Genomic DNA, 55,587 nt, shown 5'->3' with positions numbered 1-55,587 from the left:
AACTATAACTCAAAAAGCTCTAATTATATGGAATTAATTATGACATGGATCTTAACCATTATATAAGGTACTGTTTTATTAAGCGCTTACATATCAGATTCTTCGCCAACATTTTCTTGCCCCTGATTATTTATTTTTTCAATTTGATCTTTCAACAACTTTATATCATTATACATATCTTCTTCCATAATATATCCAGCTGCCCATTGGCAAAAAAGAATTAGCATTGATTCTTTTTGATAAGTTACCGGAATAGATTCTATATATGAATGAGAAAATTCTGATAAATTTACCAGGAACTCCTCCATCTGATACTGAATTATGTTGCTGACAATATTACAATAATAATATACATTAAAATATTTCATCTCGATATTCATAAATCATACACCTACCACAAATTATTTAACTTGTCACACCATCCTATGGATTAGAAAAACCTCACATGTGCTTTATTTCACGGTTCAGACGTATTAAATTGATTTTGCAAAGCAAATTATACGTCATCCTTCTCAGCAATTCTTTCTGTAACCTGCTCTGACCATAAATACTTTTACCTTCCTAAAGAATCTACTAAGCATTTAAGTCAGCAATTTTGCATGACTCATGCCTATAGTAAATTATTATGATTATAAATCGTCATATTATCGTAAATTATACCATATTCCAGATGAGCATAATAGAGTCCGTTTACTTAATTGAAAACATATTAAAGAAAAAACTTTCAAATAGTCTCATGACTAATAGAAAATAAGTTACATTTTCCAGATGAAAAAGGGCTCTGTTTATAACTCTAATTACTTAGCGAAAGGTAGTATAATAGCGGCTATCTGAATTATATTTAACAACATACTGCGATATTGCTCTCTTTATATACTTTTTGTGTTCAATAGTATTCTTATTTTTTCGTAACTGAAACCATAATATCTATTCCTGTAGATTTTTTTCTCTTCTTTTTCACATATCCACTAAATTGCAGCCCATTTAAATCTATTTGGATTGATATTTCCTTAGCCAAATCTCTTGGTACATATCCCAAAAAAATGTCATCATATAAAACCTTAATTGCGAAAGAATCATATGGATTATTATAATCACGTAATAGAATTATTTCTTCATTAACATTTATTTTCTTTGCCAAATCAATACTTTCGGGATAATATTTTATGCCCATGACATTGAAAATATATTCTTTATTATTATCAACATTATAATACTTTCCACTATTTATTTTTTGCGCTGTATTTAAAATTATCTCAATTTCATATCGCACAGCATTATTTAGTATCTCCTTCAATTCCTCTTGTGATATATTTGAAAACCAATGAACAAATATTTTCAGATCATAATTTTCACCAAACTCCTTTTCATAATAGCTACCGATAACATTGGCACTTTCTCTTGTAGGAACACCCAGACTTTTTGCCCATGAGGCGAAAATTTTGTTCGTTCCATGTTTAACAAACGTCGGTATATAATTTATAATATCAATTTGCTCCAGTTCTCTCTTGTCTAAAACATATTTAAAAAGTATAACAAAAGAAGTCACTCCCCAAGAATATCTATATGAAAACATTGTCTCAATAAATTCATTTAGTAACTGGCTTGTTTCTGAATCTTTATCTATTAAGTATGATCGCATTTCATTAATCGGTTTCCCGATAATCCACATTCTAATTAAACTATCAAAAATATCAGCTCTTTTACATAATTCATTTATACTTTGTTTACTAGATTGCATCTCTCTAACATCTTTTATACAACTTAATACTTCGACTATGAATTCCAATACATCAGTCTGGATCTTAAAATACAAATTACCAAAATTACTTTCAATATATTCAATTAAATAAGTACTGCTTTCTAACGAAAACCCTGTTCTTGCGAACGCTTTTCGCTTGTTAATATCATTTGCCGTATTATAAAAACGTTTTGAAATATTTAACAATTCGTCAGCTAATTCATTATTTCTAATTAACTCAGGCTCCTTCTCTAATTGAATATTAAAAAGTGAAGTTCCTATTATTTTTTTTATTACATTTTCATCAGGAGTATCAACGACTTCTTCAACAAGCATTGCAAATAATTGTGGTTCAATTGTTTCTGCTAGTATGTCTCTTAGTTCATCATTCGTAATTCGTCGATTTACTAATGCTTTAACAATATAATAAAAAATACTATTGACCGGTTCAATTTTATTTTCATCAATATAGCTTGCAAATAAATCTTTGTCATTTTCTGTGTTGCACAAATATATTATTTGGCCTTCTGTTTCTTTACCAGCTCTCCCTGCTCTTCCAATTATATTCCAAAAATCACGATTTGAAACGTTATTTCCCTGACTAATATTAACAGAGTGTATAATAATTGTTTTTATTGGAAGATTAACTCCTTGTCCAAGCGTATTTGTAGCTATGAGTAAATTTAGCTTTTTATTTTTATAGTCCTGTTCTATTGCTTTTCTAATAATTTGAGGTAGTACTCCTGTATGTACACCTATACCATGGCTAAGAAATTTTGCTGTTTCACTTTCTTCTCCAAGTATACTAGAGGCTATCTCATAACTTGGCAAATGGGTAAATATCTCTTTATTAACTAAGATTCCCTTTAATTTTGTCATATTTATATATGAATTTGCAACACTATTTGCATTTCTAGGTTGTGCACAAAATATCAAAACCGGACCTTGATCTTCAAATTTAGTTGCTAATTCAACTGCAGTATCTGATTTACTTCTTGTAGATGGGAAATAAGTAGAGTTATTTCTTCTCGTCTCAGTATTTAGAAATGTATATTTTTTACTTTCAATTATACCAGGAACAAATGCATTATTATTATCAGATACTTTTAATGCAGTGTATTCTAGTCGACCTAAATTACCATACCATTCAAATTTACTTATTAAACTCCTTGTTGGTTGCCACTTTTCTCCATCTTTACTCTTTGAATTTATTTTATTTTCATTCTTAATTGCAAGCCATTGAGATATACTCTCAACACTTGAATCAGGCATTACTGCTGAAATAAATACAAATGATACTTTGTCTCCTAGTTTATTTTTAATTCTGGTAATTAAAAATTCCATTAACGACGCTCTTGTATCTACATTACCTAATACATGCCCTTCATCAAATATAATATTGGAAACATTATCAAAAAATTCTGGCATTAATCTTAATATAAGATCGACTTTTTCAGGTGTTGCCACTAGTACATCAGCTTCATGAATCAGTAGGTTATCAAATTGGTCCAATTCATAATTCCCGATAATCGTAGATACTATAAACCCCATTCTTCCCAAATGATCATTAAGCGTCTCTTCCACCTGATTTACCAATGACTTAAATGGTGCAATATATATACATTTTTTGCCGGCTGTTTCAATTAAATGATTAAGTATAATCATTTCTGCAATAAATGTTTTACCTGCACTAGTTGGCATTTGGATAATATAGTTTTTATTCTCTCGCAAAATCCCTTTTTCTATTGCTTTTAGTTGTGAATTCCAGAATTCTATAATAGAAATTCTTTCTTTAGGAGGTATTATTTTCGCATCCCGATACATATTATGTCCTAATAATTTTATGTACCTTTCCCATATTTTATTAGGCAACTTACCTTGTTGATAAAAAATATGAGGAATGCTTTTATTTTTCAATAATCTATATTTAGCTCTAAGCAAAAAGAACAATTGACTAAACATCACATCACCAGAATACATACACTCCGACAAAGCTAAGTTCATTCTTTTTTCAATTAATTCATCAAATTCATTTAATTCAGAAAGACTTGAAACATTCGATCCATTCAAAAAAAAATCAGACAGCATCGAAAACATCTCGCTACTATTTTCAATTTCTCCTTTATTTGAAAATCTCATACTAATTTCAGATAAACTCTTTAATTTACTCAACATAAATAATTGAATATTAGCTAAAATATAGTTTTCATCTTCATAATTATGGTTTTCATCATCCAATTGATATATATTTTTTATTAGGCATAATGCGTTAGCATGATATCCTGCGATATCATAACATAATGAAGATATCACCGCACAATACTCTTTATCATACTCCGTGGAAGTGTAATGTAGAACTTCATAAATACGTGCAGCATAATGTATTGCTTTAGATGATTCAAAATTATCAGGTTCATGCATAAGAATTTTACATCCATACGAAACCAATATAAGTGCTCTTCTCCATAAATACTCTTCGCTATATTTTGGTTCAAAATTTGCCCCTATTTTTTTTGCATTCGCTTGGTAATAGTAATTTGATAGCTTACTTTCTTTTAGAATTTCACTTATTTCTGTTTTCTTTTTATTGATATAATCTTCTATCGATTTACTATTATTTTCCATAAACAACCTCTTCTGCTATCTTTTCAACTCGACGATATGTCTCATCAATCAAGTTTTTCATATTGTCTATCAAAAGGATATTGATATACACATCATCAAATTTGACTATTTCATCATCAAGACAGTCAAGAATATCACTTTTCCAAAGTCCTTTTTCCATTATTATAAATGAATGATAATCCATATTTATTGAATTGGGTTCTTTAATTAGTGCATCATATTTATCTGACATTTCAAAATCCTCTTTTTCATAGTAAAAATTCGAAATAAAATTTAACATATCAGCAAAAGCCTTACTACTATTGTTATATATACTCTCGTATGCCTCGATTCCAATTTTTTTCTTATATGTAATTCGTGTCTTTGATTCATAAAGAATTGCTTTAATCAAATTTTTACTGACATCTTCCTCAAATGCTAGTACATCAATTCCTAATAGCGACTTCTCCTTATTCAACTTGTATCTAAGTTTTCTAACCGGTGCATTAACTCTTCTCATATCTAATGCCACACATGATGTTAACACTTCACCCCAATCACCTTGTCTGACATTTTTATTTAGTTGACGTATCTTTAACGCTACCGAAGTATCAATCGCTGGGAAAATATTATTTTGAACGTGAGATATGAGTTTACTTTTAGGTTCATGTTCGAACATTCTTTTTAAATGACGAATGTCCCTAAATTGCTGTAATAATGATAATGCCAAGTAATTTTTTACATCATCATTTATTTTCATTTGCTCATTAATATCGATAATAGCAAATTTGTATTTATGACCCAGTCTTTCAGTTTGGTTCAACCAACTATTTATCATAAGTTTTAACCCCCATCATTATAATACTTAATCACCTTATTTCTGTACTATACATTTTCAATACCAGTTTGAACTATCAAAATCTTCAATTTGTGTTTCTTTTCTCAGCGATGTTTTAGGTATAACAATTAGTCCTATTCTGATCCTTCCTTTTGTACATCGCTATTAAATCCAATTTGCCAAAAACACATATCAATTATTTTCATTGGTGGGTACTCCACACCGTATTGGCTTATCTTCAAACGTACAGCTTCAAAGTCGTCATAATAATATTCATAAAAATGAAGCAATTCTTGAATAGAACGCTTAGAAAACTGTGCAGAAGTAATGCAGATGCTGCGAAGTCCTTCTTTAAAATACCGGTCATACGCCGGCACACAGCCAAACACTCCCAGTAATATTTTTGTTATTAACGTATCAGAGGAATTTCGACCATTTTGGTTTTCTAAATCTGTTGTTTTTCTACGATAAATTTCCGAGATTTTGTGATAGAATTCAAATATACAATTTATGTACTCGTCATTGTGTGCAATTTCTAGTATATTTTTACTTTTTAAAATACGAAACCGTTCGTTAAGCATCAATTGTACAACTTCAAGATGTACCTTATAGTCCTTTTGAAGCAGAAACGCTGCACCTCGAAACATTCCCCAGCTTGCTAAATAGTTAGAGAGGTGTAGACACATTAAGTCGATGGTTTCGGCATCTTTCGCGGAATGATTCTTGGCAAAGAAAGTATAGCAGTGCTCCCATGATCGGTATCGGTGGTTCTCTATTGTTAGAATTTTATCATGAAATAAAAGTGCATTTTTAAGCAAAAGAGTAATATCAACCTGCTCCCATTTTGAGATGTTAGAAACTTCAGTAGATTGATAACCAACACGACCTTTTGTTAATATTACTGGAGGCTCCGGATGTGTGGGTACTGCAGCATCCAAGTAATACCTGAGTTTTAAGGTGGTACTGTTACCACTTGGAGGTGTGACCAGAACATCATATTTTGAAAAACAGGAGATGCTGCGCATTGCATCACAAATTGATTTAGGTATGTTGCCCAAGCCCATTTCCTTCTTGATATCTCCGGCACGAATATCCTTTATTGTGTGCCCATCTTCTTTGGCTTGCTGAAGAAGATGAAAAATATACTTTCTGATTTCCTCTGTTTGATTGGCCATCTATCACACCCCCTCTGATTGGATTTTTATTTTAGGATTACATTTGTGAATAACGAAAAGTCTCTATAATAGTTATGATTTCTTATGCGTTTATCTAGGGATCATACACATATTTTCACATAAATAATAAAAATTTAAAAAAACAGACTCCCAGAACATTCTGCAAAAATTCCGAGAGTCAATACTTCTTCAATATATTCTATGCGTTTGCTTTGATGACATTTACTTAAGATGTTAATCCATATCGGCATAATCAGACATTCAAACTATTATTTTCAATTAATATCAATTCCTTAGAAATTAATTTATTGTAGCTACCTTTATTTTACCATATAGAGGCCATAACGTATATTATCACTTGTTATTTTACACGACAAATTTCGACACAAATCTCACAATGTGTTGAGACTGCAAAAAGAATTACCAAAAGAGGCAGTTCGTCCTTGATAGTCAAACTTTTGTTTCTAATATATTTTATATTTGGAAGCTTAATTTCTATTATATCAGTGTATCCATTGGCACAAAAATAAAAAAGCCAAGTTTAATATTATCTTTCTATTTGCTTAGCCATTCAAAAAGAACTTCTTCATATACACCAGTTTCCATTAATCCATATTCAAAATAAAAGTTCTATTAAGTTTCTCTTCAATCATAACTCATTTCAGCCCTTCTATCCCCCTAATCTCCGCTCCAAAAGGTAGTGCTCCCATCACAACTTTTCCCCAAGGTGTTCCTATAACAGAATCTAATAAGACGATTGCGCCTTTATCTTCCTCTGTTCTAATTAACCGTCCACATCCTTGTTTTAATTTAAGTCCCATCTCAGGATAATCAACTGTTATGACGGGATCAAATCCTTGCTCTCTTGCCTCTTTACGTTGTACTTCAATAAGAGGATCTAGAGCTGGGAAGGGCAGCTGCCAGACAATTAGCAAGGTTAATGCATCACCTGGTACATCGATTCCTTCCCAAAAATTTGCACCAATCAATACCGAGAATTTCTCCTCTTTAAACCTTCGTACAAGATGCCCTCTCTCCCCTTTATCTTCCCACAGAATATCAAATGGAAATTGATATCCTTCCAATCTCTTTCTGATTTTACGAACTTCCTCCATCGAATTGGTAAGTACGAGAGCTCTTCCCTCATTAATGTTTAATAGGGATACTAATTTTTCAATGCCATGGGTAGATTTTTCTTCTAAACTGTATGAGGACTGTGGTAAGTAGACAACAACTTGTTTTTCTAAATCAAAAGGACTTTTCACCGTAGATTTGGAAGGTTCCTTTAATCCAAGCGTTCGTATAAAATAATCAAAATCTCCTTCATTACTTAACGTTGCTGAGGTAAATATCACTGGTAATTCTTTCTGAAATAAATGTCGGTTTAACATCTCATTTAAATTCCTAGGAACAACCCAAAAACTACCATCCCCTCTATCAACCCAAGCTATCATATCTGTACTGTTATTTTTACAGAATTTGTCTAGTGCCATTATGGCTCTTTCAATTTGCCCTTCATATGCTTGTATTTGGTTTGCGGATAATGACTCTATATATAGTTCTTGTTCAATCTGCATCTCTAGATGAAGGTGATCTAATGCCTTTCGAAATCCTTTATCCGTCTTTTGCAACGTCTCATCCATACGAATGGATAGTCTTTCTGAGCTTTCTGCAATTATCACAGACCTATTTAAATTTTCGAAAAAGTCATAAGAAGCCTGTTCCATTGCAGTTGCTACTGAAACCAATGAATCTCTTGCTCCCTGTACTTCCCCAAGGGTGAAGACTATATTGTCAATCTCCTCCTTGTTTATTTGTTGTCCTGCTTGCATGGCTGCTGGTAGCAGTATTTTATGCCCTTCATCGAAGATAACTGCAGAATAATTTGGAAGTATGGGCAATTGTCCATTCGCTAATCGTTCTTCCCTTGTCCATAAGTCATTAAAAAATGTTTCATGATCTACAATAATTAAATCTCTCGCAAGTCTATAATATTCTCTTGCCTTAACAAGTTTGCAATATCCACGGTTCATGCAAATATCGCACGACATAGACTCATTCCAACTAATCCTCTTCCAAATATGATCTGGTACGGTAGATATTTCTGAGCGTTCACCTAATTTTGTTTTATTTAACCACTGATTAATCTCGTCCGACATCATATCAAATTCTTCTAAATTTTCATTTACTCGAACATCGCATATATACTGACATGAGTCTTTTGCCATCCTAGCATCTATCTCTAATCCAAGTAACCTAGAAAGGGTTTTAATATCCCCCGTGTCACCAGCAAGTTGTTCTTGAAGTACTGTACTAGCACACGCAATCACTACAGGTTTTCCACTAAACCTAGCATAGGGAATTGCTGATAATAAATAAGCAAATGTTTTGCCTGTTCCAAGTCCAGCTTCCGTTAAGTGAACTTTTTTGCTGCAAACAGCATCAGCTATCTGAAAAGCTGTAAATATTTGTTCGTCCCGAACTTTGTATCCATGCTCAGGAAGGATATCATACAAAACGTCACCAATCCATTCAACTAATTTAACTTGAAAATCTTCTTTATTACCATAATCAAAGGGCTCTTTTACCCTTGTGTTAATTGTACACAATGCACACATGTTTCTTTTTCTCCTATAATTTACCTATATCATCTATATTCTTCACTAAAAATCAGGGCAAAAATCGGGCAATTTCTATGCCTGATTTTTGCCCTTTTTCACACTGAAACTGCAACATATCGTGGTTTCAGTGTTCTATTTATCATTTTTACCACAACGTGTCATTAGAATCACTGTCTCTACGTGAGTTGTAAATATAATAATGATGGTCCAAAAAGCTAGCAGTCCCTTAGAGTAAACCTTAACGTTGCAATGCTGACCTCAGTTTTAGAATAATCTTAACAAAATTATTTTGCAACAAATACCTCAACTTTTATTAGCACTAATACATACAACTTATCTCTTTGTAATATCAGCCGTTGCATAACTAACTGCTTCGGCAGCAACAGATTTCCTAAATAATTATTTAACAATAATCATATTTATTTTATATTCTAAATCAAATATAAGCTTTTTAACTATTTCCATGTCAAAGGGTCTTCTTTCCTTATTCCGCAAGTCAATATAATAATCACTAAGATCGATATCAACTAACAATCCTTCTAAGTTGTCATTATTAATCGGTATCGTCAAATTATCATATAGTGCACACCGTTCAATCGTAACTAGTTTTACTATGTCAATTAAAGAAATATCAAATGTAATGAGGGAATAAATACTACTTTTCATATTACTCTTAGGCGGATTAGAATACATACGTTCCAGATATCTCAAATGAGCCAAATCCCAAGCCATTCCTTTTATAGTATCTAATATTTTTTCTGAGTTTTTCTGAACCTTACGAAAAAAATAATCAATCCGTGTATCATGAAGAAAATACAATATCCCGATCATTGATTCTCTTTGTAATACAATTCCTAATTCCTCAAATACAAAATCTAATAACTTTTGAGTTCTATATTTAGTACCTTTCTTTTTATAATTAAATTCAATGAAGCATATATTAAGTAATAGTGCATAGATTGTCTTATACATATCAAATAATGATTCTGCATCTTGATTTTCTGAATTCATTAAATGAAAGCTATTATCTGCATTAAGTTTCATTTCATGTTCAGTCAAAGTATAGATAATCCTTTTGTTTTGACAATATTCATTTATATCGATTGCTTTAAAACGCTCAATTGCCAAAAGATTTTCGTAAACTTTGATAAAATCCATATTTTTAGACCATCTTGAATTTTCTAAAAAATAAAGAGATGTATCAAAATTTAAATCATTTGCTAAAAGATAGTGCATAAATGGGTGAAGGCGTTCATATACCAGCGTAGAATCTTCTGTGACCACATTTCTTAGATAACTAACTGCTTGGGTGTCTAAAGCAATACAAACATCTACACCATATTCAGCTTCTCCTCCTGAAGAATACATTTCTTCGCAAATACCTTTATCTAGTATAAAAACATTTGCTTTTGATTGTAAATTAACTATCTCAAAATTTTCAATGGATTGAGTTTTATAATATGAGGGCATCTGTATCCCTCCCTTATCTATAAAATATATAAATTTACAATCTGCTAAATAATTAAGATTAACCAGATATTTTAGATATGCTTCTAATGGATCTTCAATACTCAAAAACAGATAAATAGATTGCATTATATCATCATCTACCAAAACATAACCTCTTTTTCTTTAGTCTATTTAAAGTCGTATCTTTATTACACTATCTTATTCAATTCTTCTATTTCGAGGGCATAATTCAATAGTAAGTGCTTTATGGAGCGTTTACTTGATAGATTGTAAAATGAAGTGCGCCACCCAAAACGGGCATAAGAATAGCCCACAATGAAACTTTCGTGTAGAATGGAGTTATCGAGACAACATTCAAACGGAGGCAACATTATGAGCTATCACCATTTTACCACATTTGAACGAGGAGGTATACAAGAATTATTAAAACTCGGTTATTCCCACAGAGCAATTGCACAAAAGCTAGATCGGCATCGTTCCAGTATTGACAGAGAGGTTCGCTGTAATATATCCGGTACCAGCTATATTGGAGAAACAGCTCAGTCCTTTTACCAGACTCGCCGTACTCGCTCTAAACCTAAAGGGAAATGCACTGACGATTTAGTTAATCTTATTACATAAGCTTCAATCAACCTGGTCACCCTAACAAATCGCCAATACGGTAACGTTGGGTATTGTCAGTTTCAAAACCATTTATAACTGGCTCTATTCCGGCATGCTCTCCGCAATCAACGTGCAAAATTTACGGCAAAAGGGAAAGCGCAGAAAGGCCGAGAAACGAGGAAAATTCTCCATGGGAACATCGATTTCCCAACGTCCAAAGGAGGACAAAAGTAGAAGTGTCTTTGGTCATTGGGAAATTGACAGTATGGTTTCTAGTCGTGGAAAAAGCAAGGGTTGTTTCGCCACTTTTGTAGAACAAAAAAGTCGGCTATATACCGCATTCAAGACACCAGACAGGACTGCTGGATCTATGCAAACAGCAATTACTACGCTTTACAACACATTACCATCAGGCGCATTTAAGACGGGCACAACTGACCGTGGTAAAGAGTTTGCCTGCCACGTAGCTATAAAAGAGCAGCTAGGATTGACGCTCTATTTTGCGGATGCCTATTCCTCGTGGCAACGGGGAAGCAATGAAAACGCGAATGGATTACTGCGTCAATTTTATCCCAAGAAAACGAATCTGGCTCTGGTTCACCAAGAGGAATTAACGAACAGTCTATTTCTTATTAACTCTAGACCTAGGAAATGCCTGGGCTGGAAAACCCCTATTCAAGTTTTTCTACACGAGTTGGCGCACTTGACTTAACAATTCATCAATTATATATTTCAATTTAGTTTTGCTACCAGTTTACATTTTGTATAATGGTCTTTAAACTCATAACTATCATAAATTTTTTAATTTTTGATTCTCTTTATTATAAACCATAACATTTGATTCCAATTTCTGCATAGAATCATACAACTATATACGCATTTTTGGCTCGCTAACAGTTGGCAATTTTGTAGTCAAACTACATATTAGTCCTTTTTGTATATCTGCATCAGGAAAAAAATAGATTCTTCCTGGAATATTTCCGGTGTAACGCATATGATAGCTCACAACAATTTCTTTCCCATCAAATTCATATGTATGCTGCTTTTTGAATCTTTTTAGTGTTTCTTTTGACTGAGGCGAAACGCTTTTTGTTGGGAACGCAGATTCATCAAATACTTTCCCACCCCAACTCGAAAAATAACGTTCTAGTTCAAGTAACTTATTACATATTATTGAAACATGCTGTACTTCCACAGTATGTATTATTTGTTCTACCGCTACTTGGTTAAATACTAATGATGGAAACAAAAAATCCAAATTCTCTAAAAGTTGTTCAGGAGTAACAATAGAATTTATTTCTCTTTTTCTCAATTTTTGTAGTTCATCATAATGTTCTGATAGCTGATTTTTCTCTGATAGATTTAATATATAGATATGAGATATTTCATCGTCTACTAATGAATACATTTCACAATCTATTTTAAATTTTCTCCAATAAGCATCATGCGTAAAACTAATACATATTCCCTTATTTTCATATGCACCAAGTAATCCCTTTCCCTCTCCTCCCCTATTGCATCTAACTTCGATCTCATCATCAAATATCTCTTCTAAACTTTGCTTATCACATATGCCAATATATCGTCGAATCAAATCTCTATCCACTTCAGAATCATTTCTCCATTTCGATATAGGATAGTCATTTGCAACAACTAAACGATTTAAATCTATACATGTTGTTATTCCTCGTTCAAAACCATGTTCCTCTTTAATTGCCTCATTATAAGTCAAAACGAACCCTTTAATTGCATCTCTAGCACCATAAATATCTACAAGTTCAGGATTCAATGAAAGTTCATTAAAAATTAATTTCACTTTAGTTCCCCCATATTATAATATCTCATCTAATGCTTTTTCCCATTCATCAAAAAATCCTTCTGGCCAATAATCGATTTTTCCATTTTCTTTTAGGATTGGGGTTTGCACCGTATGCATTATTTCCTTATCCTTTTTTTCCTTTGAAAAGTAAAACAATTTCACATGTTTATTTGAAATCAATTTATTTTTTGTTGCAATCCTTATACCATTGAGAACATGATCACTATGTGTCTCAACGAATATTTGAGCTCCACTTGCTGCACATCTAGCAATTAACTCACCCATTTTTCTTTGTCCCTTAGGATGTAGATGCGCCTCTGGATTTTCTATAATTAAGGTAGTATTTTCCCTAGCTTTTATTAATGCGACAATAACAGGTAATATGTACGAAATTCCGAATCCAACATTTGTCGGTCTATATAATTTACTTTTTTCTTTCTCTATATAGTAAAATCCGATTTTAGCTGAGTCGGTATTCTCTAGTTCCATTGCATCGAGTTTAACATTAGGAGATATCTCATTTAACCAAAATTGAACTGCTTCTTTAATTGTTAAATTAGGTTTAATGCAACTATCCCAGGTTATTTTCTCATCTTGCTTTTTTGATAAATAATGCGCCGTGAATTGTCCATTTATTCCCAATTGAGCTTTAGTTTCAATAAAAAAACTTGATTTTGGATATGTAACTTGCGGAGACATTCTTTCTGCATTTAAATATTCAAAATCACCATTTAAAAAAGAGATTTCTTGATTATTTATAAACTCAACCGGTAATACATCTAATTTTTCATTATATTTAATACTAATCGAAAACTCCATACCTGAATCATCAATTTCAATTTCAATTATTTCTTTATCTGCATCTTCATACAATACATCTTTTCCAACACCTAAATTAACATAATTTCCACTTAAACAAACATTTTGTGGAATAAAATTTTGCTCTTTAGATTGTTTCATCAATAACAATGCTTGCAAAGTAGTTGATTTTCCCATCCCATTCAGTCCAGAAAAAACATTAAGCTTACCACAATTTATATTTAAATATTTGAAGCACTTAAAATTCTTTATTTTTATATGACCTATCATTTAATATTCTCCCCACAAATTTTTCTATTATTTCAATTCTTCTTCTTACAGCAGTTATTTTTCCACTTCCAATCGAATCTATAAAGTCTATGTCTTCTGTATTCATCTTAATATATTCTTTAACTAGATAGTCTTTATTTAAAATCAAAATATTCAAATCCTCTTTTGGATACCTTGCTAACACACATGTCCATGTTTCAAATAATGCTTTACTAATAGGTCTTCTCTTATCCAAATCAGGCATACGTCGGAATGCAAATTTTCCAAATATTGAATAGCAAGCTTTTAATGTTGTCTTTAACAGTTCTTCAACATTTTTTTCATAAGTATCATTATAGTTTTTATTTATATATTCCATAGCTGAATTCAAAAACAATTCAATTGAACCTTTATACTCTGATACCGTTAATTCGTAAAATCCAACAAAACGCAGAATAAACTCTCTGTCTAGCATTCTATCTGTTTTTACAGCGTAGCTGGTTGCTTCTTTGAATTCCTCACAATCTGCTACTCTCTTAAGAAATTTTGTTGCACGTCCTTGGAAAAGGGCATGTCTTATTTCCTGAGGTTCCAGCTTTATGCCCCCGGTGTTAATACGCTTAAATATATTATATTTTAGGTTTATTGGAGCCCCTGGATTAATAATGTATGTTATTATTTGCGTTTCTTTCATTCTTCTAATATATGCCCGTGGCATATCATCAACATTAGTTTTTTCTAGCTCTTTTAAAAATTCCAATCCACTTAATGATAACTTCTTATCAACAAAAAATCTCTTTAATGCTGTTAGCCTCTGCAATCCATCTATTACTATCCATTTTTCACTATTACTTCCGTCAAAGTAAAATGCAGGCAATGGTATTCGTAATAACAATGACTCAATCAACTGACTCTGTTGTTGATCACTCCACAAGCCTGCTTTTCGCTGAAAATCTGGTAGCAAATCAATTTCATCGTTTTCCAATCGAGCTATTAACATATCTAAGGAAAGTGGCTTTGGTGATATATCTACTTTATTTGTATCATATGGCTTTATTTTTTCCAAATCTTCATTTTCTTCATCCATATTTTCTATGTCATCTTCACCTGAATTAATTATTATTCCATTACTCTCAAGATATTTCTTATACTCTCTTTTATCTTCATTTTCATTTTTCAAATTATATATTACATCATTATAAAGAGATTCACTGATCGTTCCATCTCTATACTTCATTCCAATATTTACTAATTTATCTAATTCATGTTTGCTTTTTTCTGAAATATTCAGCATTATTTTGCTCTCCTTGCATATTTTTATTAATACGATGCATAATATTTAATGAGGTGATACTGTGGATTATTATATCGAATTAAAACTTGACCCAGATTTATTTAATAATATACCATATTACTTTTGGTGCATAGTTAAAAATACAGAATCCTGTTCTTTTAATGTTGGGCATGGTTGGTCTAAATCAATTCTTCTAGCTTCTGATGATGCATATAACTACTTTCAAAACTCATACTTATCAAAAGTCGACTAAATATTTTTGTTTATTGTAATTCCATAAAATTATTGTATAATAATTTATGTAAAAAAGCAATTGAGTGCTTGATATAAGACTTAATTGCTTTTTCAGTGACTGGAGCGCTTTACTATCTTCTACTCCACCAATTATAAATTGCTTCTGCCAATAAGGATTTAAGTTCATGACGGCCGGATTTGTAGGCTTTGTAAGGAGATTTTATTGCTAATGAGAAGCATTTCTCTCTCCATACCTATTATAGCCAATTGATCTCTTCCAGGGTTTTCGGCCTAGAAAGCAGTGACTCACAGAGGCAATGATCTACGGTCTAGCTATACCTTTCCTGTTTGTCTTTTGCCTCAATGGAATATGGCTTATATAAAAGCCGAATTTCAATTTTTTCACAAACACTAGATCCAATGGGTTATAAACTGCTTCCCTTAATCCATATACGCATAGTTAGGAATACCATCTTAAGAAGGCCTTGCTGAAATAATCCTTTACGATTTTGAGGTCCGGGGGTAGGATAAATAAAATTCAAAATGTAACACATACCATGTACAGTCTACTAAAAACCATACCATGTAGGTTGGCTTTCTAGTATAAAAAGGAGCAATAAAATCAAGTACAGAATTGGTGTTTTTCTTAGGCTTGGGAACAGCAAACGTTGAGAGAGGACATTACCCCAAAATATTTTTAGCAGCATTATGATCCCCCCTGTCAAAACAAATTAAATTTACTATTATAAATACATATTAGTAAGTGCAACTTAATTGGTGTTAGTGTAATACTTAACATCAAACTTATCATATCAAAACTGATAAGTAACTCAAAGCCCATACTAATTTTATAAAAAACAAGGTGCAATAAGATAAATTCGCACCTTGCTACCTAAAAAATTCATTATTTTCGACAAATTTCGACAATTGTCTCCACATGCGTCGTCCAGGGAAACATATCCACCCCCCATGCCTTCTTCGCCTCATACCCTTTTTTCTTAAAATACTCCAAATCCCGAACCAACGTCTCTGGCCCGCAAGACACATACACCACTTTATCCGGCCGCATTTTGGATACAGAGTCAATAAACTCCTCCGTGCTTCCGCTTCTTGGCGGATCCATAAACACCACGTCCACATGCTCCCCGGATTCTGCCATATTGACCATGAATTTTCCTGCATCATTACAATAAAAACTTGCATTCTTTATATGATTTAGTTTTGCATTTTCAATTGCATCACGTACTGCATCCTTATTTAATTCCACACCAATCACTTCTTTTACGTGGCTGCTGGCAACAATTCCGATCGTACCGATCCCACAATAAGCATCGATAATCCTTTCTTTTCCCGTCAGCCCCGCTGCGTCAATGGCCTTCTTATAAAGAACCTCTGTCTGCACCGGATTTACCTGATAGAAAGATTTGGAGGATATGCGGAAACGACATCCGCAGAGAACATCTTCTATATAGCCCTTGCCATAGAGTATATTCTCCTTATCTCCAAGCACCATGCTGGTTCCCCTGTTGTTTAAATTTTGTATTACTGTGGTAATTTCTGGATGGCGTTCCCTCAGTGCCTTAATAAAATTATTCTTTGATGGAAATACCGGGGAAGCTGTTACAAGCACAACCATAATCTCTCCAGTCTCAAAACCCCGGCGGATTAAAACATGGCGCAGCAGACCATATCCTGTATCCTCATCGTAAGTGCGGATTTTAAACGATTTGAGCATTACCCTGATAGTTCCGATAATCTCATCTGATTTCTGATCCTCAATCAGACAGCTTTCCACAGGAACTACAATATGAGAATTAGCTTCATAAACACCAGAAATAGGATTTCCCTTTCTATCGTGGTCAAATACAGCATGTACCTTATTGCGATAATGATAAGGATCACTCATCCCAATCATGGACTCCAGACGACAGAAAGGCTTTAACAGCGTTTCCAGTTCTTTTTGTTTCTGTTCCAGCTGTTTTTTATAAGGCAGATGAAGGAGCTGGCAGCTTCCACATCTTCTATAAACAGGACACTGAGACGAATTTCCCTGTCCACGTTCTTTGTGGAATTTATTACCTGGTCTCTCATCATTTCTTATCTTACCATTTCGAGTCTTTCCATCTTGTCTCTTATCACTTTGTGAGGTTCTGGAAAATGTTTTTTCATTCTGCACTTTTCCATTCTGCACTTTTCCATTCTGCCCCTTCCCATTCTCTCCCTTCCCGTTATACATCTTCTCACTCCGCGTCTCCACTCTCGGTTTCTTCCCGCTTAACGCCTTTCCGTTTGGTGTCCCCGCTCTCCCCTTATTATCACTGGCAAACTCTTTCTTCTCGGTTTTTGCCGCCGGCTTTTTACCTTCTATACGAAACTTTTCTTTCTTCAAACGATTATCTATCATTTCATTAATCCGCCTTTTCTTCTCTGTTATCAAATGCTATTATAGTATATTCTTCCCCATAAAACCACCGAATTCCATTGTTTATTGAAAAACTATTGCATTTTCGCCATCGGCGTTTATAATAATTCAAAAAGAGAAAAGGAAGAATCGACAAATGACTGATGCAGACAACAGCTTCTATATAGATAAAACACTTTACAATGGACGTCCAGCAAATTCTTCGGACCGATCGGAGAAGGAGACTCGCGCCTATGATCTCTTGGACCGGCTTGAAATCCCTTATCAACGTCTTGACCACGAACCACTCCCAACCATTGATGCCTGCCGGGAAGTCGATACCCTGTTAAACATTGATATCTGCAAAAACTTATTTCTCTGCAATGCAAAAAAGACGGAATTTTATTTGCTCCTGCTGCCAGGGAAAAAGAAATTCCGTACTGCCTGCCTTTCAAAACAAATTGGCTCCTCCAGGCTCTCATTTGCTGATCCAGAGTTTATGATTCAGTTTCTTGATATCACCCCCGGCTCTGTTTCTGTTCTTGGACTCATGAATGATGAAGACAACAAAGTACAGCTCCTTATTGACAAAGATGTGCTGTCATTTGAGTTCTTCGGATGCCATCCCTGCATCAATACCAGCAGCCTGAAAATGAAAACCGCCGACTTATTTGACCGGATTCTCCCATCCATAAACCACAATTTTATTCTGGTGGATCTTCCCGATGAACCGGATTCTATAACGTATTGAAAAACTAAAAAAAAGGCAGGATTCCTATCTCCTGCCTGATCTTTATTTATCTTAATATATCTTACTTTACCTGCCAGATATTGTCGTGATAAGAGGCAATTCGGTTCTTCCCTGCCTGCTTGGCATAATACATGGCACGGTCAGCCTGTGAAAAAAGTCTCTGATAGTTCTCTTCCTTCTTCCCAGTGCTGCAAACGATTCCGATACTGACAGAAAGGCGTCCTTCCCCTTCCGGTACCGATTTCTTTGCCCGCTTTAACAGCTTTTCCGCCCTCTTGTACACATCGGGTCCGGAGGTAAATACTACGAATTCATCGCCGCCGACTCGGCCTACCAGATCCGGCTCCGGGAAAAGATCACAGAGCATTCCGCCGACTTTCATAAGAATGCGGTCTCCTGTGGGGTGGCCATAGGAATCGTTAATTTCTTTGAAATTATCAATGTCAATCATGCAAAGCCAGCTTTCTGAATCACCTTTTAACAGCTCATCGACCCGGTATTCGAAGGCTGATTTGTTGTAAACTCCTGTCAATCCGTCTTTTAAAGACTTTAAAAGCAGTTGCTCTTCTCGTGCTTTTGATCCGCTGATATCCTGAAGCTTGCCGATCATCTTCAGCGGAGCAGTCTTTTTGTCTTCCCAGATAGCGGTTAAATTACAGCAGCACCAGTGAAATGGTTCCCCTTTCTTTGCCATACTGAATTCAAAGGATCGCATCTCCCCTTCATTGGGAGCATTATCTCTGTGCTTTACAAAAAAACGCTCAAATGCCTGTAAATTAATCTGGCCTTTTGCATTAGCTGAAAGATATATCCGCTTCTCTGGATAGGAATACTCGAACAATACAGTGTCAGTAAAAAAACTCATGTTCCCGTACAGCTGCTCTGCCTGGCTGAAACGGAAAGACTCCTGTATGATTCCCTTACTCTCACTTTCTAATTGTCTTTCTGAATTTCCTGTCATGATACTTCCCCCTGTACCTCACGGAATCCTTTATTACCCGTCTTTTCTATATGTATATCATACATGATAACGCTTTTTACCCGTATATGCAACTTGTTTTTGGAGCATTATTACGCATATAATACGTAATGTCTGGTTAGAATATCCTTTATTATAAACCAAGAGGTGATAATGTTGAATGAACAATTTGTCAGGAACCGAATCACAGAACTCCGCCTGAAGAAAAATATTTCGGAATATCAGATGAGCTTAGATCTGGGGAAGAATAAAAGCTATATACAAGGTATTTCTTCAGGGCGTTCTATGCCATCCATGAAACAGTTTTTTGAAATCTGTGATTATCTTGAACTTACTCCCATTGAGTTTTTTAATACAGAAAAAAAAGAGCAGACTCTTTACAGGGAGGCCGCGGCAATTTTAAATGAATTAAGCCTCGAAGATCTGGAAGCGGTTTTTCCAATTTTACTGCGGCTCAGGGCGAAGACGGACAGAAAAAAACAGGCAGAACCTTAAATCACTAAGGTCCTGCCTGTTTTTTAAATTGCTCTTGTCTGCTCTTTCAGCCAGAGCGCTTCTTCCTCTGTCAGATAAGGAGCTACCGCATCATAAACTTTTTTGTGATAATCATTTAAAAGGGTTTTATCCCGTTCTGTCATCAGTGACGGATCTAACGCCTCTAAGTCAATGGGTACCATAGTCAGAGGTTCAAATTCCATAAACTGACCGTATTCATTCAACTCCGCTTTTTTACAAACAATCATATTCTCGGTTCTTACGCCGTGGCTTCCCTCGATATAAACTCCAGGTTCATCAGAAGTGATCATTCCTTCTTCCAGAACGCAGTTGTCCTGACGCTCGGCAACCATACGCCAGCGGAAACCATTGGGACGTTCATGAACATTGAGAAGATATCCAACTCCATGCCCTGTACCATGGTCAAAGTTAATTCCACGGCTCCAGAATGGTTCTCTGGCAACATAGTCAAGTGTCAGACCTCTGCATCCATGCAGGAACTTCACAGCTGCTAGACGGAGCATGCTGATGACTGTAAGTGTAAAATGCTCCCGTTCCCCATCGGTAAGTGGGCCTACCGCAATAGTTCTCGTTACGTCAGTGGTTCCCTCATAATACTGGCCGCCGGAATCCACCAGGTAAAGTCCTCTTGGTTCTATGGCAGCATTGCTTTCTGAGGTTGCCTTGTAATGACACATGGCGGCATTGGATCCATAAGCTGAGATGGTGTCAAAGCTGATCCCTAAATTACCTTCCTGCTCAGAACGGAGATTATCTAAGTATTCCTGGGCACTGATCTCGGTGATCTCCTGCTTACCTACATTGTGCTTCAGCCAGTAAATAAATTTCACCATGGCTGTTCCGTCTTTTATATGACCCTTTTTCATATTTTCCACTTCAACAGGGTTTTTAATTGCCTTTGCCAGTACAGAAGGGTTCATACGGTCAATGATCCGGTTGGAAGAATCAATTCCTTTTACAATGGCGTAATTGGTTCTGCCTGTCTCAAGGAGAATTCTCTGATCTCTTAACTGGCTGACAGAAGCATAGATGTCATTATAAGGGCGCACCGTTACAGAGAGCTCTTTTAAATATGCCTTTATCTGGTCATTTAAGGTTTCTTCATTTATAAACAGGTAGAAACGCTCCATTGTCACCATTGCATAGGAAAGAACAACCGGATTGCAGCTTACGTCATTTCCCCTGATATTCAAAAGCCATACGATATCATCCAGTGAGGTGAGAATATGAGCAGTTGCTTTTTCTTTTTTCATCTCTTCTCTTAAATCACTGATCTTTTCAGCTGCTGATTTACCGGCAAACTTCTCTTCCAGGATCCAGACCGGCTCTTTTGACAATTGGGGACGCTGCTTCCAGATCTGATCCACAAGATCCTCTTCATATGCCAGAGTCACATGTTTATCTGCCAGCTTTTCTTCAAAATCCAGTCCCTGACGGCAATTTACAACCCGTCCGTCAAAACCCAGCTTTCCGCCTTCTGGCAGTACTGCTTCTAAATATTCCAGAATTTCAGGAACTCCCGGATTTCCCATCTTTCTCAGTTCTACTCCTGAGCCGGAAAGCTGCTTTCCCGCCTGAACAAAATATCTGCCGTCTGTCCACAGACCTGCTTCGTCTTTTGTGATTACAGCAGTTCCTGCGGAACCGGTAAAGCCTGTTATAAATTCTCTGGCTTTAAAATATTCTCCTACGTATTCTGATTCATGAAAATCAGAGGTTGGAATCATATAAGCGTCCATATGGCGCTCTGCCATTAAGTCTCTTAACTGTTGCAGTCTTTCACTTATCATTGCTTTGCTTCTCCTTTGGTTTCAAAATAATTTTCTATTGCTTCCGTAATGCCCTCGCTGTATGTGGGGTGGGCACGCATGGCCAGCCGGAGCTGTTTGGCCGTTAACCCGTTTGCAATTGCGGTTGCCATCTCACTAATCATATCCGTCGCTCTGGGACAGACAATCTGGGCTCCCACCAGAGTTCCGGAGTATTCCTCAAATACCAGATGAATAAATCCGTTCTGCCTGCTGGTAATAATGGATTTTCCATTGGAGCGCATGGAATAGCGGCCACAGCGCACATTCATATTGTTTGCAATGGCCAATTCTCTGGTAATTCCCACCGATGCGATCTCAGGCTCTGTATAGATGCAGCTGGGAACCACCGGCAGTTTCACAAACATTCCGTTTGGTACAACGCTAAGGCGGATGGTATGTTCGATCCCCGCGATCTTTTCCACCACATAGGTTCCCTGTGCAGCAGCAACGTGAGCCAGCAAAATATCGGATGCCACATCTCCGATGGCATAAATTCCGGGCTCACTGGTCTGAAATTCTGAATTTACCTTTAAGCGGCCATTCTCCACCTCTAAGCTTACATCTTTTCCCAGAATTTCGTCAATGCAGGGAATCCGTCCTGCTGCAATCAATATCTGACTGGTACGAATGGTCTGCTCCTGCCCGTTCATTTCAAAGACACAGGCAAGTCCGTGTTCTTCCTCTTCTTTAATTTCCTTAATATTCGCCAGGCAGTGAACTGTAATTCCTCTCTGCTTCAGCTCTTCTTCCAGCGCCTGTGACACTTCTAAATCCATGGGACCCAAAAGATGGTCATTCTGTTCCAGAATTGTTACATTGGAACAAAGCGCGCTGAAAATGGTGGCAAACTCCACTCCGATCACACCTCCCCCTATTACGAGAAGGCGGTCATAATTCCAGGTATCCGAAGCAAGCAGCCTCTCACTGGTTAACACTCCCGGCAAATCCACTCCCGGGATATTGGGTATGGCACATTTTGCTCCTGTGGCTATTATGAGATGATCCGCAGAATAAAAATCTTTTCCTTCCGGACCACTCACCTCCACTGTTTTATTTCTACGTATTACAGCCGTACCGGTAATCACTGTAATATTCTCAGCTTCAATCAAATCTGTAATGCCTCTTCGGTATGATTTCACCGAGTTTTTTTTGTAATGCTGCATCTTCTTAAAATCAAAGGAAATAAAATCCGTAGATACACCAAATTCATCGCAGTTTTGAAGCTCTTTAAATTTACTGGCGGCATGGAGAAGGGATTTTGTTGGAATGCACCCTTTATTGACACAGGTTCCTCCAAGCTTTTCTTTTTCCACAATGGCCGTCTTTAACCCCAAAGAAGCAGCCTTTAATGCGGCAGTATAACCGCCAGGCCCTCCTCCAATGATAATGATGTCATAATGTATTGCCATGAAACCTCCTACTGCCGAATCAGTCCAAAATGAAGGCAGGCGTTCTTAATTCCATCCTGATCGATGGCATCTGTAATATAATCTGCTGCCCGCTTCAGCTCATCCATCGCATTGCCCATTGCAATTCCGATTCCTGCAGCCTTTACAATATCATAATCATTCATGCTGTCCCCAAATGCAATCGTCTGGGAAAGAGGAATCTTATAAAAGTCACAAAGTCTGGCAAGCCCTACTGCCTTAGATGCCTTTCGTTCTACTACATCTGCGCCTTTCTTGTCCGCAAACATATGAACGTGGATTTCCGGGAACTCCTCTTCCATGGTTCTTGCACCAGCTTCGTCTCCGATATATGCCATGGTTCTTACATCAAGTTGCACCAGCCTATCGGCATCTGCAAAGTTTCTTCTGCATTCTCCCCATAGCTTCCTGTCATGTTCTGCGACTGCCTCCGGGTTTACATAATAGTCATATTCCTCTACCGTGGTGCCAACACTGTAAGGTGTGGTCTTTGCATAGGCCAGAATCTGCTTTAAAAGATCTTTATCAAAGAAATGTTCATATATTACAGTCTCTCCCACAGTGACCTTGGTTCCATTGAGGTGAATAATTGCATCTGGCCGAATCTGATCCCTTATTGCAGTACTGAATATGGAATCCATGTCTCTTCCAGTTGCCACCACTATGGTATAATTCTCTCTCAGTTTCTCGATTGTCTCCATCGCACTTGCCGGAATCGACCAGTCTTTATGATCAAGCAGCGTCATATCTATATCAAAGCTTACGATTGGTTTCATCTATTATCACCTTTTTTTCTTCCTGATTAGTCTTGTCTATTCCATCATATATTAAATTTTGAAATATTTCAACAAATATACTTTACCAATTGGAAATTTTCTGCTATAATGTCTGAGTGTCAGAAAACGGAGTATGGCGTAGCTTGGTAGCGCGCTCGGCTGGGGGCCGAGAGGTCGCAGGTTCAAATCCTGTTACTCCGATTGACGATTGTAATATTAGTACCGGATTTCCCATAAGATAGGAAACCGGTGCTTTTGGTTTACCGATAAATGTATGGAGACATAGCTCAGCTGGGAGAGCATTTGCTTGACGTGTAAAGGGTCGCAGGTTCGAATCCTGTTGTCTCCATTAATTTTGAACCCTGGTAAGTGCAAGGATTCCTTGTGTTTACTGGGTTTTTGCGTTTTAAGAATTAAGGTAAACTACCAAATATTTTATTATGTAAAACTATTTATAAGCCTGTTAGATTTTATTAAATAGGAAATAAATGGAAATACTTGACTAATCGAACGCACGTTCTTATAATTATCTCCAGGAGGTGATTATAGTTGAAAGCAAAATGTGAACTTGAGCCAGTTTTGAATAAATGTCCCTACTTTGATCCACTGGAGCAGGAATGTAACTCTGATAATAGCTGTTGCGGATTTTATAGAATTCCCAGCGCAGAAAGTATCCCTCAGTATTTTAGGCAGCCACGGTGGTATGAACAGTACTATAAAAAATGATAGTGCAAGGCGGGCTTACAAAACCGGACCCACCTTTAAACAATTATTTATACTTTGTGACGGAGGTTGTAATTATGAAGATCACACATTTAGATGTTATTTCCGAAGAGGTTATTAAACTCTTTTCCGAACAAGATGACTTTATGATGGACTTTCTCGGTGCTGATAGTGCTTACTATGCCCGTTATAGCAAAAATGAAAATATAAAAGTTGTCTGGTTAGCCTATTTTGCTGACTTGCCAATAGGCTGTGTTGCTTATCGAAAAAAATCTTATGATGTCGGTGAAGTTAAACGTATGTTTATAAAGAATGAATATCGAGGGCGTGGAATATCTAAATCATTGCTTAATATGGTAGAGCAATATGCAAAACAGTGTGGTGATAATAAGCTACATTTAAGCACGCGTATTACACTTGAACCAGCTATTACATTGTACCAACATTCTGGATTTTTTGAAACATTTCGCGATGGTCTTTACATAGAGATGGAAAAGAAACTGTGATTACAACTTTCGCAAATGAGTATAATACGAAGTCAGAAAATAGAAAATGTAACGATAAACACTAGCTATCAGTATAGAGCTGGTGATGTTGAAGGCTATATTAAATATAAAAATTCGATTATAGAGAAAATTTATCAAAAATGCAAAATATAGGAATTTACTGGGGGTATAACATGGCGGTTTCAAATATAAGAGTCTCTTTTCAATGCAATGTTCAATGGGTGTGGGATACTGTAACTTCACTTGAAAACTATTTGTGGCGAAGCGATATAAGTAAAATTGAAACATTAAATGAAAATCAATTCGTTGAATATACAAAAAATGGTTACACAACTACATTCATTAATATTGTAACAGAACCTCTCAGGCGGTGGGAATTTGATATGGAAAATACGAATATAAAGGGACATTGGACCGGTTTGTTTTCGCAGGAGGGTAATGTGACAATAATTGATTTTACAGAAAATATCACTGCTAAAAAGCTATTATTGAAGCCTTTTATTAAGACTTACTTGAAAAAACATCAATTAACATATGTTGCTGATTTAAAAAAGGCTTTGTTGCAATGAACTGAAATTTGGCGGATTATTCAGAAATTTTAGTTTATTGGTTCTTATTCCGGCGTAAGAAGATCAAAAGTATTTCTAACGGATAAATCCTTTACACTTACTTTAAAAGCAATATTATTTTATGAAAGAGTTTATTGAATCCGGTTTTTATCAAGTTTTGTTTATAGGTTCAATTCAAAACATTCATAACTTGGTCAAATTTGATTTTGTATAATATTTTACTCTTGTCAGAGAGTTTTTCATAACTCCTTATCAATTTATTTCTTACAAATTCTTTACCTTCATTAATATCCAGCTTTTTATTTACATAGGCTAAATATAATAAGCTTGGGACATTATCAAAATGAGAAATAGCATCTGCATCTGTAACACATAATTCCTCCAGAGTAACTCTTGAATTCGTTATACTACCCCTGTGATTTCTGATACATTGCTGTACAAGTTTAATTTTATCAGGGGAATAGTTAAATTTGTGTAGAATATCCTCAGCCATTTCTGCGCCATGGATATGATGATCCTCATAAAAACTATAATCTGTTATAGAAGCAATATCATGTAACCATGCAGCAATTAATACAACTTCTTTATCCGCATTATAGCTATCTGCCAGAATTTCAGCATTTTTAACTACAGCCTGGATATGATAATAACATCCCATTCCAAAATGATTAGTTGGTAATTTACACCTATGTTCAACTTCTTCGCATAAGTAATTTAGAATATCTTCCCGCATATTGACCTCACTTAATACATCCATAAATTCTTGTATTATTATAATACAGGACGTTCCAAGAACTATCAATATAAAGTTTCCAACGTACGCTAAACTATCAAATACTGATTTGCTTCGCCCGCTCCATTGTGAGAGTAACGAACTGTTGTCTCCACTATCTAAATTATATAGAAAACACCGGGACTCCTTATCAGCGCAAGGTTTCCCGATGTTTCTAGTGATACTTATCTTTTTACTGAATAATAAATACAATGCTGCAATCTATCCTGATAAACCAAATCTTCTTCCCGGTCAATTCGTTTCATACCACATTTCTCCATCACCCGGATACTGGCTTTATTTGTGTCAAAAGTACCTGTGATAACTTCATTGTATCCCCTTATAAATAAATCTTCTATAACCGCTTTTAACACCTCAGTAGCATAACCATTATTATGATACTTTGGATTAATGACATAACCCAGTTCTATTTTAACCGTATCCTTAGATACATCATTAACCCAGCCAATTAATTGCTTATCCTTATAAATACCAAATTCATAATGGTCATCTGAATAAGAAAACTTCTGAATTTTCTTAAACAGAGAATACGCTTCTTCCATTGTATTAAAATCAGGAATAATATAGGTTTTTTTAACAATTTCATTCATTAACAATGCAGTCATATCCTCCTGGTCTCCATCAGAATAAGGTCTAATTACTAATCTTTTTGTTGTTATCATAAATCCCCCTCAGCTTGCATTCTATTTTCTAATATAAATTCACGCCTTATCTTCATTATTACCCATACTTTAATTACAGATTATAGAAATTAATACTAAGTGTCAATATCCAATTTCTAAAGTACGATAAACGCTAAACGTCAATTTACTGTCTCAAAATCCAACCACAATAGCCCTGTCCTCCATTTTTTTAAAAACTACTTGACCTCAAACATAAATTGTAGTAAATTATACACAATTATTTATAATTATTCACGCAGACTTTGCCGCCGGGTAAAGTTTCACACCAGCGTTCAGATTTCATACCATTAGGCCATTGAAGGTATGATATTCTGGACTTTTTTTAATAAGGAGGAAATAAAATGGATTTGCAGATTATTGACAGGAAGTTTTCTATATGTAAGCTGAACGAAATAAGTACTGAGGTTTTAAATCATGAATTTACATTTATCAGCAAGACCGATAACGAATTATCGTTGATATGCGAAACGGATCATACGCCAGAAATAAATCTGACTGCAGAACATGGATGGCGTTGTTTTCGGATTGCGGAAGATGCGTCATTTGAGAAGTATGGCATGATTGCGTTCCTATCTAAAATTATAGCAGATGAGAAAACCTGCATTTTAGTTGTGGCTACTTATGACACGGATTACATATTTTTAAAAGAAGATCGATTAGAAGACGTCAAGAAGGCCTTGCTGGCAAATGGGTGCAAATTTATCTAATTACCCAGTCTGCCATACTTAGAAAGAATACATAACAGGCATCCGCATACTATATACCATAAGTAAAACAGATCGGATGCCGGTTATGCAAAAAATATTGGATGAGAATTATTACGATTTTATCATTAATAACTCCATGATACCCAGATATAGTACCGGAGATAACATCACATTATTAAATGATGCTCATTCATTGCTGCATATCTCCAGAAGCGTGATGGACGTTTGCGATATCGGACGCACCCCCTATTACGCCTTCCCATCAGTTTATACCCTTGCCTCTTCTGCCAGTGATGAAATTTCAGCCAATAAAACAGTGGAGATCAATACAGATTATAATCTTCTTGGGCAATGTACACTGGTTGGCATTGTAGACACAGGGATCGATTATCAGCATCCGGCGTTCCGAAATGCAGATGGTTCCACCCGTATCGTATCCCTCTGGGATCAGACTGACCAGAGCGGGGTATCTCCAAAAGACTTTACCTATGGTACAGAATACAACAAGCAGCAGATCAATGCCGCACTGCTTTCCAATAATGCGCTGTCACTGGTTCCTACAGTTGATACGATCGGCCATGGAACGGCCATAGCCAGTATTATATCAGGCAGTATAAATACCATAAATTCATTTAGTGGAGTTGTTCCCTATAGCGAACTTGTTGTGGTGAAATTAAAAGAGGCAAAGAAAAATCTGAGAAATGTTTTTTTAATACCAGAGGATGAACTGTGTTTCCAGGAATCTGATGTTATTCTTGGTATCCGTTATCTGGTTGAAGAAGCAAAAAAAATGGAGCGCCCCCTTGTCATTTGTATTGCAATGGGAACCAGCCAGGGAATTCATGACGGGCAGGGCGTAATGAGCCAGTATCTTGCAAATCTTCTGCTCTTATCAGGTGTTGATGTTTCCATTGCTGCAGGTGATGAGGGGAACCGGGGCCGGCACTATTTTGGAAGCATTGATTCGGATCCCTATAGCACCGAATTTCAATTAAACATAGGGAATGATGATAAAAAATTATCCATGGAAATATGGCCCAACATTCCTGGCAGACCGACAATCCAGATTATTTCTCCGGATCGAATGATCACATATAAAATTGAACCTTCCTTTAACGAATGTATAAAATTTGCTTTTGGCCAGGGTCTGGTATGGGTGAATAACATTATTTTTGAGGAAGAAACCGGGCTGCAGCTGATCTTAATACGCTTTGACCAGGCTGAACCAGGACTTTGGACCTTCCGCCTGGACAGCACGGAAGACCAGCCTTTTTATTTTAATTCCTGGCTTCCGGCTGGTAATCTCATATCGGATTATACCTACTTTATAAATGCAAGTCCCGATACTACCATAACTAATCCCGGAAATTCAATTAATACTCTTACTACCTCCGCCTACAACCAGATTGACGGCACTATATTAGTACAGTCCGGCAGAGGCTATACCAGCAACGGAATGGTTAAACCAGACATTGCAGCTCCCGGTTACCAGATCCCGTGCGCACTTCCCCAAAACCGGTACGGAACTATGAGCGGGACAGGAGCTGCGGCAGCCCAGGCGGCGGGAGGAATCGCCATGGTCATGGAATGGACACTGTGCAAAGGTAATTTTACCTCCCTAACCGGTAAACAGATTAACCGAATGATTGCCCGTGGAGCAAAACGCAGCAGCTCCAATCTCTATCCCAATAATGTATGGGGTTACGGACAGTTAGATATTAATGGGTTAATTACCCGGCTGATTAATGTTTTATAACCCGTAAAAATTATTGTTTCTTTTGTCTAATCTTTCCATACAATTCATCCAGCTTCTCAATACCGATGGTCAGATACCGGAATAGAGACTCTGCAGCAAAGGAAAAAACAATCAATAATAGTACACATATATTAGACATTTCACTTATGGCAAACAGCTGATGAAGAAAGATCCCGCAAAATACCAACCCCAGTATATTAAATATTATAATACCGTTTTTCAAAGGATTGAGAGGCGCGCTGATTTTAGTGAGTATCATAAAGCCAACCACAGATAAAAGCATGGTAGATGCAGTGGCAATATCATTTTTAGGAAGTGAAAATACTTCTCCGCAAACCACCAGGGCTCCCACTGCCAGTACGTCTGTCAAACCAGCAGGAAGTGCTTTAATCAGCACATTTTTCAGGAAATGACCTTTGATGCGGTTTTTATTTGATTCCAAGGCCAGCAAAAATCCGGGAAAACCTATGGTAAACATACTGATCAGCGATATTTGGGAAGGTTCCAGTGGGTAGGTAAATGAAATTACCAGTGAAAGCAGGGCTAGCAATATGGAGAAGATGTTCTTCACCAAAAATAAGACCGCCGAACGCTGTACGTTATTTACTACTCGTCTTCCTTCTATTACCACGTTGGGCATATGAGCAAAATCGGAATCCAGTAAAACCACCTGAGCCGCCTGTGCTGCAGCTTCGCTTCCTGATGCCATTGCCACACTGCAATCTGCATCCTTCATTGCAAGAATATCGTTTACTCCGTCTCCAGTCATAGCAACCGTATGACCGGCCTTTTGCAGTGCCTGTACCAGCTTTTGTTTCTGTTTGGGCGTAACACGCCCGAATACCGTATATTCTTCTAAAGCATTTGCGAGCTTACTGTCTGTATTCAGCGTCCCTGCATCTATGAACTGATCTGCATGCTCTATTCCTGCACGTTTGGCAACCTCCGATACTGTCTCCGGATTGTCTCCCGATATAACTTTGACGCATACCCCCTGCTCGTTGAAATAAGAAAAAGTCTCTCTTGCATTTTCCCGGATTGGATTTGTTAAAATAATATATCCTAACGGCACTACCTTTTCTGTCAGTCCAGCCTTCAGACTGCTTCCTTCATATTTCCCCAGCAAAAGGACTCTGCGACCATTTTTAATATAACTGCTGATTTCAGGAAGTACGAAAGGATACTCTTCCCGCATTACAAATTCAGGTGCCCCAAGTAAGAAGCTGCCATCTGAAAATGATACCCCGCTGTATTTTGTGGTAGAAGAAAATTGTATAACCTCAATGGTTTCCCGTTTTTTCGAATTGGTATCAAATGCTGCAACATACTTCCGTATTGCATGCATCGTTGCATTATCATCCGGAATGGACATAGCGTAATCCGTTAACAGCAGCTCAAGTTCTTCTTTCGTCTTTATCATCTGGGAATTTACTGTGCTTATGAGAACTTCCAAAACCTCCATTCCCGGTTCCGTTATTGTCCCTGTCTTGTCGACGCACAGTACGTCTATCCGGGCAAGGGCTTCGATACTTTTCATATCATGGAGAATGACCTGTTTTTTTGCTAATCGCATGGTACTTAAGGCGAGGGCTATGGTAGTCAGTAAATAAAGTCCCTCCGGTATCATACCGATAATAGCGGCTACCATGGAGACAATGCTTTTTTGCATAGTTTCATGATTCAGATAATATCCCTGGGAAAACAAAAGGATACCAATTGGGATGATTCCTATACCAATCCATTTTACCAGCTGATTGATAGAGCGTATCATTTCTGACTGCTCACCGCTTCCCATCGCTTTTGCTTCTGCCGTGAGTTTTGTTATATAGGAGTCATTTCCTACATGTTCCAGCCTTGCATAACATTGACCGGATACCACAAAGCTCCCTGATAAAAGACTGCATCCAATTATCTTTTCAATTTCATCTGCCTCACCTGTTAAAAGAGCTTCATTGACCTGTATATTACCCTCAATCACAATTGCATCTGCACAAATCTGATTTCCTGCTGACAGTAAGACAATATCATCTTTTACTAATTGCTGGGATAGGATTTGTTTCTGTACTCCATTTCTGAACACAATCGAATGGGGGGCATTAATTAAATTCATTTTATCCAGTATTTGTTTGGCCCGAAGCTCCTGTACAATACCTATTACCATGTTTCCTATAATTACAGGTAAAAATGTCAGGTTGCGGTAGGAACCAACGTAAATCAGCAGTATGGCTATTATTAAAAAAATCAGGTTAAAATAGGTCAGTATATTGGATCGTATTATATTTTTAACGGACTTTCCGGTTGAGATGTCGGTCTGATTTACCAGCCCCTGCTCTATTCTTTCATTTACCTCGTCATCGGTAAGTCCTCTCCAGCCAGTGTTTTGCGCATCATTTGTCATATCACTCATCTTACACCTCATAATCTTTTTATAAGTTTCTATTGTATCAATAATATCTTAAACAACTCAGAAAACTTTATTAATTATTCTAAAGCTGAACATAAAATTATTATTGTTTTTTTATATTGACTATTGTTATCTTATGTGGTATATTAAATTAGTATTTTAATAAAGTTTTGATTTCGCATATATTTGTAAGTCATTATTCTATTGATGATTTACAAGTATATGCGATTTTTAGTTTTAAGCAGAATACACAATAATTTTAAGGAGGTATCTTTTCATGAAAAAAGGTACAGTAAAATGGTTTAATGCACAAAAGGGTTTTGGTTTCATCTGTGACGAAGAAGGCAACGATATTTTCGTTCATTTCTCCGGTCTTGCTATGGAAGGTTTTAAGTCTTTAGAAGATGGCCAGTCTGTTGTTTTTGAAACAATCAATGGCAACCGTGGTCTTCAGGCAGTTAACGTTCACGTAGCTTAATTTTATACAGATGTACGAATCACGTCTATTTATCCATTTTCTTCAAATACCCATTTGATAAGGTGAATTTGTTAAGGTGAAAATGTACCAACTATCTGTATTTTAAAAAGTCAGAGTTATTTTTATTTATTACAGCTAAGCCAGCATGGTTTATATTATATATTCCCTGCTGGCTCAAACTAATTATTCATTCCTTTATATAGTTGTTAAAAAAGGCGGGTACCCGAATAAATCGGATACCCGCCTTTAATATCATTAATTGCAGCCACAATCATCGTCATCATCATCAAAACGACGATGGCACCGAGGATCATTACAGCCAGCTCTATATCCAGCCCAGTAAGCTCTTCTAACTTCCTCTGAGCAGTCAACTTCATCATCATCATCATCGCAATTATTATTCCAATTGCCATTACAATTGCCATTACAATTTCTATTACAATTATTATTGCAGCGATTTCCACAACCCCAGAAGCATCCCATTGTTTACTACCCCCTTTTCAAATTATAATGTATTATATGGTGGTTAAAGACAAGATGTGAATGGAGTAGCGCTGGCATGTCCTGCTTGTTCACACAATATAAGAACATGCATATATTATTATTACAGAACGAGATATCAAAACATTACCGGGGAACACAAAAACGAGCGCAAAGCCGCCGCAAATCCGCCTTACCAATGTAAAAAACTCATTTTCCGCGCTGTCAGACATTGTATCTTCGGTTGATAATAAGTTCTGTAAACTGCCCGATCATAAGTATGAAACCTCAGCAGGGCGAAAACCAACGCATCCTGGTTTTCGCCCTTTTCTAATTAATCTGATCTTCGTTTGGTATTCGGTCCCATACCTTCTCTGCGGGAATTATGGGTCTGGTTCTGATTCTCAACTTTCCCTTTTTCTTCCCTGTATTGATTGGCTGAATCTGTTTTCTTTGTATCTTCCTTTGACATAATTATCACCTCATAATTAATATGTCTGCCAGTTCCATATTTTATGCAAATCTGGATTCACGCATAAATAATTCCTCCTGGTACATCCTAATTATGAGGTGATAATCATGTCATATATAGCTCCTGCAGTCCAGGCAAAATTTGAAACGCTTTCCATTGATTTAAAAAATCAGATCCTGGAACGAAATGTGCAGATCAACAACATTTACGACCTGATCCGTGTTCTGGAAGAAATCGTAAATGAAGGAAAATGATCCTTTGTTAACAGCCACAGGCTTATTAAGACCTGTGGCTGTTTTCATCTGCCTGAAGCATAAAAAGAAATAAGGGCCGAACCCCAGAGGAACGACCCATGAAAAAATAAATATTCAATTATCTGCAGCTTCTTAAGAATGAGGAAAGCTGACGGGTATTGCAGGAACTTCCGGTGTTACAGGTATTGCTTGAACAGGATGCACCTTTCTTGCCAGTTGAAGTATTGCAGTTAGAGCTGTTGGTGTTACATCCATACTTGCTTAACAGACTGTTTAAAGACTGTCCATAGCAGGATGAAGAATAGCAGTTAGAAGAAAAACAGTTAGGCACTGAACTGGAACAGGTCGCTGCCTGTGCTGTGATTGGTGTTCCTGCTACGGTAAATACAGCTGCTGCTGCTAATACAAATGCTGGTAATTTTCTCATGGTAATATCCTCCTTATTTGTTACACAAATGTTACATTTCCTTTACAAAACGTATCATAACATACATAAAATGGAATTACACTAGGAGAAAAATGGCAATTAACCTATCTTTTCCAGTTCATATTCATCCACTGCCAGCTTCAGGGCGCCCATGATCCCCTGATTGTCGTTAAGGCTTGGTAACACAATATAATGCTCCATATCTTCCAGTTCTTTTGTTTTGATATAACCGCCCAGCTGGCGGGTTACTTCCTCTCTCACCAATGGAATTAAATGCTCCTGATGCATCACACCGCCTCCCAGAATAATACGCTGGGGAGAAAGTACCATAATATAATCTACAAGTGCCTGGGCGATATAATAAGCTTCCAGCTCCCAGACTTCTTTTCTGTCCGCCAGCTGTGCTCCCTTCATTCCCCAGCGAGCTTCAATGGCAGGACCTGCTGCCATGCCTTCCAGGCAGTTTTTGTGGTATGGACACGCTCCCACAAAGGAATCTTCGGGATGTCTGGACAGAAGCAGATGTCCGCCCTCCGGGTGAAGCATTCCGTGAAGCAGCTTTCCATTGGATATAATACCAGCTCCCACGCCAGTTCCGATGGTAATATACATACTGTTCTCAAGCCCCTTTGTAATCCCCCAGGTGGCCTCACCAAGGGCAGAACCATTCACATCCGTATCAAACCCCACCGGTACCTTTAAGGCTTCTTTAAATGCTCCCACAATATCATAGTTCAGCCACGCAAGCTTGGGAGTGGTGGTAATATAGCCATACGTATCTGAATTTCTGTTAAGATCAATGGGACCGAAGCATCCGATTCCCAATGCTTCAATTTCCTTATCCAAAAAATATGCAATCAGTTTGGGCATGGTAATCTCCGGTGTCTCCGTCGGTATGGAAACCCGCTCTAAAATCTCGCCGTTCTCATTGCCTATGGCACAAACCATCTTTGTGCCTCCTGCTTCTAATGCTCCCAGTCTCATAACTTCTCCTCCTGCTTTATTCGGGATTGGAACAGATGACAGACATCTTCCCCTCAAATCTGCACTCTTTACTCTTTGCCGGTATAATAAAATTCTGACCTGCTTCCAATGGAATTCCATTGATGGATCCTTTTCCGCTTATCACACTGACATTGGTAAAATACTTAGAAAACTCTTTTGCAAACACACCATCAATCTCATACTTGTCCACGGAGTAGTACTTACAGGTGATTAAGTGCGTATGCACAGCCCCGGATAGCTTCTCTGTTACAGCTGTTGCCTGATTTTCCTTAAATGGTGCTCTGATGGTGGCAATACTCTGTTCCACATGCAGCTGTCTTGGTTTTCCATCTGAAAGACGGTCATAGTCATAGACACGGTAAGTGATATCACTGCTCTGCTGGGTCTCAAGAATTAAAGTTCCACCCTTAATCGCATGAACGCAGCCCGGATTAATCTGGAAGAAATCTCCCTTCTTAATGGGAACAGTCCGTATAAATTCCGCCCACTGTTGGTTCCTTATCATGAATTCCATCTCGTCCCGGTCTTTGGCATAATGACCGATTACGATTTCTGTATCCGGTTCACAGTCCAGAATATACCAGCATTCTGTTTTTCCAAGAGAACCATTCTCATGAATTTTCGCATAACTGTCGTCCGGATGCACCTGAATGCTTAAATCATTCTTTGCATCGATGATTTTAACCAGAAGAGGAAACTGGTCTCCAGGATAAAAACCGAATATCTCCGGTTTTTCCTTCCATAAACGGCTCAGAAGCTTTCCGTCATAAATTCCTCCGGCAATCTGGCATTCCCCATTCTTGTGAGCACTGATTGCCCAGCATTCCCCTGTGGTATCGCTTGGTATGTCATATCCAAATACTGTCCGAAGCTGATTGCCGCCCCAGATGGCTTCCTTAAAAACAGGTTCCAGAAATAAAAACTCCATCACTCTTCCTCCTTATGTGTCAACCCTGTATGCTTACTGCCTATATTTTACATGAATATCAGTAAAAGGAAAAGAGGTAATTGAAGTTATAGAGAATCTTTTCCATATACTTCAATCTGAGTAAGGGCAGGGAACGGAGAAGGATCATCTGCTTTTATTAAATTACTCAGCTTTAACCAGGTAATCTTGCTCTTTTTTATTGAGAATATATGAGGTTTTATGCTTTTTTCCATTTTCACAACCTGGCTCGATCCGTCTGAACAGGTAAAGGTTGCTTCCACCCACCAGTTATCGTGGGGGAAATCGGCACGGGTATATAATACAATCTGGTCAAAATCCACTTCCCGTCCAAAATCCAGAGTGATTTCTGCATCATCCTGGCGGTTAATTCCCCATGATTCATAGGGCCACTCACCATGGGATTCATTGGCAAGAACGCCATCGATGGCATTGCGTGCTGCAAATACAGCCTCACCTCTGGTTTCTACATTGGCAAAGGCATGAGGAAAACAGCCGGTATCACCATGCTGGTCCATCACGTTGACTGCAAGATTGCGATACTGTTTTACTTCTGTTTCTCCTGCTTTCCGAATGGTAAGGTAATGCTTCGTTCCGGTAAATGCCTTGGGATTGTAAGATACTTTTTTATCTCCAAAGGGTATGGTAAAAATCACTTCCGGTTTTGTTATATAAACCAAGGATTCATCCATACAGTCATCAATCCGGATTACGTAATGTCCGCCGGGCTCATCTGTTTTGCATACAATGGCATCTCCTTCTTCATAACTGCCTTCATACACCAGGACTGCCTGCTCCTCTCCTGATGCAAACGCTTTTATGGTATCACTTAATCCCTTTACAGTAATGGATACACTGGTCATCATTCGTCCTCCTGCTCTTCCTGTTCAAAATAGTCTTTGTATTCTACCTCTATCTGGTGTTTCATACGTTTCATGCTGTAAGTCAGGTGTTCTCTGAGGGATTGTTCCAGACCTTCAATATCCTTTTTTTCCAGCAGTTCAAACAGCTCCGTATGTTCTCTGATGATTCTTGTAAAATCGGTTTCTGTTACAAAATCCAGCATTCTGAATCTGGTGTAATGAAGCTGCTGTGCCTGTATCATATCCCAGAGTTTCCGTTTACCGGTAGCCCGGTACCAGATGGCGTGCATCTGTGCATCCATGCGGTAAAACTGCTCTGGTTCAAATCCTTTTTCCAATATAAGCGCCTGCTGCCTGCGGATCATATACCGGACTTCCTCTATCCAGAGTGGAGTTGCCATATTGGCAAAATCACGCATAACCATGGTTTCCACGGCAACGCGCATGTAAATCATCTGTTTGATGGTATCCAGATTAAGAAGTGTCACCTGCGTACCGGAATAAGGTACGGATATGACGAATCCCTGCTCCTGCAGCTTTCTTACCGCTTCTCTTACAGGAGTCCGCGATACACCAAACCGCTCGCAAATCTCATTTTCACTTATGATCTGTCCGGGCTTTAATTCCAGATCCAGAATCTCCTGCTTTAAAGTTTCAAACACCAGGTCGCCACGGTTTTTATAGGTCTTGGTCTTTCCTTCCATTGAACCCTCTCCGTCCTTAAAATTTAAACATAATCATTAAACAAAATATGCCATGACTCCCGCCTGTTAAGGGCGGGCATCATGGCCATGTTTATCCCACTGGGGACTTCCCTGTAAGGGCATGCAATTACTGTGGCTGTTTACCGATGTAAGCTAAAATACCGCCGTCAACGTAAAGAATATGTCCATTGACAAAGTTAGAAGCATCAGAAGAGAGAAATACTGCAGGACCGGAAAGATCCTCAGCCTCACCCCAGCGTCCTGCCGGTGTCTTAGCAATGATGAACTGATCAAACGGATGTCTGGAACCATCTGCCTGTACCTCACGTAAAGGTGCAGTCTGTGGTGTTGCAATGTAGCCAGGTCCGATACCGTTACACTGAATGTTGAATTCACCGTACTCAGAAGCAATGTTCTTTGTCAGCATCTTCAGTCCGCCCTTTGCAGCTGCATAAGCAGATACAGTCTCACGTCCAAGCTCAGACATCATGGAACAGATATTGATAATCTTTCCGTGACCTTTTTTAATCATTGACGGAATAACTGCTTTTGCTACGATAAACGGAGCATTTAAGTCAACATCAATTACCTGTCTGAACTGTTCTGCTGTCATATCGCACATAGGAATACGTTTGATAATACCTGCGTTATTAAACAGGATATCGATTACGCCTACTTCTTTTTCTATCTGAGCAACCATGGCATTTACAGCCTCTTCGCTCGTAACATCACAAACATATCCGTGAGCAGTAATGCCCTCTTCTTTGTATGCTGCAATTCCTTTGTCTACTAATTCCTGCTTAATATCATTAAAAACAATGGTAGCGCCAGCTTCTGCAAGAGACTTAGCAATCGCAAAGCCAATACCATAAGAAGCGCCTGTTACAAGTGCAACTTTTCCTTCAAGAGAAAACTGTTTTGTAAAGTTATCCATATTCGTGATTCTCCTTTGCTTTTATTCTGGTCAGTTATTTCGTCATTAGAAAATTAGTTTGTATTCAAATATTAAAGTTTGTATACAAATTCTATGACTTGTATTTATGCTAACACAGTACTAATCTTTTTTCAATATACATATTAGACAAAGTAGGCTATTTTTATTTAGTTAAAATTTTCCAAATTCTGTATTTGACCAAAACAAAAAAGTTCCGGCATTCTAAATGAAAGCCGGAACTTTTTGTTCACCGAATTATTTGCATCCACATCCAGAATCCGTAGATCCCATTACAGAACCGCTGTAGGTTCTTCCACAGCCGTTTGCGCTCCAGAATCCATCACGGAATCCGGTCTCATAACCATCTTTAAAGCCGCATGCATATCCCTGACGATAGCACATGTTCATGTTTCCGTTTCCAGTTGTTGCATCACTGACATCACTGCATTTGTCATTACATTTGGTATTACAATTATTTGCATTGCTATTTCCGCTTGGGCAGTTGCAGTTGCAATTGCATCCGTTATTCCAATTATTACAACTCATTTTCATTTACTCCTGTTTAATCAGTTCGTAATATATCTTATGCCCAAGTCTTTCATATGTGAGTTAAAATGGTGAAATTTTTCACTCTAAAGTCATCATTTCTCTATTTTTAAACTCCTGAGCTTTTCCTTCATTCCAGTCATTTACAGGTCGGTAGTATCCCGCTATTCTGCTGTAAATATCCGTCTCATTCCCGCACTTGGGACAGATCTTTTGCTCACCCGGCAGATAGCCGCAGCTCTGACAGACAGAGTATACCGGTGTAAATGTCAGGTAGGGAATCTCATACTGATTTGTCATGCGCCTTAAGGCATCTCTGACAGTCCGATAATCCGATTCCTCCTTCTTCATGTAGACAGAAAATACAGTACCTGCCGTATACAAAGGCTGAACACGATTCTGAATCATCAATGCCTGAGAAAGGCTGCCTCCCCAGTCTGCCGCCAGCTTGGTGCTGTTGGTATAATAGGGTACAGGTGAATGATCACCTGCAGATCTTATCCCGGGATATTCTTCTCTGTCAATGAGTGCCAGCCGGTATGCCGCCGATTCAGCCGGAGTTGCCTCAAGGCTATACAGACTATTATACTGTAGCTGATAAGTAATCAGTTTTTTCTTTAAATGCTCCATCACATTGACTGCAAATGCCTGAGTATCTTCTGATTCCATTCCCGTTCCCAGCCAGTTTGCATTCTTTCCGGCTTCATCCATTCCCACAATACCGATGGATGCGAAATGATTGGTGAAATTCTCCAGATAACAGGCGGTATAGGGGTAAAGCCCGTTTTTCAATAGTCTGGTTATTAAGTTTCGCTTGATATCAAGAGATCTGGCGGCAAGATCTGCCACACAGTCCAAGCGCTGATAAAAGTCCGCTTCATCAGAGGCCAGATATGCGATTCTCGGCAGATTAAGAGTTACCACACCGATGGAACCTGTATGTTCTCCATATCCGAAAAAACCACCGGCTTTATGGCGCAGCTTTGTAAAATCAGGGATACTTTTGGGTGTAAATGCCCGTACATCTCCTGGAGTAAGACCGCTATTGATGTAATTGGAAAAGTAAGGAGTTCCGTAATGAGATGCCAGTGTAAATAACAAGCGGTTTCTCTCCGAATCGGACCAGTCAAATTCCTTTGTTATTCCAAATACCGGAATCGGATACTGAAATCCCATTCCTCCGGCATCTCCTTCCAGCATTGTTTCTAAAAAGGCACGGTTCACCATATCCATCTCTGTCTGACAGTCTCCGTAAGTAAAATCCATAAATTTCCCGCCTACAATGGCCATTTGGGATTTCATATCCTCTGGTACCGTCAAATCAAGGGATATATGGGAAAATGGCGCCTGGGTTCCCCAGCGGCTTGGGGTATTTACTCCAAACACAAAGGCCTCCATGCATTTTTTCACTTTATCGTAAGTCAGTCCATCTGCTTTTATAAAGGGCGCCAGATAGGTATCAAAGGATGAAAATGACTGGGAGGCAGCCCATTCATTCTGCATAATACCAAGGAAATTTACCATCTGATTGCACAATGTGGCCAGATGCTTTGCCGGTGAAGCTGTGATCTTTCCGCTGATTCCGCCCAGTCCGTCTAATAAAAGCTGCTTTAAAGACCAGCCGCAGCTGTATCCTGTCAGCATGGAAAGATCATGGATATGAATCTCTCCATGATTATGAGCGTCTGCGATCTCCCTGTCATAAATTTCAGACAGCCAGTAATTTGTGGTAACTGCCCCGGAGTTGTTAAGAATAAGACCTCCAACCGAATAGGTCACCGTGGAATTTTCTTTCACATGCCAGTCTTCAACTTTCACATACTGGTCTACCACATCTTTGTAGTCCAGGGTGGTGCTTCCTAAGTTTCTGATCTTTTCCCGCTGTTTCCGATAGAGAATATAAGCCTTTGCCACTTCCGTATAACCGGTTTCTTCCAGAACTTTTTCCACACTGTCCTGAATATCTTCCACCGGAATACTCTCCGTATGAATCTTATTTTGAAAATCAGAAGCGACTCTTAGTGCCAGAAGCTCAACAATACTGTCCGTATAATACTTACCCGTTGCCTCAAAAGCTTTCTTAACTGCTTCTTTGATCTTGGATAATTCAAATCCTGTGACTGTTCCATCCCTTTTTACTACATTCAACACGCCCATACGCACCCCTTTTATTCATTTACCTGATAGATCATGATACGGTCTCTGCTTTTTAATTCCTGCTGAAAATAACTGCTTTCCCCGTTGACCTCCAAGACTACTTTTCCGGTAAGATTTTTAAAATCGAGTCCGGAATATTCCAGCATGTCCATAAGATAATAAGGACGCTGATCCGGTTTAACAGGAAAAGTCATAGGTTTGTCATTTAAGAAAAATGTGATCTTTCCATTGCTTTTATGAAACACTGCATCGGAAGAAGCAGATGCAGCCGTATGCCCATCCAGCTTTAATCGTTGCTCTTTATCAATCTGTATACCTGTAGACGTCATCTGTGCCGGAGGAGTCAAAATCCCCGGAATATTCTGAGGAGCAGAAACCGGTTCCTGATACGGGACTTGTTCTTCCTCTGCTTCATCATACCAGTCTTCCTCTGGAAGAATTTCTTTTTCCAGGACTATTTCTATTACAATGCTGTCTCCGGATTTTAAGGGGAGATCTTCTTTTGCCTCTATTCCATTCACCAAAATCTTTTTTCCTGCTCCTGGCTTCTCAATATCCGAAAGCATGGCAGAAGCGCTCTTACCGTGACTGGCAGGCACAAATACGATCCAGTCTTCTGCGCTTACCTGATCAGAAAGCTGTGCTTCCTCTCCGTTTAATGTGAGGACAGACGGCTCCGCCTTCTCACCATAAAAAACAGTCCGTTTGCCATTTACACTTACAACCAGATTCTGACCGGAACGCCCGATCATATCCTGATAGTTATATCCGTTCATCATTAAAACGTCCATAACGGTAAAGGTTCCTCCCCGGAAAAGTTTTGCAGGGCGTTCGTTTAAAATAACACGAAAACCATCATTGACAATATTAAATCCAGCTGAAATAACGATTCCAAGAGGAGTAGCATATTCCGGATTCTCCAGATCATATTCATCGGAATAAGCATTAATCTTAAAATTATTTCCTGCAATGGCAACACGCTTGGAATCAATTTTTAAATGTTCTACAATTCCCTCTTTCAGTCCGGACAGCCTGCTGCCGCCTCCTGCCAGAAAGACTGCTGACGGCATACCGCCATTCACCTCCAGTATTTTGTCTGAGATCTCCTGACAAAGTCTGGAAGATGCCTCTTTGATGCTGGAAAAAATGGCTTCCCTGGTGATTGTCTGCTCAAAACCAAGGATATCTGTAAAGTTAAGTTCTTCTGTTTCATCAATCTGGGATTTAATTTTTTCCGCAGTACCAAAATCAACTAAGTATTCCTTCATAATGGTTTCCGTTATCTCATCTCCTGCCAGTATGGCCATGGTATAACCGGTCACACTACCATCCCGGCAGACAGCGATATCAGAGGTACCCGCACCGATATCCACCATAGCGAGGTTAAGAAGGCGGATATTCTGTGGAATGGCCGCATTGATGGCAGCAATCGGCTCCAAAGTAAGGCTCGCCACCTCAAGACCGATTTTATGCATGGCAGAGTATAAGCTTTCCACAACCTCGGTGGGAAGAAATGTGGCAATGATATCTGCCTTTAAAACCCGTCCATGATGATCAATTAAGTTGGAGATCATATAATTATCCAGGAAATATCTGCTGACGGTATAACCAACCAGATAAAACTGACGGTCAGTATCCCTTCCCTCCCGGTTCATAAACTGCTTCTCCGCTTCACTGATGGCTCCCGCTTCCAGTCTGCTGACGGATTCTGCATCAATCTTCTGAGCTCTGGCAAGCTCCATCTCATAGGTCACACTTTCTGTCCTCAGTGCTCTTCCCGCAGCTGCCACACAAACCTTTAACAGCCTGCAGCCCAGCTTTTTTTCCAGTCTTTCTTTCACCTGACCGGCAATTTTTGCAACCTGATCAATATCTTCGATCTGTCCGTCAATCATCGCCCGCTTGGTGTGCTCGGCTCTCTCTATGGCAACGATATGTATTCTGTCCCCATCCGGCATTCCTACCATGCCAATGATGCTTCTGGTTCCAATATCCAGAGCGAAAATAGCCTGATCCGGGAGTGTATCTGTCAAAATGCTATTTCTGTTATCCATAAATAATGCCCCATCCTCATTCATATTTGTCTTTATTTTACTAGTATCAGGAGTCTCCGTCAATCGAATAAAAGAAACTTTTGTTGAAAAAGAAAGAATTTTGATACAAAAGAGCCGGTTTATGTATCGAAAACATTGAGTTTGTCACCATAAACAACTTCATTTTTTTTGTACATGGGCTGTGATTTTTTTCCGTAATATTAACGGTTTACCATCTCATATAACGGGTGATATAGCCCTGTTGGTGTATAAAATTCTTTGCCAATGGATTGAAATCCCAATTTCATCAGCAGCTTTTCTGATGCCTTGTTTTCAGGATGATGGCCTGCATATAGTTTTTTAGCATTTAACATGTGAAAGCTGTAATCAATAACGGCTTTCGCTGCCTCTGCGGCGTACCCCTGTCCCCAGTATTTTTTCCGCAAATGAAAACCCAGCTCGTATGAATACTTTTCGGATTTATAAGGACGGATCCCGCAACATCCAATGAGTTCATCTGTTGACAGTTCAAAAATGGGCCAGTATTGTATATGATACAATTCATGATTACGAATTTCCGTATTCAGACGGTTTGCAATCTCTTCCTGTGTAAACTTACCAATGGAACAGATAAACCGGGTAACTTCCTCTTCTTCCCATAGCTGGGATGCCAAATTTATATCGGCATTATTCCATTTTGAGAATCCAATTCTTACTGTTTTAATAAAATATTCACGCATGTTAAATCCTCGTTTCTTTGGTAGTCTGTTTGTTTAACCCAGACCTCCAGCTCAGCCAGTTTCACAAACTCTTCACAAATCCATCAAATTCCGGTCACATTTTCACAGTATATTAGTAAATGTAAAGAGGCCAATAACCTTTTAAATAAAACTTTTTTTCATACAGCCGACAGGATACCCCCATCTTGTCGGCTCCTCCCATTTTTAGGGGAACAGTTGAGTAACTGGCCAACAACTCCATACTATTATTCTTTAGGGAAACTTCTAAATACAATTAAGTTATCATCAGGATCCAGAAAGCTCATATTCTTTGCTCCCCACGGTCTTATTGCCGGCGGTTCCAGGATCTTAACACCAAGGGTTGTTAATTTTTCATACTGAAAATCCACATCATCTACCGTAAATGCTATACATATGTTTTGAGCATTCCTCTCTCGCTCCATACCATCATTATAAACACTCAAGGTTGTTTCCTCGGAGATGATAAACTGATGAATATTATCATCACTACCATTATCAATATCAAATATGGATTTATAGAAATTTGATAATCGAACAACATCTTTTGTAAACAAACATACTTCTCCCACCTTCACAGATTCTCACCTCATTTTAATTACTATTTTCTGCTACCATGATATTTCTTTTCACACACTCTTCACAAACCTATCAATTTCCTGTCACATTTTTCCGCTATATTAATAACTGTAAAGAGGTCAAACACCTTTGAAATAAAACTTTTTTTCATACAGCCGACAGGATCCCCCATCTTGTCGGCTTCCTCCAATTTACAGGATGTAATTTTAAGTATAACAGATAAGAGGCGGGGTGGTCCGCCTCTCCGTTTTATATTACATTTTATCTATAATATCCCTTTTTTTGGTCTCAAACTCCTCTTCCGTTATTAAACCGCCTTCTTTCATAAGAGACAGTTCCTTTATCTTATTTAAGTTTACATTTTCACTTCCTACACTTTTTAAAGTTTTGTCATTAAGATTAGAACTAACTATATTTTCTTTATTGGAACTCGATAAAATTTTCTTAATATCATCTTTATTATAAAACAGAAGACCTCCCGCTGTCATTAATAGTGCTAAAACAGCGAAAGCGTTAATAAATCCCTGACCTTTAATTCTGTCAACTCTTTCCCAAGTTCCCCGCTCATCTTCTATAACAGTGACTTTATCTGGTCTTGCCATATATTCTTCATACATATAATCGGGATTATAGATAAACTGTGGTTCACCTATTACTTTTGCATCTTCCGATATAGGAATAATTAACTGAAGCCAATCTGAATCTCTTAATATCGAATTCCCTAATTTTGTATAATAAATTACCTCAGTTAAATTCTTATCTTTATTATGTATAGTATATAAATACTTTAAACTGCCTGGTTCTTCCTCTTTGTCCACAGAAATTTCAAACCACATATTTGCATATTTTCTGGTCTTTTTTTCATAGTTCATTTTAGGTCCCAAATTAATTACTAATAAAAACACAATTAAAATAAAAATAATACAACTTCCAATAATTAAAACTTTTTTCTTGTTTTTCATTTTTATCTCCCATTTTTTACCTATATTCTATCTCATATTCTATTAAATTAAAAGACATTCGTATAATTATAATAAAAATAAATTTTTACCGATTATATTAATTGATATTTTTTAAATCGTTATCTATAATTATTAATAAATGTGAGTGAATTTATATATATTAAAGGAGAAAAAAATGTACAATCATGCACCTTCAGGTTATGTCTGCCCTTTTTGCCTAATTGCTAAGGGAATTGAAAAAGAAGATATAAATACAAAACAGAACGATATTATATTTCAGGATGATTATGTTACTGCATTTATATCATCTTGCTGGTGGAAAAATAATAAGGATCACGTTATTATAATTCCTAATAAACATATTGAAAACATATACGATTTACCATCTGATATCTCTTACCGGATACATGATTTAGAAAAAGAAATCGCAATAGCATTAAAAGGAACTTACAGATGTGACGGAGTATCTTCCAGACAGCATAATGAACCATGTGGTAATCAAGATGTATGGCATTATCATCTCCATGTCTTCCCTAGATATAAAAATGATAATTTGTATCAGTCAGATAGAGAAAATACCAAACCAGAAGAGCGTTTAGAATATGCAATTAAGTTGAAAGATTATTTTATCAAGATGAAACATAATTAGGACGCGGATTCACAAAAAGTAAACCAACGTCCTGTTTTTACTTCATCATTTTTTATTCGAAGCGGATTCACTCTCTGCTTCAAGTTTTTGTACCCTTTTTTTATAAATAAATACAGAAAGCGTTAATGCGCCAAGGGTTAATATAAAGATTTGTGCGAATATAAATCCTCCTGTGGCAACTGCGCCAGCTAGTTTACCATATTTATAGTAAGATGTTGCAAAGAAAAGAATTCCGCACAATACTCCAGACAGCAGACTTAGTATGACGTTTGTTTTAAAATTTGGTTTCAATCTCCTGTCCCATATACCATTGATCAGGCATGCAATAAGTAGGTATATGGAAACAAGCATAAATACCAGCCATTCACCTGCGATATTACGGAATAAATTATTCGCATCGGTAGACAAGGTTACCTGTAACAGAATCGCGGCTAACAATCCCCAATATACAATCCAGAAACCATAGTGTTCGATCTTTAATAACTTTTGCTCCTGCATTTCATCCAGATTATTCTTTTTTCTATTCATTATTATCATCCTCCCAGAATAAATCATCAAGACTTTTTCCTAATATCCGGCAAATAGCCCGGCATAATTTTATCGTTGGATTGTATTCACCCTGTTCTATGGCATTCATGGTCTGCCGTGAAATTCCCACTTTCTCAGCCAGCTCCTTTTGTGTCAGATCCAGTTGGGCACGGGCAACTTTTATTGGTATATTTCGACCCACTGCAATCACCTCCACATGATTATATTAACATATGAAATACTTATTGTCAAATATATACGACATTTATTATTCTATTTCAGGTCAGTCTAATCGGTCACTTTTATTTTAATGCCAGCAATTTCATTATATCGTCCAGATGCTTTTTGTTTGTTATTCGATCATGAATCCAGCCACCGTTACCACAGGGATATCTGGCGTCTATTTGTTCCTGTGTATACTGCGTAAGGGAAGAATATGCTTTTTGAAATGAATCATCGGATAACCTTAGCATAACATTAAGAGCACCGCATTCGGGAAAAACATCACAAAGCAGCTTTTGATTTTTACGGTAGGTAACACACCAGCCATAGCCGTTTCCATAAGGAAAGCGTATCTCATTCTGAGCATTTTTCACCTCTGTCATAAACTGTTTCAGTTCAGTAAACAGCGTACCACTCTCGCCACACCATTCAATCATATTAGTTATGTTGGGGCGAATTGATTTGTCAAGCAGTCTCTCATACATAGATTTACCTCCATTCAGATTCTTTTCCATTTAATATTACATGATAATCATAAGACTTTCAATATTACGATTTCTGATAGCTGCAATCTGTCAATTACGGAATTGGCAAAATAATCTTAATACAGAACCCACTATGATTTTTAAATAAACTGTTATATACTTAAATAAAAGGAGGATTAAAATGTATAGCTTGATTGATCTGGTTGTAGATGTAATTGGCTTTTTTGTGGATCTATGGATAATATTTGATCATCCAAAAAAAAAATAATCGTACGAATGAACCAGGCAGTATTACTTTGCTTTAATAATTCTCCTCTTTTTGACAATAAAAAACTACCAGTCTCATCCTGATAGTTTTTCATCCTCTAGATATGCTAATTATTATTAACGAAATATTTTACCACTTTTTACCATATTTGACTATATTAACAATAAGATATATGATAAGTGGAATTAAAATAAGCAGTGGAATTACTGCATTTATAGGCTTGGGTAATATAAGAGCCATTATTGACGAAATGACAAGCAATGCGAAAACAACGTTTTTCTTCATTTACACTTCCTCCGATATAATACAATTGACAGGTAATCTTATTCCTAATCGAATCGTCTCTACAAATAGAATACCATCGTATTTACAAATTATCAATAAATTCCATTCCACTTTTTCCTCACAAAATCTTCACATATTCCACAACTTTTCTACATAACCAAAGAGTATAGTAATAATTGTTACAGGTAATATCCTTTATATTTATATAAAGCCGGTGGGTTTCTTTGAACTTACCGGCTCTTTCCTTTCTTCTGGGCAGTTTGTGTCTGAACAAACGATCTATGTGCAGATTAATATTTTAGTTGTATTTATCAATCACATAGGTATCGGTAATGTAATTAGACTCAAGCAGAGTTTTAAGAATATATGCTATTTCTATTTACTTACTGTCATGTGAGCATTCAACCAATTTAAAAGCTGTTCTTCTTCTTCCGGATTATGAAATGATATTTCTATCCCCCAACTGGCACCTCCTGGTATGGAACTATATAAGCGAGTGGTGTAAAAAATTCGTTGATCATTTTGATATGGACTAATTATTTGATATCCTTTAAGAAGTTTTCCACCTACTAAAATTTCCTTACGTATAACATTTCTACGGGTAGTATTTGCATTATCTTTATCGTCAACCCAAGCACTAATCGCTTCATCACTACTTTTATCAAATGGGAAAGTACTTAATTTAGCAGCAACTTTAGCCGGAGAGATAATGCTGAATGCAGTGTATGAGCCAGCACATGTATAATTATCCATATCCAGTTCAAATCCATCCTGGTATTCCTTATCTCCGTAATTTAAATTGATACCTAAATAATCATTGCGAACAATTTCTCCATCATATGAGAACGGGAAAAAAACAGAACCGTATTGTTCTATACGGCCTTCCTGAGCTACATTAATGGTAGCCTTTGGGCAATTCTTATACCATCGGCCTTCATAGTTTACTAAATATCCATCTGGCGTTGTAGTATTAGACAAAATATTTCCATCTTCCCCGTAATATTCAAAGATAGATACACCCACACCTCCCTCAGAAATGCTTTCTATCCACTCGTTTCTAGCCATGTTACCATCTTCTTTAATGTAAGAGCCAAATAATTTATAAGAACCGTCTTTTTGAAGTGTATTGGAACCCCATTTTCTATGTCCCTGTTCAATTTTGCCGAATGAAGTTAACGGAATTCCTAATACAAAAATAAGCATAAACAATAAAACTCTTTTCTTTTTCATCTTTCATATCTCCCTATGAGTAAATTTGTTTAATTATATCATTATTATATATATTGTCAATTTTATCCATTAAAATTCAAATAATTAATGTCTGGGCTAATAAATTTTATTATCTTATATTATGTACTTTTCAATTATTATAATAGTTTGTATAATATACAATATAATTGAATGGGAGTTAACAATTAATATGAAAAATACAAACACTAAAAAACTAAATCTAACCAAACGTAATTTATTGTTATGGAAAAAAGATATAATGTTAACGACATCTCTTGCAATGATAGCTATTGTTTATTCTATGGTTATCATTATTATAATAGCAAAATTATTACTTCATGATTCTCTTTCTTTTATTTTTGATTCAAGTTTTCTAATGATTCTCTTAATGCCCTTTGTTATAATCGTATTTGTAGGTGTTATATTAATTATTATACAATTACGATGTCTAAATTGGTTACATCGTGAAGAATTATATCTTGACATACAGTTTGACGACATTTTAGGCAATGTTTCCATACACAGGACGGACAATTGTTATATCACCAATGAATGGTTTATAATTCCCAGTCGAGCCTATGCTTTTCACATTGATTTTATAATTAATATAGGAAAATTTAAATACCATACCTATCATTCTTGCGGCTATGATGGTAAGCTTTTTACTGCTGATGGTGATGCGTGGAAGATCTATAACATCAGTAACGCTGAATATAAAAAGTTGAAGAAATGGTTTAAGCAAGGTAAAATTAATAGCGTTTAATACCTAAATCCCAGACCCACGAAAAGTGAATTGGCGCTCTCTTTCATTGTCTCTGGGTAATCATTACCCCTATTTACATTTTGTTCAAACAAAAAAACTGGGATTAAATGCATAAAAGTTTTTCCTGTCCAGATTCTCCTGGATGACTCTAAGTGTCTCACCGAAACGTACAGGGTTCATACAAATGGTAATTCTCAGGTTCCGGATGTTCTCGATTTATTACTAGCGGGGGGGAAGCTGGCATCTGCGCACTAGTACTTATAACAAGCGGTGCTTTATAACTGCATCCGCCTCGGTCAGAATTCGACTGTTTACGCTGGCTCTGCCTCCTCTGCAGTCTCTTGACAATTTTCTCAATGTATATCTCGTTTCTGGTAATAAAAAACTACCAGCTTAATACTGATAGTTAGTAATATAAAATATCTTTATTATATTAATTTTCAACCAATTCTCCGTGTAATATTACCCGCCCTCCATCTGGACATTTAATATCAAACTGAGTGTCTTTACCTTCGCCATAATCTAATATAGCGCCATTTTGTAGTGCATATATCATAGGATATGCACTATTCCATAGTTCATGGCATATTGGTGGGCACAAATCTTTAACATAATAACTTTCACCTGCTTTATGATATCCACCACGACATTTACTTTCCATTATTGTTATTTTAATTTTGGACATGTCTACTCTCCTATCATCATTTTAATAATTTTATAATAACTAAAAGCCTACCAACTATCAACATTAATTTTTCAATGTAATAATTCCTTTCACAATCTCTTTACAGATCCATCAAGAACAATGGCTGCTACCAATTTGTAGAATTATAGAAAGAGAGCGCCGACCCACGAAAAGTGAATCGGCGCTCTCTTTCATTATGTCTGGGTAATCATTACCCCTATTTACATTTTGTTTTAACATCAAAGCTGGGATTAAATGCATAAAAGTTCTTGCTGTCCAGATTATCCTGGGTGATTCTAAGTGCTTCACCAAATCTCTGGAAATGGACAATTTCACGTTCCCTTAAAAACCGGATCGGATCACATATATCTGGATCAGTAATAACACGCAAAATGTTGTCGTAAGTACTCCTTGCTTTTTGTTCTGCTGCCATATCTTCTACCAAGTCAGTGATTGGGTCGCCTTTGGACTGGAATTCACATGCATTAAATGGAACTCCGCCCGCTGCCTGAGGCCAGATTCCAGTGGTATGGTCAATATAATATGGACCAAATCCGGATTCTACTACCTGTTCCGGGGTTAGGTTTCTGGTTAGCTGATGAACAATGGTTGCTACAATTTCAAGATGGGCCAGTTCTTCCGTTCCAATATCTGTCAAAATTGCTTTCCCCTCTTTATAAGGCATAGCATAACGCTGGGAAAGATAACGCATGGAAGCGCCCATCTCTCCATCAGGTCCGCCAAATTTCAAAAACATATAATTACTAACCACTCCCTAAAAAAGAAAGAGAAGTGTTTTATCACTCCTCTTCCTTTTTTTCATACACTTTAATGCTTTCTTCATGTCTCAACGTATTGGGACCTAAGAATTTACCAGTCTCCCAGTGATTCTGGAATGTTTCTGGCTTTTTGTTCTCATCCTTTGCACTGGAACTGTAGTTATCCTTATCTTTATTTTTCATGTTTGTTCACCTCAAAGATAGTATGGTAAAAAAGGTCCCGATTATACATATTCGATCTCGGATTCAGCCTGTTTCTCATTTTTCCGCAATAAACCTGCTGAGCATTCATATAATATAAAAAACTTTCTTTCCTGAGGTTCTCATGCAGACAATCACAAAAAAGACAAAGACGGATGTAATGAAGCATAACGACGTTCCTGTCTTTACTTATACCATCAATTATCCTTATTTTACATCAACCTGCAGCACTGCCGCGGCCAACACCATTAACCAGTTCTATGAGACTCAGTCCCAGCAGTCGGAAAAATACTGCCGCGAGGTTTTATACCCTCAGGCTGTGGAAGATGCCATGTATGCAAAAGACAATGAGTTTCCCTTTCACAGCTATGAATTCCTTTCCAACTATGTGATCACATATAATGAGGGTTGCTTTACCAGCCTCTATACCGACCAATATTCTTATTTGGGCGGGGCTCACGGAAATACGGTGAGGCAGTCCCAGACCTGGAACTTCAAAACAGGGGAGCAAATGCATATAACCGACCTTTTTCTAGACGTAAAAGATGTAAATGATATTTTTAATGTAATTGAAAACGAGATTGTTATTCGCCAGAAAGAAAATCCGGGCACCTACTTTGATGATTATGCAAATCTGATCCGGGGTAATTTTGATATGAACGCATTTTACTTAAAGCCCTGCGGCGTTGTTATCTACTATCAGCAATATGATATTGCTCCATATGCCTCCGGAATTCCTGAATTTTTCTTTCCCTTTAAAAACTGCACGGATGATACAGGTTCCCAAACCACATCACAGTCATAGAAAATAGTCCGGTCATCACGATAAGAGATGGCCGGCATTTTTTTTGTTTTCTGTCTTAAAATAGCCTGCCTGCCTCATTATCAGATCCAGGATCTTTTCAGCGGCCTCCTTTTTTTCCTCCTCAGTAAGGGTCTCAAACAAAACCATTTCCCCAGTAATCTCTATGTAATTTACAATCTTGATTGTTTTACTCATAATTTTATACCCCTTCCTGTAAAATGTATGTGACACAGATTGTACCTGTTTCCAGGTATCTTCTCTTTTAATTATCGGAAAGAAGGGAACTCATTGATTAAAAATGAGACAAAACCGATTGGGGCGGCTTATGTACGGGTAAGTACAAACGATCAGACCGAACTCTCTCCAGCTGCACAGCTTCGTGAGATTAAAAATTCAGCCAATGCCGACGGTGTGCTGATTCCGGATGAATACATTTTTATAGAAGAAAAGGGGGTAAGCGGGCGCAGAGCTGATAACCGGAAAGAATTTCAGCGGATGATCTCCATCGCAAAATCCCATCCCGCCCCTTTTCAATATCTGTATTTGTGGAAATTCTCCCGCTTTGCACGTAACCAGGAAGAAAGCATGTTTTATAAAAGTGTACTTCGAAAAAAATGCGGCATTTCAATAAAAAGTGTTTCTGAACCAATTATGGAAGGCATGTTTGGGAGGCTGATCGAAAGCATTATTGAATGGTTTGATGAATATTATTCCATCAACTTATCTGGTGAGGTTACACGGGGAATGACGGAAAAAGCGCTGAGAAATGGGTATCAGGCCGCTCCCTGCCTGGGATACCGTGCGGTAGGGGAGGGAAAGCCTTTTGTTATAGAAGAAAAGGAATATGAGGCCGTAGTATTGATACATCAGTCCTTTTTTAACGGAATGGATCTCACATCTATTGCAAGAGATGCCAATAACCAGGGATATTGTACCAAACGGGGTAATCCGTTTGACAGAAGATCGGTAGAGCGGATATTAAAAAACAGATTCTATGAAGGCACAGTTACGTGGAATAACATCTCTTTTCAAGGCTCTCACGAAACAAGAAAAGAGGTCACCTCTGTCTTTCAAGCTAACCAGCAGCGGCTGAAACAGGAATACAGGCCTCGGAACAGAAGGGAAGTTTCCTCATGCAGACATTGGGCCAGCGGACTTTTGGTCTGCGGTTACTGTGGTGCCAGCCTGGGATATAACTCAGGAGGAAAAACGGGTCATCAGTCCGGCTATTTTCAATGCTGGCGCTATACCAAAGGACTTCATAAGGAATCCTGCTGTATTTCTGACAAAAAAGCGGAGTCTCTCATTATTGAATCCTTACGGCAGGTCACCGCAAATGCAGAGAAACACAACAATTACATCAAACAACCAGGTTCAGGACGATCTTTAGAAAAGCAGCGGTTAGAATCCGCATTGGAAAAGCTTGGTGCAAAGAAAAATAAAATAAAATCAGCATATGAAAATGGGATTGACACTCTGGAAGAATACCGTGTCGGAAAAGAACGCCTTTTGAAGGTTGAATCAGAACTGGAAAGCAGGATAAAATCCATAGAAGCCTGGGAACGTCATGAACACACCCAAATGAAAGATGAATGTAACTATAAAATCAAAGGTGTCTGCGATATAGTAACAGATCCATCAGTCAGCAGCGAAGTGAAAGGGAAAGCGCTGCGCAGTGTGGTGAAAAAAATTGTTTATGATAAAAAGTCAGGGGAAATGAAGTTTATTTATTATATGCAGTTACAATAAGGTCCGCCATACTGGCTCATAATGAAGGTAGCGATTTTAGGATTGGGCGTTTTAATATTTACAGGATACTGCAACCTCTTTTCATATCTCCACATTAGCCGCACACTCCTTCCCATGGCCATGGATCATTTACCCAGGTCCAGTAGTTTTCGTCCATAACTCCATCTGCCATCAGTGGACCACAATATTGCTCATAGGTTTGCATAGCCTGATTACGCATATTTACTACATAATAGTAATAATTCAATGCATCTTGGTCACATGGGTGGGTATCAAGATACAGGACTACATCGTCCATTGCGAAACTGGCTTTAAATATCTGCATTAATAGCATATCGCAATCAACAACATTATTACAATTATTTCCCATTACTTGCACCCCCCCATCAAAAATGGTTTAAATAAATCTGGGAAAATCGTTCCCATTTCAATTGCAGTATCTACAGAATAAAGTTCCTGCCATCTCTGCCACGGAACATAGGCCATACCTACTGGATACCGGTCAATACATTCCGCACCGGAACAATCAGCTGGCTTGGCACCAGTACACACACCAGGAGCTACTCCCATTGGTGGCATATTGGGTCTCATGCGGCATGGAGGCATATCCGGGTACATCATTGGGCACGGGGGCATTTCCGGACATTTCGTTACTGCCGGAGAGACTCCCTGTGACGGACATTTTGCTGGTTTGGGAGGCATTTCCGGACATCTCATGCGGCACGGAGGCATCTCAGGACATTTCGTTACTGCTGGAGAGACTCCCTGTGACGGACATTTTGCTGGTTTGGGAGGCATTTCCGGACATCTCATGCGGCACGGAGGCATCTCAGGACATTTCGTTACTGCTGGAGAAACTCCCTGAGGTGGACATTTCATTGGCATTGGGCATGGGGGCATTTCCGGACATTTCGTTACTGCTGGAGAAACTCCCTGTGACGGACATTTCATCGGCATTGGGCATGGGGGCATTTCCGGACATTTCATTACTGCTGGTGAGACTCCCTGTGACGGACATTTCATTGGCATTGGGCATGGGGGCATTTCCGGACATTTCATTACTGCTGGTGA

At 37.5% G+C, this 55,587-nt stretch carries 54 protein-coding genes, 2 tRNA genes and 2 pseudogenes; 15 read left to right on the top strand and 43 right to left on the bottom strand.

Annotation, left to right across the window (positions count from 1 at the left end):
- Positions 1–86: 86 nt before the first annotated feature.
- The 6 genes from ABS301_RS15600 to ABS301_RS15575 form a co-directional block, all read right to left on the bottom strand.
- Positions 87–380: a hypothetical protein gene (locus ABS301_RS15600; protein WP_349673093.1), complete on the bottom strand. Its 294-nt coding sequence runs from the start codon at positions 378–380 to the stop codon at positions 87–89.
- A 518-nt stretch (positions 381–898) separates the two neighbouring features.
- Positions 899–4,366 (bottom strand): DEAD/DEAH box helicase, encoded by a 3,468-nt coding sequence (locus ABS301_RS15595; RefSeq protein WP_349673092.1) that lies wholly within the window; start codon positions 4,364–4,366, stop codon positions 899–901.
- On the bottom strand, positions 4,356–5,183 hold the full coding sequence (locus tag ABS301_RS15590) for a Hachiman antiphage defense system protein HamA (protein WP_349673091.1): 828 nt from the start codon (positions 5,181–5,183) through the stop codon (positions 4,356–4,358). The genes ABS301_RS15595 and ABS301_RS15590 overlap by 11 nt, the downstream gene beginning before the upstream one ends.
- A gap of 134 nt (positions 5,184–5,317) precedes the next feature.
- On the bottom strand, positions 5,318–6,358 hold the full coding sequence (locus tag ABS301_RS15585) for a hypothetical protein (protein WP_349673090.1): 1,041 nt from the start codon (positions 6,356–6,358) through the stop codon (positions 5,318–5,320).
- A 656-nt stretch (positions 6,359–7,014) separates the two neighbouring features.
- On the bottom strand, positions 7,015–8,976 hold the full coding sequence (locus ABS301_RS15580; RefSeq protein WP_349673089.1) for an ATP-dependent DNA helicase: 1,962 nt from the start codon (positions 8,974–8,976) through the stop codon (positions 7,015–7,017).
- Between the two features lie 402 nt (positions 8,977–9,378).
- Positions 9,379–10,593 (bottom strand): hypothetical protein, encoded by a 1,215-nt coding sequence (locus tag ABS301_RS15575; RefSeq protein ID WP_349673088.1) that lies wholly within the window; start codon positions 10,591–10,593, stop codon positions 9,379–9,381.
- 228 nt (positions 10,594–10,821) lie between these two features.
- On the opposite strand from ABS301_RS15575, the pseudogene ABS301_RS15570 reads away from it, so the two are divergent.
- Positions 10,822–11,764, top strand: a pseudogene (locus ABS301_RS15570) (IS30 family transposase).
- A 156-nt stretch (positions 11,765–11,920) separates the two neighbouring features.
- Here the strand turns inward: ABS301_RS15570 and ABS301_RS15565 are convergent.
- The 4 genes from ABS301_RS15565 to rlmD all read right to left on the bottom strand — a co-directional run bounded on the left by ABS301_RS15565 (position 11,921) and on the right by rlmD (position 17,871).
- Positions 11,921–12,868 carry a hypothetical protein gene (locus ABS301_RS15565; protein WP_349673087.1) on the bottom strand — a complete coding sequence of 316 codons (948 nt, stop codon included), beginning with the start codon at positions 12,866–12,868 and terminating at the stop codon, positions 11,921–11,923.
- A gap of 15 nt (positions 12,869–12,883) precedes the next feature.
- Positions 12,884–13,960, bottom strand: a complete 1,077-nt coding sequence (locus tag ABS301_RS15560; protein WP_349673086.1) for a DUF3696 domain-containing protein — start codon at positions 13,958–13,960, stop codon at positions 12,884–12,886.
- Complete coding sequence (locus tag ABS301_RS15555) at positions 13,929–15,233, bottom strand: DUF262 domain-containing protein (protein ID WP_349673085.1); 1,305 nt, start codon at positions 15,231–15,233, stop codon at positions 13,929–13,931. Before ABS301_RS15555 ends, ABS301_RS15560 begins: the two co-directional genes overlap by 32 nt.
- A gap of 1,138 nt (positions 15,234–16,371) precedes the next feature.
- The gene (gene rlmD, locus ABS301_RS15550; protein ID WP_349673084.1) at positions 16,372–17,871 is read right to left on the bottom strand and encodes a 23S rRNA (uracil(1939)-C(5))-methyltransferase RlmD; all 1,500 of its coding nucleotides are present in this window, start codon (positions 17,869–17,871) and stop codon (positions 16,372–16,374) included.
- Positions 17,872–18,025: 154 nt separating this feature from the next.
- Between rlmD and ABS301_RS15545 the strand changes: the two genes are divergently transcribed.
- On the top strand, positions 18,026–18,619 hold the full coding sequence (locus tag ABS301_RS15545) for a prolyl-tRNA synthetase associated domain-containing protein (RefSeq protein WP_349673083.1): 594 nt from the start codon (positions 18,026–18,028) through the stop codon (positions 18,617–18,619).
- Between the two features lie 61 nt (positions 18,620–18,680).
- On the opposite strand, the gene ABS301_RS15540 is transcribed toward ABS301_RS15545, so the two are convergent.
- Positions 18,681–19,580: a GGDEF domain-containing protein gene (locus ABS301_RS15540; RefSeq protein WP_349673082.1), complete on the bottom strand. Its 900-nt coding sequence runs from the start codon at positions 19,578–19,580 to the stop codon at positions 18,681–18,683.
- Between the two features lie 171 nt (positions 19,581–19,751).
- Here ABS301_RS15540 and ABS301_RS15535 point away from each other — a divergent pair, with 171 nt between their 5' ends.
- The gene (locus ABS301_RS15535; RefSeq protein WP_330590672.1) at positions 19,752–20,093 is read left to right on the top strand and encodes a helix-turn-helix domain-containing protein; all 342 of its coding nucleotides are present in this window, start codon (positions 19,752–19,754) and stop codon (positions 20,091–20,093) included.
- 23 nt (positions 20,094–20,116) lie between these two features.
- Here ABS301_RS15535 and ABS301_RS15530 read toward each other — a convergent pair whose 3' ends face one another.
- Genes ABS301_RS15530 through ABS301_RS15520 form a run of 3 tightly spaced genes read right to left on the bottom strand, consistent with a single transcriptional unit; the run spans position 20,117 to position 24,128 of the window.
- Positions 20,117–21,904, bottom strand: coding sequence for an aminopeptidase P family protein (locus ABS301_RS15530; protein WP_349673081.1), 1,788 nt, complete (start codon positions 21,902–21,904; stop codon positions 20,117–20,119).
- On the bottom strand, positions 21,901–23,334 hold the full coding sequence (gene lpdA, locus ABS301_RS15525; RefSeq protein WP_349673080.1) for a dihydrolipoyl dehydrogenase: 1,434 nt from the start codon (positions 23,332–23,334) through the stop codon (positions 21,901–21,903). Before lpdA ends, ABS301_RS15530 begins: the two co-directional genes overlap by 4 nt.
- A gap of 8 nt (positions 23,335–23,342) precedes the next feature.
- Positions 23,343–24,128, bottom strand: a complete 786-nt coding sequence (locus ABS301_RS15520; RefSeq protein ID WP_349673079.1) for a Cof-type HAD-IIB family hydrolase — start codon at positions 24,126–24,128, stop codon at positions 23,343–23,345.
- Between the two features lie 127 nt (positions 24,129–24,255).
- Between ABS301_RS15520 and ABS301_RS15515 the strand changes: the two genes are divergently transcribed.
- From ABS301_RS15515 to ABS301_RS15500, 4 genes are all read left to right on the top strand, one after another.
- Positions 24,256–24,329, top strand: a tRNA-Pro gene (locus ABS301_RS15515).
- 75 nt (positions 24,330–24,404) lie between these two features.
- A tRNA-Val gene (locus tag ABS301_RS15510) sits at positions 24,405–24,477 on the top strand.
- 451 nt (positions 24,478–24,928) lie between these two features.
- Positions 24,929–25,357 carry a GNAT family N-acetyltransferase gene (locus tag ABS301_RS15505; protein ID WP_349673078.1) on the top strand — a complete coding sequence of 143 codons (429 nt, stop codon included), beginning with the start codon at positions 24,929–24,931 and terminating at the stop codon, positions 25,355–25,357.
- 173 nt (positions 25,358–25,530) lie between these two features.
- Entirely contained in the window at positions 25,531–25,926 is a 396-nt protein-coding gene (locus ABS301_RS15500; RefSeq protein ID WP_349673077.1) for a polyketide cyclase, read from the top strand.
- Between the two features lie 169 nt (positions 25,927–26,095).
- Here the strand turns inward: ABS301_RS15500 and ABS301_RS15495 are convergent, their stop codons facing one another.
- Together ABS301_RS15495 and ABS301_RS15490 are read right to left on the bottom strand one after the other, a co-directional pair.
- Entirely contained in the window at positions 26,096–26,659 is a 564-nt protein-coding gene (locus ABS301_RS15495; RefSeq protein ID WP_349673076.1) for an HD domain-containing protein, read from the bottom strand.
- A 224-nt stretch (positions 26,660–26,883) separates the two neighbouring features.
- Positions 26,884–27,381 carry a GNAT family N-acetyltransferase gene (locus ABS301_RS15490; protein WP_349673075.1) on the bottom strand — a complete coding sequence of 166 codons (498 nt, stop codon included), beginning with the start codon at positions 27,379–27,381 and terminating at the stop codon, positions 26,884–26,886.
- 362 nt (positions 27,382–27,743) lie between these two features.
- Between ABS301_RS15490 and ABS301_RS15485 the strand changes: the two genes are divergently transcribed.
- Together ABS301_RS15485 and ABS301_RS15480 are read left to right on the top strand one after the other, a co-directional pair.
- Complete coding sequence (locus ABS301_RS15485; RefSeq protein WP_349673074.1) at positions 27,744–28,109, top strand: ACT domain-containing protein; 366 nt, start codon at positions 27,744–27,746, stop codon at positions 28,107–28,109.
- A gap of 85 nt (positions 28,110–28,194) precedes the next feature.
- Complete coding sequence (locus ABS301_RS15480; RefSeq protein WP_349673073.1) at positions 28,195–29,865, top strand: S8 family peptidase; 1,671 nt, start codon at positions 28,195–28,197, stop codon at positions 29,863–29,865.
- A 10-nt stretch (positions 29,866–29,875) separates the two neighbouring features.
- On the opposite strand, the gene ABS301_RS15475 is transcribed toward ABS301_RS15480, so the two are convergent.
- Entirely contained in the window at positions 29,876–32,272 is a 2,397-nt protein-coding gene (locus ABS301_RS15475) for an HAD-IC family P-type ATPase (RefSeq protein ID WP_349673072.1), read from the bottom strand.
- A 274-nt stretch (positions 32,273–32,546) separates the two neighbouring features.
- On the opposite strand from ABS301_RS15475, the gene ABS301_RS15470 reads away from it, so the two are divergent.
- Positions 32,547–32,747: a cold-shock protein gene (locus ABS301_RS15470; RefSeq protein WP_104436338.1), complete on the top strand. Its 201-nt coding sequence runs from the start codon at positions 32,547–32,549 to the stop codon at positions 32,745–32,747.
- 206 nt (positions 32,748–32,953) lie between these two features.
- Here the strand turns inward: ABS301_RS15470 and ABS301_RS15465 are convergent, their stop codons facing one another.
- On the bottom strand, positions 32,954–33,211 hold the full coding sequence (locus ABS301_RS15465; RefSeq protein ID WP_349673071.1) for a hypothetical protein: 258 nt from the start codon (positions 33,209–33,211) through the stop codon (positions 32,954–32,956).
- Between the two features lie 350 nt (positions 33,212–33,561).
- Positions 33,562–33,699: a hypothetical protein gene (locus tag ABS301_RS15460; RefSeq protein ID WP_349673070.1), complete on the bottom strand. Its 138-nt coding sequence runs from the start codon at positions 33,697–33,699 to the stop codon at positions 33,562–33,564.
- A gap of 107 nt (positions 33,700–33,806) precedes the next feature.
- Here ABS301_RS15460 and ABS301_RS15455 point away from each other — a divergent pair, with 107 nt between their 5' ends.
- Entirely contained in the window at positions 33,807–33,953 is a 147-nt protein-coding gene (locus tag ABS301_RS15455; protein ID WP_170072277.1) for a hypothetical protein, read from the top strand.
- Positions 33,954–34,071: 118 nt separating this feature from the next.
- On the opposite strand, the gene ABS301_RS15450 is transcribed toward ABS301_RS15455, so the two are convergent.
- From ABS301_RS15450 to ABS301_RS15395, 12 genes are all read right to left on the bottom strand, one after another.
- Complete coding sequence (locus ABS301_RS15450) at positions 34,072–34,380, bottom strand: hypothetical protein (RefSeq protein ID WP_349673069.1); 309 nt, start codon at positions 34,378–34,380, stop codon at positions 34,072–34,074.
- Between the two features lie 99 nt (positions 34,381–34,479).
- Positions 34,480–35,364, bottom strand: a complete 885-nt coding sequence (locus ABS301_RS15445) for an ROK family protein (RefSeq protein WP_349673068.1) — start codon at positions 35,362–35,364, stop codon at positions 34,480–34,482.
- Positions 35,365–35,380: 16 nt separating this feature from the next.
- Complete coding sequence (locus ABS301_RS15440; RefSeq protein WP_349673067.1) at positions 35,381–36,316, bottom strand: type I phosphomannose isomerase catalytic subunit; 936 nt, start codon at positions 36,314–36,316, stop codon at positions 35,381–35,383.
- 83 nt (positions 36,317–36,399) lie between these two features.
- Positions 36,400–37,194, bottom strand: coding sequence for a carbohydrate-binding protein (locus ABS301_RS15435; RefSeq protein ID WP_349673101.1), 795 nt, complete (start codon positions 37,192–37,194; stop codon positions 36,400–36,402).
- A complete protein-coding gene (locus tag ABS301_RS15430) occupies positions 37,194–37,898 on the bottom strand; it encodes a GntR family transcriptional regulator (RefSeq protein ID WP_349673066.1) in 705 nt (234 codons plus the stop codon). Before ABS301_RS15430 ends, ABS301_RS15435 begins: the two co-directional genes overlap by 1 nt.
- Before the next feature lie 127 nt (positions 37,899–38,025).
- Positions 38,026–38,832 carry a gluconate 5-dehydrogenase gene (locus tag ABS301_RS15425; RefSeq protein WP_277408580.1) on the bottom strand — a complete coding sequence of 269 codons (807 nt, stop codon included), beginning with the start codon at positions 38,830–38,832 and terminating at the stop codon, positions 38,026–38,028.
- Positions 38,833–39,087: 255 nt separating this feature from the next.
- A complete protein-coding gene (locus ABS301_RS15420; protein ID WP_349673065.1) occupies positions 39,088–39,378 on the bottom strand; it encodes a hypothetical protein in 291 nt (96 codons plus the stop codon).
- An 81-nt stretch (positions 39,379–39,459) separates the two neighbouring features.
- Complete coding sequence (locus ABS301_RS15415; protein ID WP_349673100.1) at positions 39,460–41,529, bottom strand: ribonucleoside triphosphate reductase; 2,070 nt, start codon at positions 41,527–41,529, stop codon at positions 39,460–39,462.
- Positions 41,530–41,546: 17 nt separating this feature from the next.
- Positions 41,547–43,589 (bottom strand): cell division protein FtsA, encoded by a 2,043-nt coding sequence (locus tag ABS301_RS15410; RefSeq protein ID WP_349673064.1) that lies wholly within the window; start codon positions 43,587–43,589, stop codon positions 41,547–41,549.
- A 200-nt stretch (positions 43,590–43,789) separates the two neighbouring features.
- Entirely contained in the window at positions 43,790–44,308 is a 519-nt protein-coding gene (locus ABS301_RS15405; RefSeq protein WP_349673063.1) for a GNAT family N-acetyltransferase, read from the bottom strand.
- A 245-nt stretch (positions 44,309–44,553) separates the two neighbouring features.
- Positions 44,554–44,898 (bottom strand): VOC family protein, encoded by a 345-nt coding sequence (locus ABS301_RS15400; RefSeq protein ID WP_349673099.1) that lies wholly within the window; start codon positions 44,896–44,898, stop codon positions 44,554–44,556.
- Positions 44,899–45,159: 261 nt separating this feature from the next.
- Complete coding sequence (locus ABS301_RS15395; RefSeq protein WP_349673062.1) at positions 45,160–45,867, bottom strand: SHOCT domain-containing protein; 708 nt, start codon at positions 45,865–45,867, stop codon at positions 45,160–45,162.
- A 175-nt stretch (positions 45,868–46,042) separates the two neighbouring features.
- Here ABS301_RS15395 and ABS301_RS15390 point away from each other — a divergent pair, with 175 nt between their 5' ends.
- On the top strand, positions 46,043–46,516 hold the full coding sequence (locus ABS301_RS15390) for an HIT family protein (RefSeq protein ID WP_349673061.1): 474 nt from the start codon (positions 46,043–46,045) through the stop codon (positions 46,514–46,516).
- 45 nt (positions 46,517–46,561) lie between these two features.
- Here the strand turns inward: ABS301_RS15390 and ABS301_RS15385 are convergent, their stop codons facing one another.
- The 4 genes from ABS301_RS15385 to ABS301_RS15370 form a co-directional block, all read right to left on the bottom strand.
- Positions 46,562–47,044, bottom strand: coding sequence for a DUF6773 family protein (locus tag ABS301_RS15385; protein WP_349673060.1), 483 nt, complete (start codon positions 47,042–47,044; stop codon positions 46,562–46,564).
- A complete protein-coding gene (locus tag ABS301_RS15380) occupies positions 47,037–47,246 on the bottom strand; it encodes a helix-turn-helix transcriptional regulator (RefSeq protein ID WP_349673059.1) in 210 nt (69 codons plus the stop codon). Before ABS301_RS15380 ends, ABS301_RS15385 begins: the two co-directional genes overlap by 8 nt.
- Before the next feature lie 100 nt (positions 47,247–47,346).
- Positions 47,347–47,751 (bottom strand): DUF3788 domain-containing protein, encoded by a 405-nt coding sequence (locus tag ABS301_RS15375; protein WP_349673058.1) that lies wholly within the window; start codon positions 47,749–47,751, stop codon positions 47,347–47,349.
- A gap of 928 nt (positions 47,752–48,679) precedes the next feature.
- Positions 48,680–49,534, bottom strand: coding sequence for a hypothetical protein (locus ABS301_RS15370; RefSeq protein WP_349673057.1), 855 nt, complete (start codon positions 49,532–49,534; stop codon positions 48,680–48,682).
- A 190-nt stretch (positions 49,535–49,724) separates the two neighbouring features.
- Between ABS301_RS15370 and ABS301_RS15365 the strand changes: the two genes are divergently transcribed.
- Positions 49,725–50,297 (top strand): hypothetical protein, encoded by a 573-nt coding sequence (locus ABS301_RS15365; protein ID WP_349673056.1) that lies wholly within the window; start codon positions 49,725–49,727, stop codon positions 50,295–50,297.
- A 433-nt stretch (positions 50,298–50,730) separates the two neighbouring features.
- Here the strand turns inward: ABS301_RS15365 and ABS301_RS15360 are convergent, their stop codons facing one another.
- The 3 genes from ABS301_RS15360 to ABS301_RS15350 form a co-directional block, all read right to left on the bottom strand.
- Positions 50,731–50,982 carry a TIGR04076 family protein gene (locus ABS301_RS15360; protein WP_349673055.1) on the bottom strand — a complete coding sequence of 84 codons (252 nt, stop codon included), beginning with the start codon at positions 50,980–50,982 and terminating at the stop codon, positions 50,731–50,733.
- Positions 50,983–51,199: 217 nt separating this feature from the next.
- Positions 51,200–51,754: a manganese catalase family protein gene (locus ABS301_RS15355; protein WP_349673054.1), complete on the bottom strand. Its 555-nt coding sequence runs from the start codon at positions 51,752–51,754 to the stop codon at positions 51,200–51,202.
- Between the two features lie 28 nt (positions 51,755–51,782).
- The gene (locus ABS301_RS15350; protein WP_349673053.1) at positions 51,783–51,944 is read right to left on the bottom strand and encodes a hypothetical protein; all 162 of its coding nucleotides are present in this window, start codon (positions 51,942–51,944) and stop codon (positions 51,783–51,785) included.
- Between the two features lie 142 nt (positions 51,945–52,086).
- On the opposite strand from ABS301_RS15350, the gene ABS301_RS15345 reads away from it, so the two are divergent.
- Entirely contained in the window at positions 52,087–52,767 is a 681-nt protein-coding gene (locus tag ABS301_RS15345; RefSeq protein ID WP_349673052.1) for a DUF3298 and DUF4163 domain-containing protein, read from the top strand.
- Between the two features lie 15 nt (positions 52,768–52,782).
- Here the strand turns inward: ABS301_RS15345 and ABS301_RS15340 are convergent, their stop codons facing one another.
- Positions 52,783–52,962, bottom strand: a complete 180-nt coding sequence (locus ABS301_RS15340; RefSeq protein ID WP_349673051.1) for a hypothetical protein — start codon at positions 52,960–52,962, stop codon at positions 52,783–52,785.
- A 96-nt stretch (positions 52,963–53,058) separates the two neighbouring features.
- Here ABS301_RS15340 and ABS301_RS15335 point away from each other — a divergent pair, with 96 nt between their 5' ends.
- Positions 53,059–54,516, top strand: a complete 1,458-nt coding sequence (locus ABS301_RS15335; protein ID WP_502877970.1) for a recombinase family protein — start codon at positions 53,059–53,061, stop codon at positions 54,514–54,516.
- Here the strand turns inward: ABS301_RS15335 and ABS301_RS15330 are convergent.
- From ABS301_RS15330 to ABS301_RS15315, 4 genes and pseudogenes are all read right to left on the bottom strand, one after another.
- Positions 54,516–54,611, bottom strand: a pseudogene (locus tag ABS301_RS15330) (manganese catalase family protein); the annotation flags it as partial. The gene ABS301_RS15335 and the pseudogene ABS301_RS15330 overlap by 1 nt on opposite strands.
- A complete protein-coding gene (locus ABS301_RS15325; RefSeq protein ID WP_349673049.1) occupies positions 54,611–54,886 on the bottom strand; it encodes a spore coat protein CotJB in 276 nt (91 codons plus the stop codon). The gene ABS301_RS15325 and the pseudogene ABS301_RS15330, both read right to left, overlap by 1 nt.
- The gene (locus tag ABS301_RS15320) at positions 54,886–55,314 is read right to left on the bottom strand and encodes a spore coat associated protein CotJA (protein WP_349673048.1); all 429 of its coding nucleotides are present in this window, start codon (positions 55,312–55,314) and stop codon (positions 54,886–54,888) included. Before ABS301_RS15320 ends, ABS301_RS15325 begins: the two co-directional genes overlap by 1 nt.
- A 31-nt stretch (positions 55,315–55,345) precedes the next feature.
- Positions 55,346–55,587, bottom strand: a 242-nt coding sequence (locus tag ABS301_RS15315) for a hypothetical protein (RefSeq protein WP_349673047.1), incomplete at its 5' end; no start/stop codon positions are given.

The sequence above is a fragment of the Lacrimispora sp. genome, assembly GCF_031982545.1.
Classification (GTDB): Bacteria; Bacillota; Clostridia; order Lachnospirales; family Lachnospiraceae; genus Lacrimispora.
The sequence above is the reverse complement of the archived record's forward strand: the minus strand, read 5'-3'. Positions and strand labels throughout refer to the sequence as shown.

What these genes read in the sequence shown, in the direction of transcription:
- ABS301_RS15350 (WP_349673053.1), bottom strand. Translation starts at nt 51,944, where the DNA reads ATGAAAAATAAAGATAAGGATAACTACAGTTCCAGTGCAAAGGATGAG.
- ABS301_RS15320 (WP_349673048.1), bottom strand. Translation starts at nt 55,314, where the DNA reads ATGCCTCCCAAACCAGCAAAATGTCCGTCACAGGGAGTCTCTCCAGCA.
- ABS301_RS15555 (WP_349673085.1), bottom strand. Translation starts at nt 15,233, where the DNA reads ATGCTGAATATTTCAGAAAAAAGCAAACATGAATTAGATAAATTAGTA.
- ABS301_RS15495 (WP_349673076.1), bottom strand. Translation starts at nt 26,659, where the DNA reads ATGCGGGAAGATATTCTAAATTACTTATGCGAAGAAGTTGAACATAGG.
- lpdA (WP_349673080.1), bottom strand. Translation starts at nt 23,334, where the DNA reads ATGGCAATACATTATGACATCATTATCATTGGAGGAGGGCCTGGCGGT.
- ABS301_RS15500 (WP_349673077.1), top strand. Translation starts at nt 25,531, where the DNA reads ATGGCGGTTTCAAATATAAGAGTCTCTTTTCAATGCAATGTTCAATGG.
- ABS301_RS15600 (WP_349673093.1), bottom strand. Translation starts at nt 380, where the DNA reads ATGAATATCGAGATGAAATATTTTAATGTATATTATTATTGTAATATT.
- ABS301_RS15545 (WP_349673083.1), top strand. Translation starts at nt 18,026, where the DNA reads ATGACTGATGCAGACAACAGCTTCTATATAGATAAAACACTTTACAAT.
- ABS301_RS15390 (WP_349673061.1), top strand. Translation starts at nt 46,043, where the DNA reads ATGTACAATCATGCACCTTCAGGTTATGTCTGCCCTTTTTGCCTAATT.
- ABS301_RS15445 (WP_349673068.1), bottom strand. Translation starts at nt 35,364, where the DNA reads ATGAGACTGGGAGCATTAGAAGCAGGAGGCACAAAGATGGTTTGTGCC.
- ABS301_RS15490 (WP_349673075.1), bottom strand. Translation starts at nt 27,381, where the DNA reads ATGATAACAACAAAAAGATTAGTAATTAGACCTTATTCTGATGGAGAC.
- ABS301_RS15345 (WP_349673052.1), top strand. Translation starts at nt 52,087, where the DNA reads ATGCAGACAATCACAAAAAAGACAAAGACGGATGTAATGAAGCATAAC.
- ABS301_RS15585 (WP_349673090.1), bottom strand. Translation starts at nt 6,358, where the DNA reads ATGGCCAATCAAACAGAGGAAATCAGAAAGTATATTTTTCATCTTCTT.
- ABS301_RS15540 (WP_349673082.1), bottom strand. Translation starts at nt 19,580, where the DNA reads ATGACAGGAAATTCAGAAAGACAATTAGAAAGTGAGAGTAAGGGAATC.
- ABS301_RS15535 (WP_330590672.1), top strand. Translation starts at nt 19,752, where the DNA reads ATGTTGAATGAACAATTTGTCAGGAACCGAATCACAGAACTCCGCCTG.
- ABS301_RS15580 (WP_349673089.1), bottom strand. Translation starts at nt 8,976, where the DNA reads ATGTGTGCATTGTGTACAATTAACACAAGGGTAAAAGAGCCCTTTGAT.
- ABS301_RS15420 (WP_349673065.1), bottom strand. Translation starts at nt 39,378, where the DNA reads ATGAGTTGTAATAATTGGAATAACGGATGCAATTGCAACTGCAACTGC.
- ABS301_RS15435 (WP_349673101.1), bottom strand. Translation starts at nt 37,194, where the DNA reads ATGACCAGTGTATCCATTACTGTAAAGGGATTAAGTGATACCATAAAA.
- ABS301_RS15560 (WP_349673086.1), bottom strand. Translation starts at nt 13,960, where the DNA reads ATGATAGGTCATATAAAAATAAAGAATTTTAAGTGCTTCAAATATTTA.
- ABS301_RS15450 (WP_349673069.1), bottom strand. Translation starts at nt 34,380, where the DNA reads ATGAGAAAATTACCAGCATTTGTATTAGCAGCAGCAGCTGTATTTACC.
- ABS301_RS15375 (WP_349673058.1), bottom strand. Translation starts at nt 47,751, where the DNA reads ATGTATGAGAGACTGCTTGACAAATCAATTCGCCCCAACATAACTAAT.
- ABS301_RS15460 (WP_349673070.1), bottom strand. Translation starts at nt 33,699, where the DNA reads ATGTCAAAGGAAGATACAAAGAAAACAGATTCAGCCAATCAATACAGG.
- ABS301_RS15325 (WP_349673049.1), bottom strand. Translation starts at nt 54,886, where the DNA reads ATGGGAAATAATTGTAATAATGTTGTTGATTGCGATATGCTATTAATG.
- ABS301_RS15505 (WP_349673078.1), top strand. Translation starts at nt 24,929, where the DNA reads ATGAAGATCACACATTTAGATGTTATTTCCGAAGAGGTTATTAAACTC.
- ABS301_RS15405 (WP_349673063.1), bottom strand. Translation starts at nt 44,308, where the DNA reads ATGCGTGAATATTTTATTAAAACAGTAAGAATTGGATTCTCAAAATGG.
- ABS301_RS15480 (WP_349673073.1), top strand. Translation starts at nt 28,195, where the DNA reads ATGCAAAAAATATTGGATGAGAATTATTACGATTTTATCATTAATAAC.
- ABS301_RS15520 (WP_349673079.1), bottom strand. Translation starts at nt 24,128, where the DNA reads ATGAAACCAATCGTAAGCTTTGATATAGATATGACGCTGCTTGATCAT.
- ABS301_RS15470 (WP_104436338.1), top strand. Translation starts at nt 32,547, where the DNA reads ATGAAAAAAGGTACAGTAAAATGGTTTAATGCACAAAAGGGTTTTGGT.
- ABS301_RS15595 (WP_349673092.1), bottom strand. Translation starts at nt 4,366, where the DNA reads ATGGAAAATAATAGTAAATCGATAGAAGATTATATCAATAAAAAGAAA.
- ABS301_RS15365 (WP_349673056.1), top strand. Translation starts at nt 49,725, where the DNA reads ATGAAAAATACAAACACTAAAAAACTAAATCTAACCAAACGTAATTTA.
- ABS301_RS15455 (WP_170072277.1), top strand. Translation starts at nt 33,807, where the DNA reads ATGTCATATATAGCTCCTGCAGTCCAGGCAAAATTTGAAACGCTTTCC.
- ABS301_RS15370 (WP_349673057.1), bottom strand. Translation starts at nt 49,534, where the DNA reads ATGAAAAAGAAAAGAGTTTTATTGTTTATGCTTATTTTTGTATTAGGA.
- ABS301_RS15395 (WP_349673062.1), bottom strand. Translation starts at nt 45,867, where the DNA reads ATGAAAAACAAGAAAAAAGTTTTAATTATTGGAAGTTGTATTATTTTT.
- ABS301_RS15340 (WP_349673051.1), bottom strand. Translation starts at nt 52,962, where the DNA reads ATGAGTAAAACAATCAAGATTGTAAATTACATAGAGATTACTGGGGAA.
- ABS301_RS15475 (WP_349673072.1), bottom strand. Translation starts at nt 32,272, where the DNA reads ATGAGTGATATGACAAATGATGCGCAAAACACTGGCTGGAGAGGACTT.
- ABS301_RS15410 (WP_349673064.1), bottom strand. Translation starts at nt 43,589, where the DNA reads ATGGATAACAGAAATAGCATTTTGACAGATACACTCCCGGATCAGGCT.
- rlmD (WP_349673084.1), bottom strand. Translation starts at nt 17,871, where the DNA reads ATGATAGATAATCGTTTGAAGAAAGAAAAGTTTCGTATAGAAGGTAAA.
- ABS301_RS15590 (WP_349673091.1), bottom strand. Translation starts at nt 5,183, where the DNA reads ATGATAAATAGTTGGTTGAACCAAACTGAAAGACTGGGTCATAAATAC.
- ABS301_RS15360 (WP_349673055.1), bottom strand. Translation starts at nt 50,982, where the DNA reads ATGTCCAAAATTAAAATAACAATAATGGAAAGTAAATGTCGTGGTGGA.
- ABS301_RS15530 (WP_349673081.1), bottom strand. Translation starts at nt 21,904, where the DNA reads ATGATAAGTGAAAGACTGCAACAGTTAAGAGACTTAATGGCAGAGCGC.
- ABS301_RS15430 (WP_349673066.1), bottom strand. Translation starts at nt 37,898, where the DNA reads ATGGAAGGAAAGACCAAGACCTATAAAAACCGTGGCGACCTGGTGTTT.
- ABS301_RS15425 (WP_277408580.1), bottom strand. Translation starts at nt 38,832, where the DNA reads ATGGATAACTTTACAAAACAGTTTTCTCTTGAAGGAAAAGTTGCACTT.
- ABS301_RS15385 (WP_349673060.1), bottom strand. Translation starts at nt 47,044, where the DNA reads ATGAATAGAAAAAAGAATAATCTGGATGAAATGCAGGAGCAAAAGTTA.
- ABS301_RS15485 (WP_349673074.1), top strand. Translation starts at nt 27,744, where the DNA reads ATGGATTTGCAGATTATTGACAGGAAGTTTTCTATATGTAAGCTGAAC.